The organism is Nocardioides sp. Kera G14, assembly GCF_020715565.1.
Lineage (GTDB): Bacteria > Actinomycetota > Actinomycetes > Propionibacteriales > Nocardioidaceae > Nocardioides.
This window is the reverse complement of the sequence record NZ_CP085839.1, coordinates 1,580,945-1,637,457: the sequence shown is the minus strand read 5'-3', so window position 1 is coordinate 1,637,457 and position 56,513 is coordinate 1,580,945. Positions and strand designations below refer to the sequence as shown.

Below are 56,513 nucleotides of genomic sequence, written 5' to 3'. Positions count from 1 at the left end.
GTGGCGGCGCGGCCCAGGAGACGTTGGAGATCGACCGGTCCCACGGCGAGGCTGGCCGCGGCCAGTTGCGTCTGGGTCGAGAGCTGATCGTGTTCGTTGCGCAGGTAGTTCACCCGCGACGCGACGAAGAGAGCGGCGGTCACGGCAAGGCCCACGATCAGGACGGTCATGGCCGATCGGTGTGGCCAACGGCGCGCCGGCGCCGACCCGGGTGATTCGGTGCCGAGGAGTTTCGCCATCACGCCTCCTCACGCCGAGCACCACACATGCGCTCCTGAAGGAGTGCGGACGGGCAGATTGAATCATGAATGGGTCGGCGGTCCGCCGATCTTGGCGCGCAGTCGGAGAAGCGGACACGGCCGTGGCTTGACATAATGTCGCTTATCGGCGATACCCTAGGCGAGGTCAGAGGCCGAGGCGGGACGACCATCTCTCCAGCATTCGCTCCAGCTCGGCGCGCTCGGCGGAGTTGAACCCCTCGAGCAGCCGGGCCTCGTTGGCCAGGTGCGCGGTGAACGCGTCGTCGATCAGCTCGCGACCCTGCGAGGTCAGGGCGACGACTCGTCCGCGGCCGTCATCGTCGGCGCGTTCCTTGGTGACCCAGCCTTGGGTGACGCACCGGTCGACCCGCTTGGTGATCGCTCCCGACGTCACCATCGTCTGCGCCGCCAGTTCGGTAGGTGTCAGCGCGTACGGCGGGCCGCTGCGCCGCAGTGTCGCCAGGATGTCGAACTCGCCTTCGCCGAGTCCGTGATCGGCGTACGTCGCCACCAGCTCGTCGGTGAGCCGCAGGGCGATGCGGTGCAACCGCCCGATGATGCCCTGGGGTGACGGGTCGAGGTCGGGGCGCTCCTGTCGCCACTGGGCGATGACGCGGCTCACGTGGTCGGCCATGGACTGGAATATATCTTACTCGGAAACTACTATAGTTTCCGTGGAAAGTAGCAAGGCTCTGGCCCTGGCGTCGCTCGCACCGATCGCTTGGGGCACCGGGTACTACGTCACCGATGCCTACCTCCCGCCGGATCGCCCGCTCTTCGGCGCGGCCGTCCGGGCGCTGCCGTTCGGCCTCCTGCTGCTCGCCCTCCGCCCCGCTCCCCTGCGCGGATCCTGGTGGTGGCGGACGGCCGTCCTCGGCGTCCTGAACTTCGCGGCCTTCTTCGTGCTCATCTTCATCGCCGCCTACCGGCTGCCAGGCGGTGTCGCCGCGACGCTGACCGCCACCTCGCCCATCGTCGTCATGCTCCTGGCGTGGCTCATCCTGGGCGAGCGGCCGGTCCGCGCCGCGGTCATCGCCGCGGCCGTCGGAATCGTCGGTGTCGGTGTACTCGTGCTCAGGGGCGGCATCTCACTCGACCCCACTGGCGTTCTGGCGTCGCTCGCCGCCGTCCTGTGCTCGTCACTGGGCTTCGTCCTGGTCAGGTCATGGCGTCCACCCGTCCCGCTGCTCACCTTCACCGCCTGGCAGCTGGTCTTCGGAGGACTCGCACTCATGCCGGTGGCGCTCCTCGTCGAAGGCGCTCCCCCGGCGCTCGACGCGCGCGCCGTCGTCGGCTTCGCGTACCTCGGCCTCGTCGGCACGGTGATCGCGTACGTCGTCTGGTTCCAGGGCCTCCGTAGGGCGCCGGCTGCCGCCGTATCGCTGGTGGGACTGCTCAACCCGGTCGCCGGCGCTGTCGTCGGCGTCACCCTGGCCCACGACGCGGTGACCTGGACGCAGATGCTCGGCATGGTGCTCGTACTCGGCGGCGTGGTCGCGGGTCAGTCGTCAGCGCGGCGTGCGCCCGCAGCGCTAGCTGCGCCAGAAACCGGTGATGGCGGCCTTCTCCTCGATCTGCGTGTCGATCAACAGGCGGAGCAGGCCATGGTCGACCTGGTCGTCCCACCGGATCCGGAAGAGTCGCATGGTGGTCGTGTAGCCCGCCGCCTCGATGTCTGAGCGGAAGCGCTCCATCAGCGCATCCTCCGGCCCGACGGCGATGTTCTTCGCGAAGACCGAGAAGCCGATGATGTAGGTGCCATGGTGGGTGAACATCGGCTGCTTCCACTTGACCACGGCCTCGAGTTCGGGCCAGGTCTCCGAGACCCACGACAGGATCGAGGTCAGCTTCTCGCGGTGCTCGGGGTCCTCGATGGAGGCGAGGAAGTCGGCGTGGACATCGGCGACCGGCATGGCCGAAACAGTAGCGAAATCCCCGGCTGTCAGCCTGCCGCCATGAAGGCACGCGCCCGCGATCTCGGCATCCCGTTCCCCGGCTCCCCCGGCCCGCTCAACGCGATCACCGACGTGCCGGGCCTCGAGATCGGATACACCACCCTCACGGGCGATGACCCGAGGGTCAACACCGGCGTCACGGCGATCCTCCCGTTCGGCCGAGCAGGCGTGGGCACCACGGCCGTCGCCGGGTTCCACAACCAGAACGGCAACGGCGAGATGACCGGCGTCAGCTGGATCCAGGAGACCGGCGCCCTCAACCTGCCGGTGCTCATCACCAACACGCACAGCGTCGGGCCGTGTCACGAGGGCGTGATCGGCTGGGTCGGGGACCACGTCCCGTCCCTCACCACGGCGTGGCTGCTTCCTGTCGTGGGCGAGACCTGGGACGGCTACCTCAACGACATCTTCGGGAACCACGTCACCGCCACGCACGCCCGGGACGCGATCGACAGCGCCCGCGGCGGAGTCATCCCCGAGGAGGGCAACGTCGGCGGCGGCACCGCGATGAACTGCTACGGCTTCAAGGGCGGCTCGGGCACCTCCAGCCGCCTGGTGAGCCACGCCGGGGACGAGTACGTCGTCGCCGCGTTCGTCCAGGCCAACTTCGGCTCACGCCACGAGCTCACCATCGCCGGTCGCGCGGTCGGACGTGAGATCGACGCACCCAATCCGATGGAGGACGGCGATCCGTCGTGGCTCATCCCGCCGGGTGCCGGATCGATCATCGTCGTGATCGCCACGAACGCTCCCCTGCTCCCCGGCCAGTGCCAGGCGCTTGCGCGGCGCGCTCCGATGGGCATCGCGCGCACCGGCACGACCGGCTCGCACTTCTCCGGCGACCTCGTCCTCGCCCTCTCGACCGGGAATCCCGACGCGCTCGCCTCGAGGATGCCGCTCATACCGCAGCCCGACTACCGCGAGCTGCGACTCATCCCGTGGGGCTTCATGGACCCGTTCTACGAAGCGGCCGCCCACGCCGTGGAGGAGGCGATCGTCAACGCGCTGGTCGCGGCGGAGGACATGACCGGTCGGGACAGCCACCAGTCGGTGAAGCTGCCCCACGACCAGCTCGCCGCGCTGTTCGCCTGAGCTGATCGCCTGAGCTGATCGCCTGAGCTAGTCGCCTGACGCCACGCCCGAGCGCTCGGAGCGCACGGTCTGCAGCAGACGATCCAGTGGCATCGGCCGGTGCAGGAAGTAGCCCTGCGCGAACGCGCCCGGCATCTCCGAGCGGATGATGTCGAGCTGCGACTCGCGCTCGATGCCCTCGATCACCACGTCGAAGCCAAGGCCACGGCCCATGAAGGCGACCGAGCGCAGCAGCGTGCGGGCCCGATCGTCCCGGTCGATCCCGGCCGACAACGCCGCATCCGCCTTGAGGATCTGTGCGGGCAGGTCGTGCAGGTAGCTGATCGAGGAGAAGCCCACCCCGAAGTCGTCGATCGCGAAGGCCACGCCCATGTCGGTGATGGTCCGCATGGCGGCGAGGACCTCCGCATCGAGGTCGACGCCCTGACGTTCAGTGATCTCGAGGACGAGGCGTGAGCCGGACATGGTCCGGGCCGTACGCTCGACCGTCTCGAGGAAGTCCGGATCGCGCAGCTGCGCGGCGGAGATGTTGACGCTCAGCGAGTGCGATCCGCCGAAGGCCTCGCGCATGGCCGCCGCGTCCGACGCCGCCTGGCCGAGTACGACGTCGCCGAGACCGACGATGAGTCCACTCTCCTCGGCCGCGCTGATGAAGATGTCCGGACGGACCGGAGACCCGTTGCGCTGCCACCGCGCCAACGCCTCGGCGCCGACGATGCGTCCCGTCGCCAGCGAGACGACCGGCTGGTAGACGAGTGCGATCTCCCGGCGATGGATCGCACGACGGAGCTCGTCGACCAGTTCGAGCCGGTCGAGGCGCGAGCGCCCCATGGAGGGCTCGTAGACGGCGTACCTGCCCTTGCCCTGCGTCTTGGCCTCGTACATCGCGACGTCGGCGTTGCGCAGCAGGCTGGCGGCCGTCTCGTCGCGGGTGGCGTGCGCGATGCCGATGCTGACGCTGATCTGGACACGCTGGCCTGCGACGTCGACGCCGGTCTCGAAGGCGGCGACCAACCGCTCGCACAAGGGGCCGGCCTCCTGCGGGGGAAGTCCCGTGCAGAGGATCGCGAACTCGTCGCCGCCGACGCGGGCGATGGTCGCGCCGTCCGGCGCGCACTGGCGGAGTCGCCTGGCGAGCTCGACGAGGACCCGGTCCCCCGCACCGTGTCCGAAGCGGTCGTTGATCGGCTTGAAGCCGTCCAGGTCGAGGAAGAAGAGCGTGACCGGTCCGCGGTCGGAGGCTTCCAAGGCCTGGGTGATCTGGTCGATCAGGATCCCGCGGTTGGGCAGGTCCGTGAGCGGATCGTGGCGTGCGACGTGGACCATCTCGGTGGTGAGCTCCAGGCGCCCGATGGCGTCGGAGGCGACGGCCGCGAGCGCCCGCAGCGCCTGCTCGTCGCTTGCGGTCGTGGAGCGCGCCCGGTTCGCCGCCCGGGCGGTCAGCCAGCACACCTCCTCCCCGAGCTGGACCCGTACGCCGACCTCTCCGAGGTCCGGGGCCTCCGGCCGCAGCTCCACCGTGCGCAGCAGCAACAGTTCCCGTGCGTCACTCACCAGGGAGGTGAGCACGGCGTCACGGTCGGTCAGCGTCTGTGCCCGCACGGCCGCCCCGAACAGCACCGTGAGACGCCGGGCGTTCTCACGCCCTCGCGTGACGGCACGGGTGGCGATCAGGAGCGTCGTCAGCGGGACGACGAGCAGGCCGAGCGTCCACCAGGGGGCCGACCGCTCCACGACGGCGCCGAGGTAGCCGAGCGAGTCCAGCGGCACGAAGCAGGCGATCGCCCAGAGCGTCTCGGACTGCAGGAGCTCAGCGCCCAGGGTCGTCTGGCCGGCCAGGAAGAGCGAGAGGCCGGAGCCGACATAGTCGGTGAGGAAGTACACCGCGGCCGCGCAGGCCACGACGATCAGGCCGCGCGGGGAGACGACGTCCCGGTCCGGGAGTGTCGTGACGATGAGTGCGGCGAGCGCACCGGCGATGATGCCGATGCCGATGTTGACGAGGCGAACCGACAGGAGCTTCCCCGAGAGTGCCTGGGTGAGCATGACGCCCAGGGACCAGATCACCAGCGCCTGATCGGTCGGCATCGTGCACACGAGGAAGAGCAGGATGCTCGACTCGAAGCCGACCTCGATGCCGCCCTCGCCCCGGTCGAGGACCATCGGGAAGCGCGCGATGAGCGCGATCAGTGGGGCCCCGAGGAACACCCCGAGCCACAGCTTCGGGCCGAGCCCGTCGGTCAGGACCTGTGCGGCAGCCGCCGCGAAGACGGCGAGCCCGACCGCGAAGGTCGCAGCGTGGTAATAGCGCCGAAGCGACTCTCCGGGCTGAACCATGGACGGCACAAAGGTCTCCGTGTTCGTGGGGTGATCTGACTATTCGGTGTACCCGGGCGGCTGATTCCTCACACCGGGAGCCCGTGGTCCGATGGGTGTGTTATGTGGGACACGATCGACGTCGGGGCGGAGCACCTCTCCCGCACACTCAACTGCCCCCGGTGCGGGCACGAGGGCCACGTCTTCCTGCCCTGCGACATGGGCACCTGCACCTGCGAGGCCCAGCCGTTCCCCGGCGCGGTCCCTGCGCCCCGCAGGGGCTGATCAGGCGCCGGGCGTGAGGAAGACCTTGATCGCCTCGCGCTCGTCCATCTGACGGTAGCCCTCGGCCGACTGCGACATCGGCAGCGTCGAGTCGAAGACCAGGCCCGGGTTGACCGTGCCGTCGAGCACCAGCGGCAGCAAGTCGGGCAGGTGACGACGTACGGGCGCCAGACCCCCGGCGAGACGGGCGTTCTTCTTGAACATCGTCCCGACGGGCAGCTCCACCCCATGCGGTACGCCGACGAAGCCGACGGTCGCGCCCGGCCGGACGACATTGAACGCGGTCACCATGGCAGCCCCGGTGCCCACACACTCGAGTACGGCGTCCGCGCCGATGCCCTCGGTCATGTCGAGCACGGCCGCCTCGCCCTCCTCGCCGCGGGCGGCGACGATGTCGGTGGCACCGAAGGTGCGCGCGAGCTTCTGCCGCGACTCGTGCCGTGACATGGCGATGATCCGCTCGGCGCCGAGGATCTTCGCCGAGAGCACGCCCAGGAGCCCGACGGCTCCGTCCCCGACGACGACGGCCGTGGAGCCGCGCGTGACGCCGGCGCTGTAGGCCGCGTGGTAGCCGGTTGGGAACACGTCGGACAGGGCGAGCAGGTCCGGAAGCTCGGAGGCGGCAGGCTTCTCGATCCGCACGAGCGAGCCGTCCGCCTGCGCCACGCGACTCAGCTCCCCCTGTCCGCTGGTCGTCATGTCGTAGTTGACGCAGGCCTGCTGGTTGCCGGCCAGGCAGTGTGCGCAGGTGTTGTCGCAGTGGTCGAACGGCACGACGACCGTGTCCCCGACGCGGAAGTCGCGCACCTCGGGCCCGACCTCGACGATCTCGCCGAGGCACTCGTGCCCGATGGTGCGCGGCTGGGCCACGGGACCGTTGTCGCCGCGGTAGGGCCACAGGTCCGAACCGCAGATGCAGGAGGCGATGACCTTCACGATCGCGTCGGTGGGGTGCTGGATCACGGGATCCGGCATCTCCCTGAACGTGATCCTGCGGATGTCCTCGAGAGTCGTCGCAAGCATGTTAGGGACTATCTCATATGTGAGTTACCGTGGATCGCATGAGCGATGGCTACAAGGACCGGATCGGCAACCTGATCCGTGACGCGCGCACCCACCGGGGCCTGACGCAGGCCCAGTTGGCCGAGCGCCTGGGCACTTCCCAGAGTGCCATCAACCGGATCGAGAAGGGTCAGCAGAACCTCACCCTCGAGATGATCGCCCGCATCGGCGCGGCGGTCGACTCCGAGATCGTGTCGCTGGCGGCAGGCCCCGTCCACCTCCGGATCACGGGCCCGACGACGCTGTCGGGCAGCATCGATGTGAAGACCTCGAAGAACGCCGGCGTCGCGCTGCTCTGCGCGAGCCTGCTCAACAAGGGCCGCACCGTGCTGCGCCGTGTGGCGCGCATCGAGGAGGTCAACCGCCTGATCGAGGTGCTCAACAGCCTCGGCGTCCAGACGCGCTGGCTCAACGAGGACAACGACCTCGAGATCGTCCCGCCGCGCGAGCTCAAGCTCGACAACGTGGACGAGGAGGCGGCCCGCCGCACCCGCTCGGTCATCATGTTCCTCGGACCGCTGCTCCACCGCGCCGAGAACTTCGACCTGCCCTATGCCGGCGGCTGCAACCTCGGCGAGCGGACCGTCGAGCCGCACATGACCGCGCTGCGCTCCTTCGGCCTGGAGGTCAAGGCCAACGAAGGTGCGTACCACGCCAGCGTCGACCGGAAGATCGTCCCCGGTCGCCCGATCGTGCTCACCGAGCGGGGCGACACCGTCACCGAGAACGCCCTCATGGCCGCCGCCCTCCACCCCGGCACCACGATCATCCGCAACGCCAGCTCCAACTACATGGTCCAGGATCTGTGCTTCTACCTGCAGCGCCTCGGCGTGCAGGTCGACGGCATCGGTACGACGACCCTCACCGTCACGGGCGTCGAGGACATCGACGTGGACGTCGACTATGCCCCGTCCGAGGACCCGATCGAGGCGATGAGCCTCCTGGCCGCCGCGATCGTGACCGACTCCGAGATCACCATCCGCCGCGTGCCGATCGAGTTCCTGGAGATCGAGCTCGCGACGCTGGAGGAGATGGGTTTTCGCTACGAGCGCTCCGAGGAGTACGTCGCCTCCAACGGCCAGACCCGACTTGTCGACATCACGACTCGTCACTCGGTGCTGCACGCGCCGCACGACAAGATCCACCCGATGCCCTTCCCCGGCCTCAACATCGACAACCTGCCGTTCTTCGCGGTGATCGCGGCCGTCGCGACCGGCCAGACCCTCCTGCACGACTGGGTCTACGAGAACCGCGCGATCTACCTCACCGAGCTCAGCAAGCTCGGGGGCAACGTCAAGCTCCTCGACCCGCACCGCGTCATGGTCGCGGGCCCGACGCACTTCAGCGGTGCCGAGATCGTCTGCCCGCCGGCGCTGCGCCCGGCGGTCGTGATCCTGCTCGCGATGCTGGCCGCCAAGGGCACGAGCGTCCTGCGCGGCACGTATGTGATCGCGCGCGGTTATGAGGATCTCGCCGAGCGGCTCAACGAGCTCGGCGCGATGATCGAGCCGTTCCGCGACATCTCCAACTGAGCCGCGCGGCCAATGCCGATCCGCGCCTTCGCCCACCGCGGCGGGGCGATGCACCCCGACCTGCTCGGGCACGAGAACACGCTGCGCGCCTTCCAGCACGCGGTGGCGCTCGGCTACCGCGACATCGAGACCGACGTGCACCTGACCCATGACGGCGTCCTCGTGGCGTTCCACGACGCCGTCCTCGACCGGGTGACCGACCGCACCGGCGCGATCTCCGACCTGCCCTATGCCGAGATCGCGACCGCCCGGATCGGCGGCAGCGAGCCGATCCCGACCCTCGAGGAGCTGGTCGAGTCGCTGCCGGCGTACGTCGGCATGAACATCGACCTCAAGGCCCCGGGCACCGCGGAGGCCCTCGCGACGTTCCTGCGCGAGCGGGACCTGGAGAAGCGCGTCATCATCGGCTCCTTCTCCACCGCGGAGATGGCCCGCTTCCGCAGGATCACCGAGGGCCGCGTGGCGACGAGTGCCACCCCGGGTGAGGTGGCGGCCTACCTCGCCTCTCCCCTGGCCTTCCCGCTGCGCCGGCTGGGTGCGAGCGTGCTGCAGATCCCCCACCGCCGCAAGGGCGTCACCATCTGCAGCAGCGGTGTGGTCCGCCGCGCGCATGCCAACGGCCTCGAGGTGCACGCGTGGACCATCGACGACGCCGACGAGATCAACCTGCTGCTCGACCGGGGTGTCGACGGCATCTTCACCGATCGGACCGACATCCTTCGGGATGTGCTGATCTCGCGCGGCGAGTGGCATCGAGACTGGGAGGGCTCATGAGCACGATCGCGGACCTGGCGCCGGTACGCCGACGGGCCGAGCAGAAGGCCTGGAACTGGTACGACTGGGCGAACTCGGCGTTCTACACGACCGTGCTCACGGTCCTCTTCGGACCGCTGATGATCACCGTCGCCGGCCGGGCGGCCGGTTGTGGTGACGACGCCGACGACACCTGCAAGAAGGCGGTCGACGTCCTCGGCCTGCACCTCGCGGCCGGGTCGCTGCCGTCGTACCTGACCTCCTTCGCGACGATCCTCTCGGCCTTCATCCTGCCGATCGTGGGCGCGCTCGTGGACCGCAGCGCCCGCAAGAAGTGGCACATGGCGTGGTTCGCCTTCGCGGGCTCCTTCTTCGCGGCCCTGCTCTTCTTCCTCAACGGGGACCACTGGCAGCTCGGCGCGGTCTCCGTCGTGATCGCGAGTGTCCTCGGCGGCTGCTCGCTCGTGAGCTACTACGCGATCATGGTCGACATCTCCGAGGAGTGGGAGCGTGACGCCGTCTCCGCCCGCGGCTGGGCCTGGGGCTACCTCGGTGGCGGACTCCTGCTCGTGGTCAACCTCGTCCTGGTGCAGGGGCACGACACCTTCGGGCTCGGCAAGGAGATGGCCGTGCGGATCTCGCTGCTCAGCGCGGCGGTCTGGTGGGCGGCGTTCACGCTCATCCCCCTGACCCGGCTGCGCAACCACCCCGCGACGTCGGTGGTGCCGGAGACCGGCGGCCTGATGCGGCGCAGCTTCGGCCAGCTCTGGGCGACGCTCAAGGACCTGCGCAACTACCCGATGACGTTGACGTTCCTGCTCGCCTATCTCTTCTACAACGACGGCATCCAGACCGTCATCTACAGCGCGTCGATCTACGGCAGCAAGCAACTCCACTTCGGCCAGTCGGTGCTCATCGCCGCGATCCTGCTGATCCAGTTCGTCGCCTTCGGCGGCGCGCTGCTCTTCGCCCGCATCGCACGCACCCATGGTGCCTACAAGTGCCTGGTGTGGGGCACGGTCGCCTGGATGGTCATCGTCCTCGCGGCGATGTTCCTGCCCAACAAGCAGATCGTCCCCTTCCTCGCGATCGGCGTCGCGATCGCCCTCGTCATGGGCGGCACGCAGGCGCTCTCGCGTTCGTTCTTCAGCCTCTTCATCCCGAAGGGCCGCGAGGGCGAGTACTTCGCGCTCTACAACGCCTGTGAGCGCGGCACGTCGTGGTTCGGCACGCTGCTCTTCGGCCTCGTGTTCCAGCTGAGCGGCTCCTACCGACCGGCCATCGTGTCGCTCGTGATCTTCTTCGTGCTCGGGCTGATCTTCCTGCTCCGGCTCGACCCCGTGCGCGGCATCAAGGAGGCCGGGAACACCGCTCCCGCCGTGGTGTAGGCCACGCGGTCGGCGTACGACCTATCGGAATCTTGGACGGCTCTGTACCGTTGAAAGAACCTGAAGGGGGTGTGGCACATGGCAGAGCGCACACTACGAGGGGCCCGACTGGGGGGTCAGAGCTTCGAGGACGAGCGCGGCATCGAGTTCGCCGGTCGTCAGCAGGTCGGCTACCGCTGTCCGCAGGGCCACGAGTTCGAGATCACGATGTCCGACGAGGCGGAGATTCCCACGCAGTGGGAGTGCCCGCGCTGCGGCCAGGAGGCCCTCAACGTCGCCGGTAACCCGGTGGAGGAGAAGGTCGAGAAGCCTGCACGCACACACTGGGACATGCTGCTCGAGCGCCGCTCCGAGAAGGAGCTCGAGGAGATCCTCAAGGAGCGCCTTGAGCTCCTCCGCGACGGCGAGATCGGTCCGGCGCACCTGCACCGGGCGAACGCCTCGAAGCGCAAGAAGGCAACCACGGCCTGATCGCCTGATCCGGCTCTGGACTGAACCAGACGGGCCCGTACCTCACTGAGGGGTGCGGGCCCGTTCCCATGCCCGGCGCAGCTGCGCGCGGCGCTCCTGGATCCCCCAGGCGGTCACACGGCGCATCGACTCGGCGGCGACCGCGCCGCTCATCTTCGAGTGGCCGCGGACGCGCTCGATGAACTGGATCGGCACCTCGCTCACGGTCAGTCCCGCGTTGAGGGCGCGGGTGACCATGTCGGTCTGGAAGACGTAGCCTGTCGACTGCACGGAGTCGATGTTGATCTTCTCGAGCGTCGTCCTGCGGAAGAGCCGGAAACCGGCTGTCGCGTCCCGGACCTTGATGCCCAGGAGCAGGCGCACATAGGCGTTCCCGCCGCGGGAGAGCGCCTCACGGCGCAGCGGCCAGTTGAGCACCGAGCCGCCGGGCACCCAGCGCGAGCCGATCACGAGGTCGGCATCGTGCAGGGCCTCGAGGAGCAGGTGGAGCTCCTCGGGCTGGTGCGAGCCGTCGGCATCCATCTCGCCGATCACGTCGTAGCCGGCGTCCAGCGCCCAGCGGAAGCCGTGGAGGTACGCCGCCCCCAGCCCGGCCTTCTCCGTGCGGTGCAACACATGGATCCCGTCATCGGCCGCGGCCAGCTCGTCCGCGATCCGGCCGGTGCCGTCGGGCGAACCGTCATCGACGATCAGGACGTCGACGCCCGGCTGGGCAGCGCGGAGCCGTCCGACGATCCATCCGATGTTGTCGGCCTCGTTGTAGGTCGGCATGACCATGACGGCCCGTCCGAGGACGGGGTCGAAAGTGCTCATTCCTCAACCGTACGTCGGCGCCGGCGGCGCAAGGATGACAACGACATGACCAACACGCCACCAACGGTGATCAGGATGGTTCCCCGCCACGGCCACGATCCGGCGAGGTCCGCCGGGGTCCGCCCCGACACCAGCGGAACCTCCTCCTCGAGGCCGCGCGCCCGGGAGCCGGTCTCCTGGGCCTGGATCGACCCGTCGGGCCGGATCACGCCGCTGACGCCGTTGACCGACGGGATGTGCCATGGCCGGACCACGGGGATCGCAGCGAGCACGGCCACCACCACGAGCCACTCGACGGCCCGCAGTCGGTGTGGACCCACGACGAGCCTGGCCAGGAGCGCCCCGACGAACGCCAGCGCGAACGTGACGCCGGTGGTGCCGACGTACGGGAGGGAGTGCATCAGGGGCGTGTCGACCACCGCGAAGGCGAGCTGACCCCACGGCATGCCGCCGAACGGCCAGGTGCTGCGCAGCCCTTCGATCGCGGTCCATGCACAGGCGATCCAGAACGGCGCGACCGGCAGCCGCCACAGCCAACTGGCGACCAGTCCGATGAGGGCGTAGAAGAGCGCGAGTGCGACGGTCAGACCGATCCAGGCGCCGTCGCTCACCTGTCGCATCCACTCGGCGTGGAGTCCGACGAAGGCGAGGCCGAAGAGCAGCCCGACGACGAGCGCCGGGCGTGTTCGCGCACCGGCCACCGCCACGAGGAACACCGCCACGGCGAGCGGCGCGACCCACGGCTGCCCGTAGGGCGGGTACGCCAGCGCGAGCGCCAGGCCCCCGCCGACGCCCAGGGCCAGGCGGACCAGTGCTACCACGCGCCCGACGCTACTGGTTGGATCGTGACGTGACGTCGCGCATGCTGCTGGACACGGCCAGTCTCTACTTCCGGGCGTTCTTCGGCGTACCGGAGGTGCTCGCCGACGACGGCACGCCGGTCAACGCCGTGCGCGGGCTGCTCGACTTCATGGCCCGTCTCGTGGGCGAGTACTCCCCCACCGAGCTGGTCTGCTGCTGGGACGACGACTGGCGTCCCCAGTGGCGCGTGGACCTGCTGCCGTCCTACAAGGCGCACCGGGTCGTCGCCGAGGATGCGGGGCCAGCAGGGACGGATATCGAGGAGGTGCCCGACCCGCTCCAGGTCCAGGTCCCGCTCATCCGCGAGGTGCTCGACGCGTTCGGGATCGCGGTGCGTGGCGCCGCGCACTACGAGGCCGACGACATCATCGGCACGCTGTCCACCGACGCCGGCCTCGCCGTCGACGTCGTCACCGGTGACCGCGACCTCTTCCAGCTCGTCTCGGACTCTGCCCCCGGTGGGCCTGTCCGCGTGCTCTACATCGCTCGGGGCGTCTCCAAGCACGAGCGGGTCGACGAGGCGTGGGTCGAGGCGAAGTACGCCGTCAAGCCGCATCAGTACGCCGACTTCGCGACCCTTCGCGGTGACGCCTCCGACGGCCTGCCCGGTGTCTCCGGCATCGGCGATAAGACGGCCGCGACCCTGCTCCAGCGTTTCGGTGACCTCGACGCGATCGTCGCGGCCGCCGCCGATCCCCGGGCGGAGATGGGCCCGAGCCCGCGGGCGAGGATCCTCGCGGCCGCCGACTACCTGACCGTCGCGCCGAAGGTCGTGGCCGTCGCCCGGGACGTCGACGTCGACCGGAGCGGCCTGGCGACGCCGTACGCACCGGCGGATCCGGAGCGGCTTGTCGAGCTCGCGCAACGCTGGAACCTCACCGGCTCCGTCACCCGGCTCATCACCGCGCTGGCTTCCGCGCGGCCGTAACACGGATTTAATTCCATTCGGTAGGAATCGGAAATGGGTGCTTCCTAGGTTCATCGCCCAAGACGGCACGACGACGTGCCTTGGGTGGCACGAACCGAAGAGGTATCCGAAGTGACAAAGAATCGCGCTCGACTCCTGGCCGGCACCGCCTCGGTGCTCGCTGCGAGCCTCGCCCTGACCGCCTGTGGGGGCGCCAAGACCAGCGACTCGGCTGGATCGCCCACCACCAGCGCGGCCGCCGCAAAGTCGTGTGTCGACACCTCGGGTGACACCGTCAAGCTCGGCTTCATCAACTCCCTGACCGGCTCCATGGCGATCTCGGAGAAGACCGTCTCGAACGTCCTGCACATGGCCGCGGACCAGATCAACGCCGCCGGCGGCATCCTGGGCAAGAAGATCGAGCCCGTCCAGGAGGACGGCGCCACCGACTGGCCCACGTTCGCCGAGAAGACCGAGAAGCTCCTCACCTCCGACTGCGTCGCCGCGATCTTCGGCGGCTGGACGTCGTCGTCCCGCAAGGCGATGAAGCCGGTCGTCGAGAAGGACAACGGCCTCCTCTTCTACCCGGTGCAGTACGAGGGTCTGGAGTCCTCGAAGAACATCTACTACACGGGTGCGACGACCAACCAGCAGATCCTGCCGGCGATGGACTTCCTCAAGTCCAAGGGCGTGAAGACGCTCTTCCTCGCGGGTTCGGACTACGTCTTCCCCCGCACGGCCAACGCGATCATCAAGCTCTACGCCAAGCAGCTCGGCATCAAGATCGTCGGCGAGGAGTACGTCCCGCTCGACAAGGACGACTGGACCACGCAGGTCGCGAAGATCGTCAAGGCGAAGCCTGACTTCATCTTCAACACCATCAACGGCTCCTCCAACGTCGGCTTCATCAAGGCCTACACGGACGCCGGCCTCAAGGCGGCCACGACGCCGATCATCTCGGTGTCGATCGCCGAGGAGGAGGCGCCGAACATGGGGGCCTCCGTCGAGGGCCAGTACGCCGCGTGGAACTACTTCGAGTCGGTGCAGTCGCCGGCCAACGCGAAGTTCATCGCCGACTGGAAGGCCTACCCTGGCTCCAGCGGTGTCACGTCCGACCCGATGGAGGCGGCGTACGACTCGCTGTTCCTCTACAAGGCGATGGTGGAGAAGGCCGGCTCGTTCGACGTCGACAAGATCAACGCGGTCTCCGACGGCGTCTCGTTCGACGCCCCCGAGGGCACCGTCGTGGTCAACGGCAAGAACCACCACATCAGCAAGCCGGGCCTGATCGGCCAGATCAACAAGGACAACCAGTTCGACGTGGTCTGGCACTCCGACGGCCCGATCCAGCCCGACCCGTACCTCGAGGGCTACAGCTGGTTCCCGGCCGCCACGCGTGACGCGCTGGTCAAGGCCGCCGGCTGACCTGTTGACGTGCTGACCTGCTGAACCGACAACGAGGAACTCGCCGTGGACTCATTGATCCCACCCCTGCTCAACGGCACCGCCGACGGTGCCCTGCTCCTGATCGCCGCTCTGGGCCTGGCCCTGACGTTCGGTCAGATGGGCGTGATCAACATGGCCCACGGCGAGTTCCTCATGGCCGGCGCCTACGCGGCGTACCTCACCCAACAGGTGGTGAGCAGCACCAACATCTCGATCCTGATCGCCCTCCCGGTGGCCTTCGCGATCGCCGGTGTGCTCGGCCTGATCCTGGAGTTCGCCATCATCCGCTGGATGTACGACCGACCGTTGGACACGCTCCTCGTCACGGTCGGTGTCAGCCTCGTGCTCCGGCAGGCGGCGCTGCAGATCTTCCCCGCCCAGGGCGTGCCGGTGGAGAAGCCGGACTGGCTCGACGGCCAGCTCGACATCTTCGGCTACCACTGGCCACTGCGCCAGCTCTTCACCATCGTCCTCGCGGTCGTCTGCCTCGCGGGCCTGGCGGCCCTGCTCAAGTACAGCGTCTTCGGACGCCAGATCCGGGCGACGGTGCAGAACCGAGCGCTGGCCGAGACCCTCGGCGTCTCCACCCGCGTCGTCGACCGCCTGACCTTCTTCATCGGCTCTGGACTGGCCGGCGTCGGCGGGGTCGCGGTCTCGCTGATCGGTGGCACCAACGCCACCCTCGGCACGAAATACATCATTCCCGCGTTCCTGGTCGTGGTCGCAGGCGGGCTGGGCCAGCTGAAGGGGACGATCATCGCGGCGTGGGCGGTCGGTGTGTCGATGGCCTTCCTCGCCGACTGGACGACGGGCAGCCTCGCCCAGGTGGTCGCGTTCGTCCTGGTCGTGATCTTCCTCCAGGCCAAGCCGCAGGGACTCTTCACCGTCCGCACGAGGGGGCTCGCATGAACACGTCGAAGGCCATCCGCATGCTGCGCGGGCCGTGGGGCTCCCTGCTCGGCATCGCCGTCGTGGCGCTCCTGCTCCTCGTCGTCGCTCCGGGCGTGCTCAGCGAGTTCCGGCTCAACAACCTCGCCAAGTACTGCGCGTGGGCGATGGTGGCCGTCGGCATCGGTCTCGCCTGGGGTCGCGGCGGCATGCTCGTGATGGGCCAGGGCGTGTTCTTCGGTCTCGGCGCCTACGCCATGGGCATGCACATGCAGCTGGAGGCCTCCGGCGGCGCGGTGCCCTCCTTCATGATCCTGTACGACCCCCTCGCGCCCCTCCCGTCGTTCTGGGAGCCCTTCAAGAGCGGCCTCTTCACGATCGTGGCCATCGTCGTCGCGCCGATCATCGTGGCCTCGATCCTGGGCTATGCGATCTTCAAGCGACGGGTGAAGGGCGCCTACTTCGCCATCCTCACCCAGGCACTCGCGGTGGCATTGGCCACGCTGATCACCTCGACGATCAAGCTGACCGGTGGCGACACGGGCCTGTCCGGCTTCACCTCGTTCTTCGGCTACAAGCTCGACGACCCGGCCAACAGGCAGTTCATCTACACCATCACCGCCGGGTTGCTGATCGCCTGCCTCGTCGTCGCGTGGCAGCTCTACCGCAGCCGCTTCGGTGAGCTCCTCGTCGCGACCCGGGACGCGGAGGAGCGGGTGCGCTTCCTGGGCTACGACCCCTCCAACATCAAGCTCGTCGCGTTCGTCGTGGCCGCCGTGATGGCGAGCCTCGGTGGCGCCATGTTCGTCCCGATCGCCGGGATCATCTCCCCGAAGGACATCGACGCCGCCGCCTCGATCCTGATGATCGCCGGGGCGGCGCTCGGTGGCCGGGCGGCCCTCTTCGGGCCGGCCCTCGGCGCCATCGCCGTCGGCTACGGGCAGTCGACCCTCTCCGAGCGGTGGCCGGACCTGTGGATCTACTTCCTCGGCGGGCTCTTCATCGTCGTGACGCTCTTCCTGCCCGGCGGGATCGCCTCACTCCCCAAGCTGTTCAACCGCTTCGTCCGCTCCAAGGAGGCGACCGCATGAGCACGCCCGAAGCCCAGGGCCTCGACTACCTCGAGGTGCAGGGGCTCACGGTGAGTTTCGACGGCTTCAAGGCGGTCGACGGCGTGGACCTCACGCTGCTCCAGGGGCGGCTCCACTTCCTGATCGGCCCGAACGGTGCCGGCAAGACGACACTCGTGGATGCGCTGACCGGCCTGGTCCGCGGCACCGGCTTCGCCCGCTACCGGAACAAGGACCTGCTCAAGCTGAAGTCGCACCAGATCGTGCGTGCCGGCGTCGGCCGCACCTTCCAGACCGCGACGGTCTTCGAGCAGCTCAGCGTCGCGCAGAACCTCGACATCGCCGCCGGCATCCACCGCCGGGCGTGGCAGCTCGCCCTGCCGAGACGTCGGATGTCGGACCGGGTGGCGGAAGCATTGGACACGATCGGCCTCACCCACCTCGCCGACCGACCGGCCGGCATCCTCGCGCACGGCCAGAAGCAGTGGCTCGAGATCGGGATGCTCCTCGTCCAGGACGCGAAGGTGATGTTCCTGGACGAGACCGTGGCAGGCATGAGTGCCGAGGAGCGCGACGAGACCGGTGAGCTGCTGCGTCGCATCGGCCGCGACCGCACGATCGTCGTGATCGAGCACGACATGGAGTTCGTGCGCAGGTACGCCGACACGGTGACCGTGATGCACGCCGGGAAGGTGCTCACCGAGGGGACCGTCGCCCAGGTCCAGGCCGACGAGCGGGTCCAGGAGGTCTACCTCGGCCGGACCGCCGATGCGGTCAATGTCGCTCCCGAGGCCGTCGCGGCCGAGGCTGCTGGAGAGGAGGCGTGATGCTCGAGCTCATCGGTGTCACCGCCGGCTACGGCCGCAGCATGGTGCTCCATGACGTCCATGTCGAGGTGCCGACCTCCGGCGCCGTGGCGATCATGGGCCACAACGGAGCCGGGAAGACGACCCTGTTGCGGGCAGCCGTCGGCCTCCTTCCCGTCAGGCAGGGGAAGATCCTGCTCGACGGCGAGGACGTCACCCGTCTGCGGCCGAACGCCCGGGTGCGTCGCGGCCTCGGGTACGTGCCCCAGGGGCAGCTCTGCTTCCCGCAGATGACAACGCTGGAGAACCTCCAGCTGGTCACCACCGACAAGGCTTCGACCGACGAGGTGCTCGATACCTTCCCCGCACTGCGCGGACTGCTCAGCCGCAAGGCCGGCCTGCTCTCCGGCGGCCAGCGCCAGCAGCTGGCGATCGCACGCACCCTGCTGACCAAGCCGCGGATGCTCATCCTCGACGAGCCCACCGAGGGGATCCAGCCCAACGTCGTCGCGGAGATCGAATCCACGATCGCGGCGCTCGCCGCGCGCGGTGACCTCTCCCTCCTCCTTGTCGAGCAGCACGTCGGGTTCGCCCTGCGCGCGACGAAGCACTACTACGTGCTCGAGTCCGGTCGGATCACCTCGGAGGGCGAGGGTGGCCCTGCGGCCGTCGACGCCGTCCGTGCGGCGATGGCCGTCTGAGGGGGAACGTGACATGCATCTGACCCCAGCTGACACCGAGAAGCTGCTCCTCGCCGTCGCCGGCATGGTCGCCCGCGACCGGTTGGCCCGCGGCGTCCGACTCAACTACCCCGAGTCGGTCGCGCTGCTCTCCACGTGGGTCATCGAGCGGGCCCGCGAGGGCCGCACCGTCGGCGACCTCATGACGGCAGGACGCGAGGTCCTCACCCGCGAACAGGTCATGCCCGACGTCGTCGACATGCTCGTGGACGTCCAGGTCGAGGCGACGTTCCCGGACGGGCGGAAGCTCGTCACCATCCATCAACCGATCGCCTAGGAGCACAGGTGTCGACACAGTCGCAGGGGCCGGGGGCCGTCCGCACCGCCGAGGGGACGCTGGTGCTCAACGCCGGTCGCGAGTCCAGGCAGATCGTCATCGTCAACACCGGCGACCGTCCGGTGCAGATCGGCTCGCACATCCATCTCCCGGACGTCAACGCCGGGCTCGCGTTCGACCGTGACCTCGCGGCCGGGTTCCGCCTGGACATCCCGTCGGGCACGTCGCGACGGTTCGAGCCCGGAGCTTCGCGCGAGGTGACGATCGTCCGCCTCGGTGGGCGCGGGGTCGTCCCCGGCATCCAGATCCGGCCGGAGGTCTGAGCCGTGGAGATCACGCGCAGTGAGTACGCCGCCCTCTACGGCCCGACGACAGGTGACCAGGTCCGCCTCGGCGACACCGACCTGTGGATCCAGGTCGAGGAGGACCTGACCTTCGGCGGTGAGGAGGCGGTCTTCGGTGGCGGCAAGTCCATCCGGGAGTCGATGGCGCAGGGCGGCACGAGCCGCGCCGAGGGAGCCGTCGACACGGTGATCACGAACGCCCTCGTGCTGGACCACTGGGGCATCGTGAAGGCCGACGTCGGCATCCGCGACGGACGGATCGTCGCGCTGGGGCGCGCGGGGAATCCTGACATCGCCGACGGCGTACACCCGGAGTTGCTGATCGGGCCCTCCACCGACGTGATCTCCGGCGAGGGCCGGATCCTCACCGCGGGGGCCGTCGACATCCACGTCCACTTCCTCTCCCGCTCCCAGCTGCACGAAGCACTCGCGACAGGTGTCACCACGGTCGGCGGCGGTGGCACCGGTCCGTCGGAGGGATCGAAGGCGACCACCGTCACGCCGGGCGCGTGGCACCTGCAGACGGTCCACCGCGCCCTGGACTCGCTGCCGCTCAACATCCTCCTGATGGGCAAGGGCAACACCGTCTCCGCGGCCGGTCTGGCCGAGCAGGCGCTGGCGGGCGCCGGCGGCTACAAGGTCCACGAGGACTGGGGAGCGACCCCGGCCGCCATCGACGCCTCGCTGCGGGCGGCGGACGAGTTCGGCCTCCAGGTGGCGCTGCATTCGGACTCGCTCAACGAGGCGGGCTACCTCGAGTCGACCGTGGCGGCGATCGGCGGACGGTCGATCCACGCCTTCCACGCGGAGGGCGCCGGCGGCGGTCACGCGCCGGACATCCTCCAGATCGCCTCGCTGCCGCACATCATCCCGGGGTCCACGAACCCGACCCTCCCCCACACCGTCAACACCGTGGCCGAGCACCTCGACATGCTGATGGTCTGCCACCACCTCAACCCACGGGTGCCCGAGGACCTGGCCTTCGCGGAGTCGCGGATCCGCGCCACCACGATCGCGGCGGAGGACATCCTGCACGACATGGGCGCACTCTCGATCACCTCCTCCGACGCCCAGGCGATGGGCCGGATCGGCGAGGTCGTCACGCGCACGTGGCAGGTGGCACACCTGATGAAGGCCCGCCTCGGTGACCACTACGACCTCGGCGGCGGGCCAGCCGACAACCTCCGCGCCAAGCGGTACGTCGCCAAGTACACGATCAACCCCGCGATCGCCCACGGGATGGCCCATGAGGTCGGCTCCGTCGAGGTCGGCAAGCTCGCCGACCTCGTCCTCTGGGACCCGCGCTTCTTCGGCATCCGCCCGGAGGTCGTGCTCAAGGGTGGCGCGCTGGTGTGGGGAGCCCTCGGGGACCCGAACGCCTCGATCCCGACCCCGCAGCCGCAGCTCATGCGGGAGACGCTCATCCACCCGGCCGACGGCGCGGGGGCAGACCACTCGGTCACGTTCGTCGCCCCGGCAGCCCTGGCCGACGGACTGGCGGACCGGCTCGGCCTGCGCCGCAGGCTCTCGCCGCTCAGCGACTCACGCAGCCTGACCAAGGCCGACATGGTGAACAACTCGGCGACACCGGACATCCGCGTCGATCCCGAGACCTTCGCGATCGCCATCGACGGGGAGACGGTCGCTCCTGCCCCGGCCGACCGCCTGCCCCTCGCCCAGCTCTACACCCTCTTCTGACGTGCCGGGACCCACCATGGCGGCCGACCTCCTCCTCATGCTCCTCGCGGACGCGCGCCTGCCGGTCGCCGGCCACACGCAGTCCGCCGGGCTGGAGCCGGCGGTGCTCGGCGGTCTGACGTCAGCGGGCGTGCCCCTCTATCTCGGGGCCCGGCTGGACACCGTCACCCGCGTGGAGGCCGCGACTGCGGTCGTGGCGCTCCACCACCTCCGTCAAGCGATCTCGCTCGAGCCGGTCACCGCCGCGTGGGCGGCGCGTACGCCCAGCCAGGCGCTGCGCCACGTCTCGCGCACGCAGGGGCGCGCGCTGCACCGACTGCTGCGCCGACTGTGGCCCGAGCATCCGGCCGTGGTCGCGGTCGGTGGCGCGACTGCTCCGCGGGCCGTCGTACTGGCGGCGGCAGCCGATGCAGCAGGGCTCAGCCCGGCCGCGCTGGCGCGGCTGGTCGGCTACGACGACGCGCAGACGGTCGCGGCGGCTGCGCTGAAGCTGTTGCCGATGGACCCGGCCGACGCGACCGGGTGGGTGCTCGACGCCCTTCCGCTGATCGAGGACCTCGCGGCCGACGTCGCCGCGCTGACCGAGCCCGGGGACATCCCGGCGTCCGGTGCACCCCAGTTCGAGGCATGGGCGCAGGCCCATGCCACCGCCACGAGGAGGCTCTTCAGTGCTTGACCACGCGCACACCCCGCATCCGCTCCACCCGATCCGCGCCCTCCGCCTGGGGGTCTGCGGCCCGGTCGGCACCGGCAAGAGCTCGCTCATCGCCATGCTCTGCCGCGAGCTGGCGGCCGAGCTGCGGATGGGTGTCGTCACCAACGACATCTACACCGACGAGGACGCCCGCTTCCTCCGCTCGGCCGGCGTGCTCGACCCTGAGCGCATCCGCGCCGTCGAGACCGGCGCCTGTCCCCACACCGCCATCCGCGACGACATCACCGCCAACCTGATGGCGGTCGAGGAGCTCGAGGCCGACTTCGACCCGCTCGACCTCGTGTTGATCGAGTCAGGTGGGGACAACCTCACCGCGACCTTCTCCCCCGCGCTCGTCGACGTCCAGATCTTCCTGATCGACGTGGCCGGTGGTGGCGACGTCGCCCGCAAGGGCGGTCCCGGTATCAGCCGGGCCGACCTCCTCGTGGTCAACAAGACCGACCTGGCGCCGTACGTCGGCGTCGACCGTGACCAGATGGTCGTCGACGCCACACAGGCCCGCGCCGGCGGCCCCGTGATCGCGTTGTCGCGCACGGACCCGGCCTCGGTCGCCGAGCTGGTGGGCTGGGTGCTCGCGCAGCTCAAGCGTCACCTCGACGGTGACCTGATCCCGCTCGACCCGGGCCCGATGGCGCCTCATTTCCACGCGGAGGACGGCGTCACCCATGCCCACGAGCACAGCCACTGAGCAGGTGGTGACGGCGACCTCGATCTCCGTCACGCGCCCCGAGGAGGGCGGCCGGGTCAGCGTGGTCCACCGCGCGCTGGGCGGCCCCGACCGCCCGGTCATCCGGCCCGTCGTGCTCACCAGCGACACCGACGGCGCCCGAGTCTCGCTCGTGCCGGAGGGTGCCCTGCTCCTCGCCGGCGACGTGGTCCGCCTCGACATCGAGGTGGGCCCGGGTGCGACACTCGAGCTCATGGAGCCGGCCGGCACCGTCGCCTACGACATGCGCGGCGGCTCGGCCTCGTGGGACGTGCACATCCACATCGCTTCGGCCGGTCGCCTGGTCTGGCACGGTGAGCCGTTCGTCGTCGCCTCCGGTGCCGTCGTACGCCGACACACGACCGTCACGCTCGGCCAGTCCGCCCGTCTCGCACTCCGGGAGACGCTCGTCCTCGGCCGCCACGACGAGACCGGTGGCAGGGTGGACCAGCGCCTCGAGGTGGTGACCGAGGGCGGCCAGCCGCTGCTCGTGGACGCGCTCGACACGACCGGCCACCCGCTCGCGTGGGGCGACCACCGCGCGATGACCTCCGTGCTGATGCTCGGTGCCGACCTCGAGGAGACGGTCGGCGGGACGCGGTTCGAGCTCGAGGCAGGCGGCATGCTCGTCCGCTCACTCACCGGCGAGGCGCACACCGCCGAGCTGCGCTCCCCGTGGCAGGCGGCCGTTGCGGCCACCCTGCGCAAAGCGTCACCGTGACCTTTCGCGTGGTCGGTGACCCTTCTGAACGGTCACTCACACCCCAAAAGGTCACGGTGACCCTTTGCGGCGGGGCCTCAGACGGCCCGGGCGATCTGCTCCTGCACCTCGAACTCGAGCCCGCGGGCTGCGGCGAGGTAGACGTCCTGGTTGAGCAGGTTGCCGTCGAGCCGGACGAGCCCTCGCGGGCCGTCGTAGAAGGTGCCCGACGACATCGCGCCCACGTCCGCGACAGCCACGGAGCCGCACGTCTTGCCCAGCCGGGCGAGGAAGAGGATCGCCTCGTAGCAGGACTCACCGACCGCGTTGAGTGCCGGTGCCCAGCGGCCGTAGCGCGCGTAGTACGCCTCGGACAGCGCGCTGCTCTCGACCGTGTCGAGACCGTCGAAGTAGGCCGCGGCGGCGTAGAGGTTCTCGTGGGCGCCGGCACCACCGCCGAGCAGGGTGTTCTCCTCGACAGCGGGACTGAGGCGGGCCAGGCGGTCGGAGAGCCCGAAGCGGGAGAACTGCCGGTTGAAGTGCACGGCGTCCTGGCCCATCAGCAGCATGATGACGCCGTCGGCGCCGGCGGAATCGAGCTCGGTGAGCACCCGCGAGAAGTTCGTGGTGCCGAGCGGGACGTAGGTCTCGCTCACCACGCTGGACGGGCCGTCCTGGAGGGCGACCCTCGCGGTCGCGCCGGTGACCCGCGGGAAGACGTAGTCGTTGCCGACGACGGCCCAGCGTCCCACGCCGAGCTGCTCGCGCATCCAGTGCGCCGCCGGGAGCAGTTGATTGATCGGCCGTTCCCCGAGCATGAAGACACCGGGGGTGTCGTCGCGGCCCTCGTGCATCGCCGCGTAGGCGTAGACGACCTTTCCGCCGATCCGCCGTGTGATCGCCTGCCGCACCGCCGAGATGTGCCAGCCGGCGACGGCGTGGACGCGCCCCGAGTCGACCAGCGCGCCGACCTCGGCGGCGACGACGTCGGGCTCGCGCCCGCCGTCGACGACGACGAGCTCGACCCGCTTCCCCAGGATCCCGGACGCGGAATTGAGCTGTTCGACCGCGAGCTCGCCGCAGGCCAGGCACGAGGGACCGTAGATGCCGGTCGGCCCCTGGAGCGGCACGACGAACGCGATCGGCAGCGTCTCCGGCATCGGCACCTCCCCTGCTGGACGGGCCGAAAACTCGGCCTTGAATCGGTGGGTGCACCGAGCTTAGGCTGCATTAGTTCCGAGTGGGAGCATCAATTCTGGTTGGAACATGACCGAAACACCGGCGTAATCCGCCGCTTGGGAGGCGAACTCATGAGTGAGAGCACGGTCAGCGACGTCGGGGTCACGACCGGCGAGCCGGCGAGCCTGACACTGCTGCTCAAGCGCTCCGAGGACGCCCTGCACCGACGCCTCCAGGCCACGCTCGACGGCGAGGGTCTCCTGCTCGAACAGTGGCAGATCATGGCCGTGCTTTTGGCGCGTCCCGGGCTGCGGATGAGCGAGATCGCCGACGCGGCCGTCGTGCCTCCCGCGACCCTCACCCGCCATATGGACAAGCTCGTCGAGCGCGCCATCGTCGTCCGGCGGATCGACCCCGACGACAAGCGCCGCGTCGTCGCCGCGTTGTCACCGCGAGGTGCGAGCCTCGCCCGGCGCCTGAGCGAGGTCGAGCAGTCGATCGAGACGGCCCTTGCGGACGGCCTCGGTCACGAGCGCTACGAGGCGCTGGCCGCAGAGCTCCGGCTGATCCCGCACCTCTTCGACTGACAGTCAGTCCTCGAGGCCGCTGTAGGCCACGACCCCGCGCTTGAGCAGGTCGACCGCGTCGCGTGCGTTGCGGCGGATGGTGCTGTCCACCGTCGCGTTGGCGACCTGGCCGCAGAGATCGATGAGCTGCTTCATCCAACGGACGAAGTCACCGGCGGCGAGCTCGATCTCACCGAGCACCTCGTCGAGGTCGTCACCCTCGGCCCAGCGGAAGGCGGCGTACGCGAACCCGAGGTCGGGTGGGCGGAGGAAGTCGAGCTTGTGCTCGCGCTCGAGCGCGTCGAGCTCCGCCCACACCTTCACGAGCGCGGCGATGGCGTCCTTGGCCCGTCCACCGGGCAGGCGCGGCGACGAGGCATCGTCGGCACGACGGGCCTCGAAGACGAGGATCGACAGCACGGCGGCGAGCTCGGAGGGTCGCAGCCCGTCGAGGAGCCCGTGGCGGAGCGCCTCGGCGGCGACGAGGTCGAGCTCGGAGTAGAGCCGCATCAGCGGCATGCCGAGCTCGGTGACCTCCTGGTCGCCGGACTCCGTCCGCTCGGTCAGGTAGCCCAGTGCGGTGAGCACGTCGCAGACCCGGTCGAACTGGCGGGCCACGGTGTTGGTGCGTGACTCGACACGGCGCTCGAGCGTCTCGGCATCGCGGTGGAGCTTGAACCAGCGCTCCGCCCAGCGGGCGTGGTCCTCACGGTCCGGGCAGCTGTGACACGGGTGCGCCTTGAGCTTCGTCCGGAGCGAGGCGATCTCGGCCTCGACGCCGGCCGGCACCGACGCCTTCGCTCGACCGGCGGGAGTGTGGCCGCCGCGCGGCAGGCCGCCGGTGCGTTCCCGGAGTTGGGCCGCGAGGTCACGCCGTGCCTGCGGGTTGCGGCCGTTGAAGCTCTTCGGCACACGCAGCCGGGTCAGCGCGGCGACAGGCGTCTGGAAGTCCATCATGGCGAGCCGCCGGGCCTGCCGGTCCAGGGTGACGACGTACGGACGTGGGTTGTCGGGCTCGAAGCCGGGGTCGATGACGACGGCGAAGCCGGCGAACTTCCCGTTGGGCACATCGATGACGTCGCCCGGCTTCAGCTTCCCGAGCGAGGCGACGATGTCCTCACGCTGGTCGAGGCGCCGGGCACGTGACGCACTCTTCTCCACCTCGGAGATCCTCCGACGCAGGGCGGCGTACTCCATGAAGTCGCCCTGGTCGCACGTCGCCGCCTCCTTGTAGCCCTCGAGCGCGTTCTCGGCCTTGGTCAGCTGGCGCGCCAGCCCGACGACGGCCTTGTCGGCCTGGAACTGGGCGAAGCTCTGCTCGAGCAGCTCACGTGAGCGCACCCGGCCGAACTGCCGGACCAGGTTGACCGCCATGTTGTACGACGGCCGGAAGCTGCTCCGGAGCGGGTAGGTGCGGGTGGAGGCAAGACCAGCGACCTCTGCCGGGTTCATCCCCGGCTGCCACAGGACGACGCCGTGGCCCTCGGTGTCGAGGCCTCGCCGCCCGGCGCGGCCGGTGAGCTGGGTGTACTCCCCCGGCGTCAGGTCGGCGTGGGTCTCGCCGTTCCACTTGGTCAGCTTCTCGATGACGACGGTGCGGGCGGGCATGTTGATGCCGAGGGCGAGGGTCTCGGTCGCGAAGACGACTTTGAGCAGCCCGCGGACGTAGAGCTCCTCCACGACCTGCTTGAAGGCGGGGAGCATGCCGGCGTGGTGGGCGGCGATGCCGCGGGTGAGGGCGTCGAGCCAGTCGTGGTAGCCGAGCACGTGCCGGTCCTCGTCGGGCAGGTCCGCGCAGGCCTCCTCGACGAACTCGAAGATGGCGTCGCGCTCATCGGCATTGGTGAGCTTCACGTTCGCGGCCAGGCACTGGGTGACGGCCGCGTCGCAGCCGACCCGGCTGAAGATGAAGACGATGGCGGGGAGCAGCCGCATCCTCTCGAGCTGGTCGATCACGTCGACCCGGCTGGGGATCCACACGCGGCGGCCGTTGCCGACCTGCCTGCCACCCTGGCCGGGGCGCTTGTCGCGTGGGCTGCGGCGGTCCCTGATCCGGCTGGAGGCCCAGTCGTCGCGGGCGACGCGGAGCAACTCACCGTTGACCGGCGCGCCCTCCTTCACGAAGCCGGCCGACGCGTCGACGTCGGAGGAGGCGAAGAGGTCCATGATCCGCTTGCCGACCATGACGTGCTGGTAGAGCGGGACCGGCCGGCGCTCCTCGAGGATCGTCGTCGTCTCGCCCCGGACCGTGCCGAGCCACTCGCCGAACTCCTCGGCGTTGCTCACCGTCGCCGACAGGGAGACCACGGTCACCGACTCGGGCAGGTGGATGATGACCTCCTCCCACACGGCACCGCGGGAGCGGTCGGCGAGGTAGTGCACCTCGTCCATCACGACGAAGCCGAGGCCCATCAGGGTGCCGGACCCGGCGTAGAGCATGTTGCGCAGGACCTCGGTCGTCATCACGACGATCGGCGCCTCGCCGTTGATCGTGTTGTCGCCGGTGAGCAGACCGACCTTGTCCGGGCCGTAACGGGAGACGAGGTCGTGGTACTTCTGGTTCGAGAGCGCCTTGATCGGCGTCGTGTAGAACGCCTTGCGTCCGGTCGCGAGGGCGAGGTGGATCGCGAACTCCCCCACGATCGTCTTGCCCGAGCCGGTCGGCGCGGCGACGAGGACGCCCCGGCCCTCCTCGATCTCGTGGCACGCCCGGATCTGGAAGTCGTCGAGCTTGAAGTTGTACGCCGACGCGAAGTCCTTGAAGACCGGATGCCCCTTCTCCCGCCTGAAGGCCGCGTACCGCTCGGCCGGCGAGAGCTCGTCCGCTGCGTCCGTGCTCATGGGCACCAACCTACCCGGGTGTGCGCAGGTCAGGGCACGTAGACCGAGAGCGCGGCGGGGACCGCCTCGATGGTCATCGGCAGCTCCCCGAACCGCTCGCCGTCGGCGTACGTCGTCACCGAGGGGGTCGCCGAGATCGTGACCGACCTGGCCCGGACCCGTTCGAAGATCGGGTTGTCGACGTGCGAGCCGTCGTTGACGGTCGGGAAGAAGCGCAGCAGCGTGAGCCGCGAGACCGGCTTGACGAGGCAGACGTCGAGCATCCCGTCGTCGAAGGAGGCGCCGGCCGCGATCCGCATCCCGCCACCGAAGTAGTCGGTGTTGGCGACCGAGACGAACATGGCCTCGCGGGTCTGCTCCACGCCGTCGAGCGACAGTGTGTAGCGGATGGGAGTGAAGCGCGGGAGCTCCAGCAGGACTGCGGCGGTGTAGCGCAGGTTGTTCCGAGGCCACGCCAGCCCGTTGCCCCGCTCGGTGACGACCGCGTCGAAGCCGGTCGCCAGGATGGTGAGGAACCATCGGTCGCCCGCACGGGCGAGGTCGACCCGCCGCGTCGACCCGGCCAGGATCACGTCGGTCGCTGCGGCGGCGTCGGTGAGCGGCAGACCGAGCGCCCGCGCGGAGTCGTTGCCGCTCCCGAGCGGGATGATGCCCAGCGGTACGACGGTGCCCCCGAGCGCCTGGACGGCGAGGTGGACCATGCCGTCCCCGCCGAGCACGATCACGCCGGCGATCGAGCCCCGTCCAACGTCGAGTGCAGTGCGCAGACCAGCGGCGGTGGCCTCCGGTGTCTCCCCATGGACCACCTGCACAGTGGCACCCGAGCGGGCGAGCCGGTCACGCACTCCGGCGAGCACGTCCGCGCTGCGGCCGCGGCCCGAACGTGGGCCGGGGAGGAGCAGGTACCTCACAGCGGCGAGAGCTCGTCGTCGGCCCACTGGTCGGTGGCGTCCTTGCGGCGTCCCTTGGTCCGGTCGACGAGGTGGGCGATCACCTCGGCGATGCCGAAGAGCACGAGCATCGGGATCGCGAGCATCAGCATCGAGAACGGGTCCGTCGAGGGCGTCGCGACGGCGGCGAAGATCATCGTGCCCATCACGATCCACGGGCGTGACTTCGCCAGCCGCCTGCCCGAGACGATGCCGGCGAGGTTGAGCAGGATGACGAAGAGCGGGATCTCGAACGCGATGCCGAAGACGAGGAGCATCCGCACGATGAAGCTGAAGAAGTCACCGAACTCGACGAGGTTGGTCGCCTTGAGCGGCGTGAATCCGACGAGCACCTGGATGCCCTTCGGCAGCACCCAGTAGCCGACGGCGACACCGAGCAGGAAGAGCGGCCCGGCGATCGCGGCGAAGATCCGGCTCCACTTCCGCTCGCTCTTGTGCAGGCCGGGCAGGAGGAAGCGCCAGATCTCCATGAGCCACCACGGGCTGGCGGCGATCAGCGCCGTGACGCCGCAGAGCTTGAGCTGGATGGCCAGCGGCGCCGTAACGCCGGTGAAGACGAGCTCGCTGGAGACCTTCTCGCCGAGGTGGTCCATCGCCACCTCGTAGGGGTGCGCGATGACGTCCAGCAGGCGGTTGTAGAAGAAGAGTGCGACGATGAAGAGGACGATCCAGATCAGGACCGAACGGATCAGGCGGGCGCGCAGCTCACGGAGGTGGTCGGAGAGGGCCATCCGGCCGTCCGCCCCCACCGGGTGGTGAGGGGTGCCTCGCAGGAGCTCGACGATGCCGCCGATCGTGCGACCGACCGACACGAATGAGACCCTGCGTCAGTTGGCGGTGTCGTTGAGCTTGGCGCGCTCGGCGTCGAGCTCGGCCTGCTTCGCGTCGAGCTCCGCCTTCTTCTGCTGCACCTCGAGCGGCGCGACGTCGTCATCGTCGTCGTCGGTGAGGCCCTTGGTCTCGGCCTTGAAGATGCGCAGGGCGCGTCCGGTGCCACGTGCCAGCTCCGGCAGCTTGGTGGCGCCGAAGAGCAGCACGAGCACCAGGAGGATGAGGATGAGCTCCTGGGTGCCGAGGCCGGCGATGAGCGGGGTCATGAGTAGCTCCTGCGTATGTGGACGTCTGGATAACTCTACTGCCGGTCGGCGTAGAGCGCGCGGGTACGGGTGAGTGCTTCTCGATACATCTGGTCGTACGCCGCCGGCTCGATGATCCGCACGTGCGGCGCGGCACGCAGCGCGAGCCGGACGAGCCAGCGCGGCTCGGCCACCGGGAGGTCGGCCTCGACGCGGCCGTCGCCGAGCTCACGGACCTCGCCCGTCGGGTAGTACTCGGTGATCCAGCGGGCCTCGGGAGCCAGCTCGACGGTGGCGACGGTCGCTTCGGAGCCGAGGAGGTCGTCGACGAGGTCACGTACCGGCGCCTCGGAGCTGATCGGCTCCTCCAGCACGTGCGCCTCGCGGATCCGGTCGATCCGGAACCAGCGTGGTGCCTCGGCCGAGTGGCACCAGGCGTCGAGGTAGACCGCCTCGTGGGCGCGGCTGAGCCGGTGCGGGTCGACGATCCGCACCGACTCCTCGTCACGTGAGGGCACGTGGTAGGTCAGCTGCACCTGGCGGCCGTTCCGGATCGCCTGGGCGAGCGTCAGCTCGAGCTTCGCGAGCTCGGCGTCGGGCGCCTGGCCCGGGTGAACGATGGGCGCGGACTCCGCGGCGGCCGCCTGCTCGAGCTTGGCGAGCGCGCGGTCCACGACCTCCCGGGTCTCCTCACCGGCGCTCTCGCGCAGGGCGCGGAGCGCCACGATGAGCGCCGTCGCCTCGGTGGGCGTGAGCTTGAGCGGTCGGGCGAGGTAGTCGGCGTTGTCGATCCGGATGATCCGGTCGCCGCCGGGCTCCTCGAGGGCGTCCATGTCGACGTCGATCAGGTCGTCGGGCAGACCGCCTGGCAACCCGCACATCCACAGCACCTTGAGGTCCTTGGTCAGCTGCCGCTCGGTGACGCCGAGCATCCGCGCGGCCTCGGACAGCCGCACCTCCTGGTGGGAGTGGAGGTAGGGCACCAGCGCCAGCAGGCGCGCGATCTGGTCCTTCGAGCCGTACGACGTCGTCATGCCGGTCATGGGGCGGCCTCCGTCAGTCGTCGCACAACCTCATCCCGCAGCTCTGCGGGCTCGACCACGAGGACGTCCGGACCGTGGGAGAGCACCTCGGCGGCGAGGTCGTTGCTGGTCTGGCTGAGGACGACGCGGTCCCAGCGGTCGTCGGTCGGGCCGTCGACGCCCTCGGTGACCTGGGCGTGGCGGCGCAGCGCGTGCCCGGTGCCACGGCGGACCAACAGCGTGGCCTCGATCGGCGCGACGGGCGGCGCCAGCCGGCGGACGATGTCACCGGCGTCGACACCCGCGGGCCGGGCGTAGCTGCCCGGCTCGCCCGTGGGACGCGGTTCGCCGATCACGCGCGAGAGTCGGAAGACACGCTCCTCGCCCCGGTCGGTGTCCAGTCCGACGACGTACCAGCGGCCGGAGGAACGGACGACGCCCCACGGCTCGAGGTGTCGCTCGACCGGCTCCTGGCCGATGCGGCGGTAGTCGAACGCCACCGGAGTGCGGGTCCACGCCGCGTCGATGAAGGCCTCGTACGACGGCTCGTCGGCGCCCAGCCGCGGCAGGACGAGGTCGAGCGCTCCCAGGTCGACCGAGTCGTCGGTGCTGTCGGGGCCGTCCGCGGCGAGCTTGCGTCCCGCCTGCCCCGCCGCCTGGGCGAGCCCGGCGTGGTCCCAGACCCGCGTGGCGACGGAGACCACCGCCGCCTCGTCAGCGTCGAGGTTCACCTCCGGAAGCTGGAACTGGTCCGGCGGGATCCGGTAGCCGGGCTCGTCGTCGAAGAAGGCGTCGTCGGTGCCGACCTCGACCGGCACTCCGAGGCTACGGAGCTCCTCCTTGTCGCGCTCGAACATCTTCTCGAACGCCTCGTCGGAGGTGTCGGGATAGAGCGCGGCGCGGATCTTCTCCTTGCCGACGTACCGCTTCTGCACGAGCAGCATGATGAGCAGGTTCATCAGGCGCTCGGACTTGGCGGCGGACATGACTACGTCCCGGTCACTGTCCGGTCGTGGCGTCCGCCGAGGGCGACGCGGAGGCGGAGGCGGCCGGCGTGGCGCTCAGGACGTCGATGACGAAGTAGAGCGTGCTGTTGGCCGGAATGGCGGCGTTGGACGTGTCGCCGCCGTAGCCCAGGACCGGCGGGATCTGCAGGACGATGCGGCTGCCGACCTTCACGCCGGTGAGGCCGTAGGTCCAGCCCTTCACGACGCTGCTGAGGGCGAACTCCGCCGGGGTCTTCGTGTAGGACTCGTCGAACGGCTTCTTCGCGCCGTAGACCATGCCGAGGTAGTTGACCTTGACCGTGTCGTCGGCGGTGACGGTCGCACCCGAGCCCTGCTTGATCGTCGCCCGGAGGAACGGGCCGCTGGTCGGGTCGGGCTTGGTGAGACCCGTGAAGTCGAGGCCGGTGACCTTGCCCTTCTTCTGCACGACGGACGGCACCTTGTCCGGCGTCGTGTCGGTGGGCTTCGTGACCGCCTTGGAGATGACGTCGACGATGATCAGGAGCGGGTCCTCGTTGGCGATGCCGAGGTCCGTGTTACCGGCGTCACCGAAGACGTCCGACGCGCTGGCGATCGCGGCCTGCCGGCTACCGATCTTGGAGCCGACGAGAAGCTTCTCGAACACCTCGGAGAGGGACTTCGAGTCCGCGGTCAGCACCTCGGAGGCCTTGTTGTCGTAGTCGCTGTAGGACTGCTTCTTGCTGTAGCCGTCACCGAGCCAGATGTAGGCGTTGACGGACTCACCCTTCTTGACGACGTCACCCGAACCCTCGGTGAGGGTCTTGGTGTCGGTGGACTCCACCGTCGACATCTGGCCCTTCCACTTCACCGTGGGGGCGGTACCGGGGGTTCCGGAGATGCTCACGGCGTCCCAGCCGTCGATGGTCTTGTCGCCCAGCCCGACGGACTTCTCACTGCCACAGGCGGAGGCGACGAAGGCGAGCGGGACAAGGAGTGCGGCGAGGCGCTTGGCGTGAAACACGCGGGTCACAGTAACGGGCGTTCCTGAAAGAACTCACATGGAGTCGATCAGTCGCTGCACGCGCTCGTCGTACGCCTTGAACGGGTCCTTGCACAGGACCGTCCGCTGGGCCTGGTCGTTGAGCTTGAGGTGCACCCAGTCGACGGTGAAGTCGCGGCGGCGCTCCTGGGCGCGGCGGATGAACTCGCCCCGGAGACGGGCGCGGGTGTTCTGCGGCGGTACCGACTTGGCCTCGAAGATGGCGAGGTCATTGGTGACCCGGGCGACCGCACCCTTCTTCTCCAGCAGGTAGTAGAGACCGCGACCGCGGTGGATGTCGTGGTAGGCGAGGTCGAGCTGTGCGACGCGCGGGTGGCTGAGCGGGAGGCCGTGCTTCGCCCGGTAGCGCTCGATCAGCTTCCACTTGATCACCCAGTCGATCTCGCGCTCGACGAGGCTGAGATCGTCCGACTCGATCGCCTTGAGCCCACGCTCCCAGAGGTCGAGCGCCTGCTCGATGACCGGGGTCGAGAGTTGGCGGCGGTCGACGAAGTCGCGCGCCTTGGAGAGGTACTCCGCCTGGATCTCCAGCGCGCTGGCCTCGCGACCGTTGGCGAGCCGGATCTTCCGACGCCCGGTCATGTCGTGGGCGATCTCGCGGATGGCGCGGATCGGGTTCTCCATCGTGAGGTCGCGCATCACCACGCCCTCCTCGATCATCCGCAGCACGAGGTCGGCCGAGGCCACCTTGAGCATCGTCGTCGTCTCGGACATGTTCGAGTCGCCGACGATGACGTGGAGCCGGCGGTACTTCTCCGCGTCGGCGTGGGGTTCGTCCCGGGTGTTGATGATGGGCCGCGACCTCGTGGTGGCCGACGAGACGCCCTCCCAGATGTGCTCGGCGCGCTGGCTCACCGAGTACGACGCCCCCCGCGGTGTCTGCGTCACCTTGCCCGCACCGACGAGGATCTGCCGGGTCACCAGGAACGGGATGAGGATGTCCGCGAGGCGGGAGAACTCGCCACTGCGGCTGACCAGGTAGTTCTCGTGGCAGCCGTAGGAGTTCCCGGCCGAGTCGGTGTTGTTCTTGAAGAGGTAGATCTCTCCCTGGATCCCCTCGTCGTGCAGCCGCTGCTCGGCGTCGAGGAGCAGCCCCTCGAGGGTCCGCTCCCCCGCCTTGTCGTGCGTGACGAGCTCGACGACGTCGTCACACTCCGGCGTCGCGTACTCCGGGTGCGAGCCAACGTCGAGGTAGAGCCGGGCCCCGTTGCGGAGGAAGACGTTGCTCGAGCGGCCCCAGCTCACGACCTTGCGGAAGAGGTAGCGGGCGACCTCGTCGGGACTGAGCCGACGCTGGCCCCGGAACGTGCACGTGACGCCGTACTCGTTCTCGATCCCGAAGATCCGGCGCTCCATGTCGTGACCCTACTCCGGACCTGTTACGCCAGCAGGCCAACGAGTCGGCTCGGCGTGAGCCGGACGAACTTCCGTTGCTGGACCCTGGTCCTGTCGAGCACGGCGACCTCCAGGTCGGCATGCGCGATGGAGCGGTCCTCGGACTCGGTGTGACCCAGGGCCGCCACGGCGAGCTTGAGGGCGCTGCCGAGGTCGAGGCCCTCGGTGAAGCGCTCCTTGAGGTAGTCACCCACCACGTCGGCCGCACCGCCCATGACGGCGTAGCCCTGCTCGTCGGCCACCTGCCCGTCGTAGGTGAGGCGGTAGAGCTGGTCGCCGGCCGCGGTGGTTCCGATCTCGCCGACGAAGAGCTCGACCTCGTAGGGCTTCTCGGCGCCGCTGGAGAAGATCGCGCCCAACGTCTGGGCGTAGGCGTTCGCCAGGCCGCGGCCGGTCACGTCACTGCGGTCGTAGGAGTAACCGCGCATGTCGGCGAGCCGCACTCCGGCGATGCGCAGGTTCTCGAACTCGTTGTAGCGACCGACCGCCGCGAAGGCGATCCGGTCGTAGAGCTCGGAGACCTTGTGCAGCGCCGCGGACGGGTTCTCCGAGGCGAAGAGGATGCCGTCGGCGTAGTGCACGGCGACGACCGAGCGACCGCGGCTGATGCCCTTCCGCGCGAAGTCCGCGCGGTCCTTCATCTGCTGCTCGGGACCGACGTAGAACGGAGTGGCCATCAGAGCTCACCTCCCAGCGAAGCCTTGGGACCGTTGGGCTCCGACATCCGACCGCCCACCACCCGGTCGGCGACCTCGCCGACCTCGGCGTCGGACAGGCGACGGCCGCCCTCACCCGTGATGACCTGGATGACCGGGAAGATCCGACGGGTCAGGTCGGGACCACCGGTGGCGGAGTCGTCGTCGGCGGCGTCGTACAACGCCTGCACGACCGCTTCCACCGCACCGGCCTCGTCGAGGTCCTCGCGGTAGAGCTTCTTCAGCGCTCCGCGGGCGAAGAGCGAGCCGGAGCCGACCGAGTGGAAGCCGTGCTCCTCGTAACGGCCGCCCGTGACGTCGTAGGAGAAGATCCGGCCGACGTGACGCTCCAGGTCGAACCCGGCGAAGAGCGGCACCACGGCGAGGCCCTGCATGGCCATCCCGAGGTTGTTGCGGATCAGGGCGGCGAGGCGGTTCGCCTTGCCGTCGAGACTGAGGACGGAGCCCTCGATCTTCTCGTAGTGCTCGAGCTCGACCTGGAAGAGCTTCACCATCTCGACGGCGAGACCCGCAGTGCCGGCGATGCCGACGGCGGAGAACTCATCGGCGGGGAAGACCTTCTGGATGTCGCGCTGCGCGATCAGGTTGCCCATCGTGGCCCGGCGGTCGCCGGCGAGCACGACGCCGCCGGCGAAGGTGGCGGCGACGATCGTCGTGCCGTGCGGCGCCAGGTCGGCACCGCTCGTCGCCGGCAGGTCGCGGCGTCCGGGCACGAGCTCAGGGGCGTGGGAGGAGAGGAAGTCGGCGAAGGAGGAGGTGCCCGGCGCCATGTAGGCGCTGGGGATTCGTGCGTCCGACAACTGTCACTGCCCACCCTTCTGGATGAACGACTTCACGAAGTCCTCGGCGTTGGTCTCGAGCACGTCGTCGATCTCGTCGAGGATGTCGTCGACGTCGGCGTCCAGGGACTCCTTGCGCTCGGCAAGATCGGTCTCCGGCGCGTCCTGGACCTCTTCGATCTCCTGGTCGGACTTCGAAGGCTGCTTCTGCTCCTGTGCCATGTGACCCAACCTAGCCCGTAGAGCCAGTGAGCGCAGCGAACAGCTCCGCTGCGGACCCGACACGCTCCATCAGCTCACCGACGTGGGCCTTCGTGCCGCGCAGCGGGTCGGTGGTGGGGATCCGCTGGAGTGAGTCCCTGCCCGGGAGGTCGAAGATCACGGAGTCCCAGGAGGCCGCCGCCACCTCGCGCGGGAAACGCGTCAGGCACTGGCCGCGGAAGTAGGCCCGCGTCTCGGTGGGCGGCTCGTGGACCGCAGCGTCGACCGTGGCGTCGTCGAGGAGGCGCTCGATCCGTCCGGCCTTCACCAGCCGGTGGTAGAGGCCCTTCTCCGGCCTGATGTCGCTGTACTGCAGGTCGATGAGGTGCAGCTTGGCGTCGTCCCAGTCGAGCCCGTCCCGGTCGCGATAGCCCTGCAACAGCTTGAGTTTCGCCACCCAGTCCAGCTCGGCGGCGCACTCCATGGGGTCCCGCTCCAGGCGCGTGAGCACCGACTCCCAGCGCGCGAGCACGTCGCGGGTCTGGTCGTCCGCGTCGGCGCCGTACCGGTCGTCGACGTACTTGCGCGCGAGGTCCAGGTACTCCATCTGGAGCTGGACGGCCGTCATCGTCCGACCGTCCTGGAGCGTGATCAGCTCACGCAGCGTCGAGTCGTGGGAGACGGCACGCAGCGCCGCGACCGGGCCCTCGACGGCAAGGTCGCGCGTGAGGAAGTCGTCCTCGATCATGGCCAGCACCAACGACGTGGTCCCCACCTTGAGGTACGTCGACACCTCGGCGAGATTGGCGTCGCCGATGATCACGTGCAGCCGGCGCCAGCGCTCCGGATCGGCGTGCGGCTCGTCGCGGGTGTTGATGATCGGCCGCTTGAGCGTTGTCTCGAGTCCGACCTCCACCTCGAAGAAGTCCGCGCGCTGGCTGAGCTGGAAGCCGTGCGTGCGGCCGTCCTGCCCGATGCCGACGCGCCCTGCGCCGGTGACGACCTGACGGCTCACGAAGAACGGCGTCAGGTGCTTCACGATGCTGGCGAACGGGGTCGAGCGCCGCATCAGGTAGTTCTCGTGGGCGCCGTAGGAGGCGCCCTTGTTGTCGGTGTTGTTCTTGTAGAGCGCGATCCGCGGGCTGCCCGGCAGCTGCGCCGCCAGCGTCATGGCACGGCGCATCACCCGCTCCCCCGCCGTGTCGAAGCGGACGACGTCCAGCGGTGTCGTGACCTCCGGCGTGGAGTACTCCGGGTGGGCGTGGTCGACGTACAGCCGGGCACCGTTGGTGAGGATCACGTTGGCGAGGCCGAGGTCCTCGTCGGTGAGCTGGCTCGGGTCGGCGACCTGGCGGGACATGTCGAAGCCGCGGGCGTCGCGCAGCGGCGACTCCTCCTCGAAGTCCCAGCGCGCCCGACGGGCCTCGAGGGCCGCGGTGGCATAGGCGTTGACGATCTGGGAGGAGGCCACCATCGGGTTGGCATGGGGGTTGCCGGCGACCGAGATGCCGTACTCCACCTCGGTGCCCATGACCCGGATCACGCTCATGCCTCCAGCCTAGTCCGGGGGCGGCTCGCTGCCCCCGGCCCGCGCCGCGCGGCTCTCGGCCTCGGGGCCGCCCGTGAACAGTCCCTCGGTCTCGGTCGTGAGCCTGCGATAGACGCGGGCCTCGGACTCCACGAGCTCCATCCGGGAGCGCGGGAGGCCGTCAGGGTTGTGCCGCTGCATCCAGGAGACCATCCGCTCGCGGACCAGGCAGCGCAGGTCGAAGAGCGTCGGGGCGTCATGGGCGGTGACCAGGATCCGGATGCGGACCATCGCGCCGATGGTGTCGGTGACCTGGAGGACCTGGACGCGACCGTCCCAGAGGTCGGTGCCGGCCAGGACCCGCGAGAGCTCCAGGCGCATCCCGTCGGTGTCGACGCGCCAGTCCACGTCGAACTCGACGGAGCCGAGGAGTTCGGAGGTGTGGCGGGTCCAGTTCTGGAAGGGGTTCTGGGAGAAGTACGTCGACGGGAGGATCAGTCGCCGGTCGTCCCACAGCCGTACGACGACGTACGTCAGCGTGACCTCCTCGATCCAGCCCCACTCGTCCTCGACGATGACTGCGTCGTCGATCCGCAGGGCGTCGCTGAAGGCGAGGGTGATGCCGGCGAAGACGTTGCTCAGCGTGGACTGGGCGGCGAGACCGACGATGACAGAGAGGATGCCGGCCGAGGCGAAGAGGCTGGCGCCGACGGAACGCACCGCCGGGAAGGTCATCAGGATCGAGCAGATCGCGACGATCACGACGACGGCGACGGTGAGCCGGCGGAGCAGGAGGACCTGGGTGCGCATCCGCCGGGCCGCAAGATTGTCGGGGATGTCGGTGCGATGGCGGTTGAGGCTGCCGTCCTCGAGGTAGACCAGGACGGCGGCGACGAACCATGCCAGCACCAGGATGAGTGCGATGCGCAGGCCCCGCTGCAGTAGCGGCCACCACGCGGCGGTGTCGGCCGGAGCGGTACGGGCGGCGACGACGGCGGCGACGGTGACCAGCAGAGCGCGATAGGGATGTCGCGCCGCTTCGTTCAGCCGCGGGCCTCCCGTCCAGTGCCGGCAGAGCCACCGGAACAGGAGATATCCGAGCAGGCCGACGACGGCCGCGGTCGCGAACGCGGCCACCAGGGCCTGGAAGAAGTCCATCCAGGTCACGGTTCTCAGCATGGGCGGGTGGGTACCCGCCCATGCTGGTTCTCTACAGGTCGAGAGACCTCAGAGGTACTGGCCCGTCGAGGAGGTCGTCTCGATCGACCGGCCCGGCTCGGTCCCCTGCTTGCCCGTGATGAGGGTGCGCATGAAGACGATCCGCTCGCCCTTGCGACCGGAGATCTTCGCCCAGTCGTCGGGGTTCGTGGTGTTGGGCAGGTCCTCGTTCTCCTTGAACTCGTCCACGCAGGCCTGCAGGAGGTGCGAGACGCGCAGGCCCTTCTGGTTCTGGTCGAGGAGATCCTTGATCGCCATCTTCTTCGCGCGGTCGACGATGTTCTGGATCATCGCGCCGGAGTTGAAGTCCTTGAAGTAGAGGATCTCCTTGTCGCCGTTGGCGTAGGTGACCTCGATGAAGCGGTTCTCCTCGGACTCGGTGTACATCCGCTCGACCGTGGCGCGGATCATGCCGTCCACGGTGGCCTGCCGGTCGCCGTGGAACTCGGTGAGGTCGTCCGCGTGCAGGGGCAGGTCGGCGGTGAGGTACTTGCTGAAGATGTCCTGCGCGCCCTGCGCGTCGGGCCGCTCGATCTTGATCTTCACGTCGAGGCGGCCGGGACGCAGGATCGCCGGGTCGATCATGTCCTCACGGTTGGAGGCGCCGATGACGAGCACGTTCTCCAGCGTCTCGACACCGTCGATCTCACTGAGGAGCTGCGGGACGATGGTGTTCTCCACGTCGGAGGAGACGCCCGTACCGCGGGTGCGGAACAGGGAGTCCATCTCGTCGAAGAAGACGATGACCGGCGTGCCGGCGCTCGCCTTCTCACGGGCCCGCTGGAAGACCAACCGGATGTGCCGCTCGGTCTCGCCGACGTACTTGTTGAGCAGCTCGGGGCCCTTGATGTTGAGGAAGTAGCTCTTCCCCTCCGCTCCGGTCTTGGCCGCGACCTTCTTGGCGAGCGAGTTTGCCACCGCCTTGGCGATCAGCGTCTTGCCACAGCCGGGAGGTCCGTAGAGCAGGATGCCCTTCGGCGGGCGGAGCTTGTGCTCGAGGAAGAGGTCGGGGTGGAGGTAGGGCAGCTCGACGGCGTCGGTGATCTGCTCGATCTGGTTGCCCAGGCCACCGATGGCCTCGTAGGAGATGTCGGGCACCTCCTCGAGGACGAGCTCCTCGACCTCCGACTTCGGCACCTTCTCGTAGGCGTAGCCGGTTCGGGAGTCGATCAGGACCGAGTCACCCGCCCGGAGCTTGTCGGCGATCAGGGGATCCGAGAGCCGAACCACCCGCTCTTCGTCGGCGTTGGCGATCACGAGGGCGCGCTCGCCGTCGGCGAGGAGCTCCTTGAGCATGACGACCTCGCCGACACGCTCGAACGCGAGTGCTGTGACGACGTTCATGGCCTCGTTGAGGAGGACCTCCTGGCCCTTCTCGAGCGCGTCGACGTCGACCGCCGGCGAGACCGTGACGCGGAGCTTGCGGCCCCCGGTGACGATGTCGACGGTGTCGTCGTCGTTCTTCGCGAGGAAGGTGCCGAAACCTGCCGGCGGCTGCGCCAGCCGGTCGACCTCCTCCTTGAGGGTGACGATCTGGTCCCGTGCCTCGCGCAGTGTCGAGGCGAGTCGCTCGTTCTGCGACGTCACGGCCGCGAGTGAGCGCTGGGCGTCTGCCAGTCGCAGCTCAAGACCGCGCTCGCGCCCAGGTCCGTCAGGAATCGTGAATCCGTCAGTCATTGCCGACCACCTTCCAATGCACTGGCCTGTGCTCCTCGACCCTACCCGCACGAACGGGCGAGGGAAGGGCTCATTTCCAGCGGGTGGTCACGATCCTGTCTCGGTCTGGCTTTCTACCGGTTCCACGTCGGCCGGGCGGGGCCCGGTGTAGTCGGGTCCGTAGGCGCCGGGGGCGGGTCGCCTCGTCTTGCGCAGCGCCGTCGCGCCGGGCGCGAGGCGGCGGGCGGTGACGAGGAAGGCGGTGTGGCCGATCATCTTGTGCCCGGGCCGGACCGCGAGGCCCTCCACGTGCCAGTCGCGGACCAGCGACTCCCAGGCGGACGGCTCGGTGAAGCCGCCGTGGACCCGGACGGTCTCGACGAACCGCGAGAGCTGCGTGGTGGTGGCGACGTACGCGCAGATGATGCCGCCGGGGCGCAGGGCGTCGGCGGCGGCGTCGACGCACTCCCAGGGCGCGAGCATGTCGAGGATGATCCGGTCCGCACGCGTGCCGGAGGCGGGCAGCTCCTCGGCGAGGTCCCCGAGGGTGAGCTCCCATGCGGGCGGATGGGCGCCGAAGAACTGGGTGACGTTCGCGCGGGCGACGTCAGCGAACTCCTCGCGTCGCTCGAAGGAGCGGACCCTGCCGTGCGGGCCGACGGCGCGCAGCAGCGAGCAGGTGAGGGCACCGGAGCCGACACCTGCCTCGACCACGTCGGCGCCGGGGAAGATGTCGGCGAGCGCGACGATCTGCGCAGAGTCCTTGGGATAGACGACGGCGGCACCGCGCGGCATCGAGACCACGAACTCGCTCAGCAGCGGACGGAAGACGAGGTACTCGCCGCCGGACGTGGAGGCGATGGTGAAGCCCTCCTCACGCCCGATCAGGTCGTCGTGGTCGATCGAGCCCTTATTGGAGAAGAACCTCTTGCCGGCGACCAGCTCGAAGTTGTGCCGGCGGCCCTTGGCATCGGTGAGGCGGATCCACTCCCCCTCGCGCAGGACGCCGCGGTGGACGCCGGACCAGGCCTCGGCGGGTACGTCGGGGGTCTGCTCGGTCAACGCCGCCTGCTCACTCTGGTCATCCATAACCCGCCGAATTTATCGACCCGAGCTCCGGAAGGCCGCATCCACGTCGGCGGTCGCGAGCACGCCGAAGACCCGGCCGTCCGGCTCGACGAGCAGGTATTCCGCGGCGGGCGTGCGCGTGATCGCCTTGATCAGCTCCTCGCCGGCGATGTCGGCGGGAAGCTGCAGGCCGGGTTCGAGGGTGCGCGCCACGGTGGACGTCGCCACCCAGGGGCGCCGATCGGTGGGCGTCGCCAGGACGGCGGACTCGTTGACGACGCCGACCGGCGTGCCGTCGGTGGTGACGGTGACGATGCTTCCGGCCTGCACCTCCTGGGCCTGGCGCACGGCCTCGGCCAGCGGCAGGTCGGCGGGCACGGTGAGCGTACGTCGGGCCAGCGATCGCCCGACGAGGCTGGGCAGACGGCTGCGCAGCCGGGCCGAGGAGATCGCCGCGGTCGCGCCGCTCCAGAGGAAGAGCGCGAGGACCAGGAAGATGAGGGAGTTGTAGGGGTCGACGCGGCCACCGAAGGAGGCTGCGACCACACCCACGACCGTGAGGACCGCGACAGCCCGACCCACCCATCCGGCGACGATGGTGCCGCGGTGCATGTTGCGGGTCAGGCCCCACACTCCCGCCTTGAGCACGCGGCCACCGTCGAGCGGCAGCCCGGGCACCAGGTTGAGCGCGCCGACGAACAGGTTGGCGGAGGCGAGCCCCTCGATCGCCATCAGGATCAGGCCGTCGGGGTTGAGGGCGAGGAGCGCGAGCCCGACAAGGCCGACCACGATCGACGTGACCGGGCCGACGACCGCGATCCAGAACTCCTCCTTGGGTCGCCGCGCTTCGCCGTCGATCTGGGTGAAGCCGCCGAGGAAGGTGAGCGTGATCGACCCGACGCCGTAGCCGTAGTGGCGTGCCACCAGGGCGTGGGACGCCTCATGGAGCAGCACGGAGCCGTAGAGGATGACGGCGAACGCCAGCCCGGCGACGTACTTCCACGGGCCGAGGCCCGGCGTGACCTGCTCGACGCGGGGCGCCACCAGCACGGCGATCATGACCGCGACGAGGAACCACGAGCTCGAGACCAGCACATCCGCCCCGGCCAGGCTTCCGACCCTGAAGGTTCCGGGCGCCCGAGGGGCAGGTCGTGGGTCGGGGTCGGACACACGGCCGAGAGTACCGGTCCTGTCCGTCGCTGCCTTTAGGGTGACACGCATGGTCACCTCGCCGGCGGAAGCACTCTCGACGCCGGCGGACGGGGTCGAGGTGCTGGGCTCGCTCTCCCCCAGTCGCGCCGGCGACTTCCTGACCTGCCCGCTGCTCTACCGCTTCCGGACGATCGACCGGCTCCCCGAGCCGACCTCCCCGGCGGCGGTCCGCGGGACGCTCGTCCACAAGGTGCTCGAGCAGCTCTTCGACCTGCCCGCGGCCGAGCGGCGTCCCGAGCGCGCCGAGCTGATGCTCGGCCCGGCCTGGGCCGAGCTCCTCGCCGCCGACCCGACGCTCGAAGAGCTCTTCGACGACGAGGCCGACCCCGTCGCCTTCACGAAGTGGCTCGGCGAGAGCCGGCGTGCGCTCGCCACCTACTTCACCCTCGAGGACCCGACGCGGCTGGAGCCGGCCGAGCGAGAGCTGTACGTCGAGACGGTGCTCGACTCGAAGCTCCTGCTCCGCGGCTTCGTCGACCGGCTCGACATCGCACCGGGTGGGCAGATCCGAGTGGTCGATTACAAAACGGGCCGCGCCAGCGGCGAGGGCTACGAGATGAAGGCCTTCTTCCAGCTGAAGATCTATGCGCTGGCGCTGTGGCGAACCCGCGACGTGATCCCGGCCCGGCTCCAGCTCGTCTACCTCGGCAGCGGCCACGTCATCCACTACGACCCGACAGAGGCCGACCTCCTCGCGACCGAGCGGAAGGTCAACGCCATCTGGACTGCGATCCGCACCGCCCAGGAGACCGGCAACTGGCAGGCGAGGAAGTCGCGCCTGTGCAGCTGGTGCTCCTTCCAGGCGCTCTGCCCGGAGTACGGCGGCACCACACCGCCCCTACCGGGCGGATAGCGCCTCGGTCAGCATCGAGACAAGCGCCTCGAGGCGGACGTCCGTGGTCTCGGCCTGCTCCTCGGTCGCACCGTCGAGCGCCACACCGGCGAGACCGGCCTTCGCGTCGATCAGCTCGGCGATACGGGCATCGATCGTCTGGGCGGCGATCACGCGCCAGGCCGTGACCGGCTCGGTCTGGCCGATGCGGTGGACGCGGTCGATCGCCTGGGTCTGCTCGGCGTCCGTCCACGAGAGCTCGGCGAGGACGACGTCGGAGGCGACCTGGAGGTTGAGGCCGACACCTGCCGCGGTGAGCGAGCAGACGATGACGCCGACGTCCGGGTCGTTGATGAACGCGTCGATCGCCTTTGCGCGCGCGGTGGCGCTCTGGTCGCCACGGATCTCGGTGTAGCGGATGTCGCGCTTCGCGAAGACCTCACCGGCCGTGTCCATGACGTCGAGGTGCTTGGCGAAGAAGACGACCTTGCCGGCGCTGCGGACGAGCTGCGCGGCGTAGTCGGCGGCGAGGCCGGCCTTGGCCTGCCCGATCCGACGCACCATCGTGAAGACGTTGTCGCCCGTGGTCGAGTCGTCGCCGTCGGAGAGCTCCCAGCCGGCGACCCGGCGGACGAGCTCGAGATCGATCCCGTCCACCTCACTGTGCTCACCACTGCGGGCGCGGTGCTCGCGACGGGCCTCGATGGCCGAGTCGTAGCGCTTGACCAGGCGGAGCGCGAGCTCGCGCTCGGCGGCGTGGATGGAGCGACCGACAGCCGGGTCCAGCTCGACGGGCAGGTCGGCGACGCGGCGGGCGGGGATGTCGGCGGCGACGTCGACCTTGCGGCGACGCACGATGCCCATGTCGATCACGGCCTGGCGGGCGGCGGGATAGAAACCGTGGTCGGCCGGGGTCAGCCCGGTGGCCTCGAGCTTGGCCATGAGTGCCGGCCGCGCTGAGGTCTCGGTGATCCAGCCGAGGAACTGCCAAAGCGTCAGGAAGTCCTCGACGTCGTTGATCAGCGGGGTTCCGGTGAGCGCCATCATCAGCGGCCGCGCCACGCGTGAGCGGACGCGGTCGGCGATCTCGAGCACGTTCTGCGAGCGCTGCGAAGAGCGGTTCTTGATGAAGTGGGCCTCGTCGACGATGACGCCGCGGAAGCCGTGCTCGCCGATCCAGCCGACGTGCCGGTCGAGGATCTCGTAGTTGAGGATGATGATGTCGGCCATGCCGTCGACGTCGTCCCCGTTGCCGTGCACGACGCTCACGGTGCGGTCGGGCGTCCAGCGGCCGGCCTCGCGGGCCCAGTTGGGCTTCACGACGTTCGGTACGACGACCAGAAGCGGATAGGCGTCCGCGGTCTGTGCCGCGAGGAGCGACTGGGCCGTCTTTCCAAGACCCGGCTCGTCGGCGAGCAGGAACGTGCGGTGACCCTCCGCGACCGCGGCGAGCAGCCGCGCCTGGTGGTCCATCAGGTCCAGCCCAACCGGGAGCGGCTTGAGCAGGGGCCGCGGCTCGGGCAGGGCCATGCACGATGTCACACCGGGCGTGGGGTGCTCGAAGGAGCTGAGCATCGGTCCGATCAGGTCCCACCCGACCAGCCGCCGCGTGGCGGGCTGCTGTGGGACGGCACTGAAGTCCGGAGCGACGAAGGCCGGCATCAGCCGGGCACGGGCGATCGAGGGCGGCTCGGCCTGGCGCTCAGAGGAGCCGCCACCGCCGGAGGAGCGGGCTGTCGGCGTACGCTCCGGGTCCGGCTCCAGGCCCGCAGCGGTCTGCAGCTGCCGGCGCACGGCGCGAGCGGCCTCGGAGAGCTCGGCGTCGTCGGTGAGGAGCTGGAAGAGCGAGGGCTGCTGGGCAGCGGTCTGGGCGAGGATCGTCGCGACGCCGTCGAGGCGCTTCAGCTCGGCCGCACGTGCGGCGTCGGTCAGCTCGGCGGCGTTGATCCGGGCGCGCTCGTCACGGACGAGCGAGGCGACGGCCTGGAAGCGCGCACCCTCCGGGCGGCCCTTGCGGACGCTCATCTCGACCTCGCGCACGGCACGGGCGAGGACGGGGATGATCCCCTCCTCGTCACGGGTACGTCGTGCGCGCCCCTGGCCGGACCGGGACGACCCCGACCGGCGCTGACCCTGTGCGGCCAACAGAACTCCTCATCCAGAACTCCGCGTCGACTCAACGCAGGAGCAGGTCACCCAGAGCGAGGGGCGTGAGCCCTTCAAGACTCGGCCGAGCGATGCGCCGGGGACCGTCGTCGAGCTTCACATGGTTCTCGACGGTGATAACCGTACAGCCTGCCGTCTGCGCCGACGTCGCCCCGGTGTTGGAGTCCTCGATCGCGATGCACTCCGCGGCGTCGACGCCGAGGGCCGCCGCCCCGGCCAGGTAGGGGTCCGGGAACGGCTTGCCGCGCTTCACCCGGTCACCGGTGATGACCGCGTCGAAGCGCCCGCGGGGCAGGCGCTCGACGATCGGATGGGCGAAGACCTCCCACGACATCGTCACCAGCGCGCAGGGAACGCCGGCGTCGTTGAGCGCCTCGAGCAGGTCGAGCGCGCCCGGCAGCCATGGGATCTCCGCGCCACCGGTGACCCGCCCGACGACGCCCTCGTGGAGCAGGTCGACCATGTCGCGTGCGCTCCTGTCGTGCAGCCCCCAGCGGGTGCGGAGGTACTCCCCCGAGGTGAGCAGGTCGTTGCCGACCAGTTGCATGGCGTCGTCATGCGTCCACTCGCCGCCGAACCGCCGGGCGAGCTCGTGCTCGGTCTCCATCCAGTACGGCTCGGTGTCGCACAACGTGCCGTCCATGTCCCACAGGACGGCCGCCGGCAGCCGGGAGGGTCCATCTGGTGCCTGACCTGCAGGAACACCAGAAAAGTCGGTACTCAGAATGCCCTCCGAAGAACTCCATGCGACGTTTCATGCGACGTCTCACCCTAAGTGGCGGGTGCCGAGCACTCGGCATGGGTCCCGGCGCGTCCGGAGGGGCGGCGTTACGCCGCCCCTCCGGAAGGCCATCGCCTACTTGGTGACCTTGACGGTACGGACCTTGGTCTGGCCGAGGGGCTTGTAGCCGGTATCTCCGGCGTACTTGACGAACACCTTCCAGGTCCCCTTGGCGAGTTTCGGCACCACGACCTTGGCGGCCCCAGAAACCAGGGTCCGAGTGACCGACTTCTTCGACTTGCCCTTCGTGAACCTGACGGTTACCGAGCCTCCCGGTGCGGTCGGGCCACCGACGGCAGATCTGAGCTTCACGATGGCCGACCCGGTCCGCTTCGAGGTCGGCTTCTTCGTGAGCGTCAGCGACGGCTTCACGCTCGCCTTCACCACGACCAGTCTTGCGGTCGCGGTCGACGACTGCACGTCGTCGTCGCCGACGTAGGTCGCGGTCAGGGTGGCCGTACCCACTCGCAGTGTCCGCGGCAGGGCGAAGGTCGCCTTGCCGCCATGCAGCGTCGCCGTCAGCGTCGTGTCGCCGATGGCGAGTTCAACACCACCCGTCGCAGCGGCGCCGTCCGTACCGGTCACGCGCACCGTCGCCCTGGCGGCTTGTCCGAACGCGACCTGCGCCGGCGCGCTCAGGGTCGTCGCACTGGCCGCCTTGTCAGTCAACGGGACGGACACGTTCGGCACGATCGAGACACCGGTCAGCCCGTAGGCCGCGCCTGCGCTGGAGGCGCGGTTGGCGAGCGTGGATGCCTCGGTGATCGTGATGGTGTTCGCGCCGGACTTCAATGCCGAGCCGATGTCGACCGAGTCGGTGAACTGGTTGATCTCGTCGAACGTGGTGCCGTTGACCGTGACGCCGGTGATCATGTCGGAGCCGTGGGCCAGGTTGAGGGTCGCCCCGTCGGCGGACGTCCAGGTGTCGGGCAGGGTGAAGGAACGGCTGTAGGTGCCGATTCCGGACACCTTGGCCATCGAGTCCACGCCCATTGTCGACAGCTGGTCAGACGTCGCGGCCAATTCGGACCACGACTTCAGCCCCGTGTCAGCGAAGTCGATCGTGGTCTTTGCCGAGACCGTCGGGTCGGTCGTGTTCGCCTCCGCATCCGGTCCCCAGCTCTCCAGTGACAGAGCCCAGTCGTCCGACAGATCGACGGTGTCAGGCATCGCATCGACGGTGACCGTCTTGGTCGTGCCGTCGGACAACGTGACCGCGTAGGAGCCGGCCTTCTCCTCAACGAGAGAGATCTTCCCCTTGGCATCCACTGCCACCGTGCCGTCCGCACTCGTCGCCCACACCGACGCCGCCTTCGGGAAGGCGTCGCCACTGGCCACAGCGAGGATGGTGCTGTTCTCCGGGAGGAGGGAAACGTCCACGGTCACTGTGTCTCCACTGCGGGTGTACCTGCCAACGGGCGTGATCGCTCCAGTCGAGGCGTCCAGCACGTACGGATTTCCGGACCCTGACAGCGTCACCTCTCCCGAGACCGTGTCGGTCGTCGAATCGTTGTACAGGGAGTAGAACTCACCATCGCTGCCGTGTCGGTGGTTGACCTGTAGGTTCGCGATCGAGTAGGACACCGCCGGTGACACGTCCTCGGCCTTCAGCAGCTTGCCCACCTCAGCGTCCGACGGGGCCGAGGACACGTTGTCGAGTGACTCGAGTTCGGTCAGCGCCGCTGCCAGCGCCGAATCGGTGTTGCTGTCATGGCTCGTGCCGTACACCCGGTCGATGTCCACGTCGTAGAGGAGGACCGGCAGGCCGGCCTTGGCGAAAGCGATGAGCTTGTCCACCGACGCGACCGACAGCCTGGTCGCCTGCTTCACCACGATCGCCTTGTACGCCGGTCCGTCGGCATCCAGCACTCCGTTGGACACGGTCGCGTTGTCCGCGGACAGCAGCGACTCGGTGATCAGGTTGTAGGAGAAGCCCTTGTTCATCAGCGACCTCAACGAGTCGCCCGACTGCAGCTGGTAGCCCGCGTCGGAACCAACCAGGACGGCCACGTCCACCTTGGCCGTGCCGGCCTGCAGGACGGCCTGGTTGCGCGCGACGTAGTCGCTGAAGTCGTTCTCCTGACTCCAGTAGATCTGGCGTCCGTTGTTGGCCATGAAGTTGAGGAAGTTCCAACCCGGCCACGTCGAATCCGTGAGGTCGAAGGTTCGGGCGAAGGACGAGCCGTGCAGGATGGCCCGGCTGACGCCGTCCGACGCGTCGGAGTTCACCACCTTCAGGATCTCCTCCCAGGTGGAGTTGGTGCTGCACGCGAAGGTGCACGACTCCATGGAGAGCATCTGCTTGCCGGTCAGATTCACCGCGCCTGAGAGCTCCCGCAATCCGTCGCCGGCCGAGGAGTTGTCACCCTCGGGAATGTCCACGGCCGAAGCGGCGGCGTCGATGTCCAGCCCGCTGAGGGTATAGGCCTGAGCACGGTAGGTGTAGCCGAAGCTTGCCGCCCACTTCTTGATCAGCGCGGCGTGCTCGGTCTGGTAGAGGTGGCCCAGCACGAGGTTGTAGTCCTCCCGCGTCCGGGTGACCGCATCGCTGTCGTCGAACAGCGACGTGTCGGATGCCGCCAGCACGGCCTCGTCCGAACCGAGCTCACGCCCCATGTAGGAGGCGAACTCGTCGGGCAGGTCGTAGGTCCACAGGGGCGTGTCGGCGTGGATCTCGATCGAGTCCTCGAAGATCGACGTGCCCTGCTTGCCGTTCTCCTTGAGCAGCGCAATCACGTTGTCGTCGAGGATGTTGGCGTCCCAGAAATCGAAGAGCTTCTGCACGCCGGCGGAGCTGAAGTAGTCGGTCGCGTAGGTGCGGTTGTGCTGGGTGACCGTGGAGCCGCCCGACATGATCTGGCCGGTGCCCCGGTAGTAGTTCCCGATCAGCACGTAGTCGCCGACGGCGAGCGCGTCGCCCTCGCTGGGGGTGTAGCCGTCGAGCGCGCTGACGCTCGACAGCGCGACCTGGTAGTTGTATTGCCAGTCGGCCATCCGCTTGCGATTGCCGTCGGCGTCGATCTTGCCGGTGAAGTTCGGATCGGCCGGCTCCGGGCCGAACTTGTCGAGAGTGTCCTGGTAGTCCAGACCGTGAGCGGTGGCGTAGTCCTGATCGGGGACGCCCGCGGCCGACCCGGCGTACCGGACACCGTTCACCACCTTGGAGGAGACTCCCGCCGAAGCCTCGGCGGCGGTGACCTTCTTCTTGGAGGTCGCGCCGGTCACGTCCTCGAGGGAGGCGTACTCGAGCACCGGCGTTCCGTCGTCGTTCAACGAGGTCACCTTGGCCACGTCGGCCGAGGAGAAGTCATCGGTGAAGACGAAATCGGCGATGAGATTGGTTGTGTTGGAGAAGTCCTTGGTTCGGGTGGTCGGAAGAGGCAGATCGGCCTTGCCTTCGGAAAGATCGGCCGCGGTGATCTTGGTGTAGGCCTGACTGGCCTCCTTCTGCTGCGCCTTGTCGTTGGGGTCGATCGTGTTGACGATCGGCGGCCAGTGTGACGTGATCGTGAAGTCGATCTTGAAACCGCCTTCGATCGAGTTGGCCGTGGTCAGCAGCTGGGTGACGATGTTCTTCCAGTTCCGCGACCCGAAGCCGTAGCTCGCGAGTTCGTCGTTCGTCATGCGCGACGAGCCGCCGAAACTCTTGCTGTCGGCGAGGAAGGCGATCTCGGCACCGCCGAAACCCCCGGCGGCCATGTCCTCGATCTGCTTGCTCACCAGCTTGAGGCTCTCGGCGTCCTTGCCTGCGCCAGCGTCCGGGAACCACAGCCGGGCCATCGGCTTCGCATCGGTCGAGGGATTCTCGAAACCGGCCAGGATCGAGTCGGTCTCAGAGCTGGACGTCGAGCCGGTGTCTGTTGCGCCCCCGGCTGCTTCGGACGCTCCGGGTGCGATGAGCACTGCCAACGCGGTCAGCATCGCGGCGACCGGAGCTGTCCGCCTGACCCGATTTCGAGAATTTCCCACGACGACTTCCTTCGGTTTCAGCCGCGGTCGCGCGGCGTGCTGACGATGCAGGGGCGGCACCGCCTCGACCGCCCCGGCGAAGTCGTCGGGTGGCTCGTTCGATCGAGTCGATGCGCACTGTGAGTTTCGTCACGCGCCGCTGCAGGGGTCAATCGTTCCCCGTGGCGACTACTCGCCAGCTGTTCGCCTTGGAGGGTTTCCAGACGCCAGCCACCGCTTTCCGTCGTCGTGGTGCCTCGGCGGCACGTGGGCGGCCCGCTGGTTCCATGTGACGTCGCCCCCGCGACGCTCGGCCTGGCATGCCCCGGGGGAAGGCCGCGGAGGGCTCAGGCTGGCCTTCTCCGTGCTGACCTGCAGGTCCTCGAGAAATCGCGGCGCACAGCATGCCCTCCAGAACACTCGGGCTGGCCATCGGGGCGAGCCCGCAGGAGCTCGAGGTAGCCGCTCAGGCGACAGATCCGTTCGAAGCGCGACGTTGCTCCGATCACCGTCATCGAGCCACCGGCCGGGACCAACCGGCGCCTGGCGCCGACGATCACGCCCAAGGCGGCACAGTCGATGAAGGTCACCTGCCCGACATCGACGTAGAGCTCGTCGCAGCTCCACCTCTCCACGGTCGAGAAACGGCACTCCAACTCATCACGTGAGGCGACGTCGTACTCGCCATGGAGAATCACCCACGCACGTGGGGCCTGAAGAAGAACACCGGTCGAGGACATAGCCCCATCACCTGCGCAACAGAAAGACGCCCGAGGTGAGCCACCTGCTGAGCTCCCGCGTCATCAGCAGGCTACGGCACGGATACGGAAACGGATAGGCCAATGACGAGACGGACGGACCCTGACAGCCTGTAGGGTCCGCGAGGAGGGGCTGTAGACCAACGGCTCCGTAGATCTTTCAGTCGTCGCGTGCCGATCGGCGTTGCGTCTGGGCAGGACCGATCGAAGGTGTTCATGGGCAACCCCTCTGAGCTGGCGTCGTCACTGGCTGCAGCAGCAGAGGCGATCAACGCAGCTGAGACCCTCTCCGACACGCTGGAAGCGATCGCTCGCGCGACCCGCATCTCCGTGCCCGGGTTCGACCATGTCGGCATCTCCATCCGACACCGCGACGGCCGTATCGAGACGATGGCGGGCACCAGCGAGCTGGTCTGGGATCTCGACAACGTCCAGTACCGGCTGGACGAAGGCCCCTGCGTGGATGCGATCCGGGCCGCTCCCGTGGTGGCGGTGCCCCACCTCCGACATGACCAGCGGTGGCCCCGCTACGTTCCCGAGGCGGTCCAGCGCGGATTGCGCGCCCAGTTGGCGGTCCAGCTGTTCTCCGACGACGAGCGCCTGGGCGGGCTCAACCTCTACTCGACGGTGTCGGAGGAGATCGACGACGACGCCGTGCACGCAGCTCAGCTGTTCGCCACCCATGCGGCCATCGCGCTGGGGCGGGCCCAGCACGAGGAGAACCTCAACCAGGCCCTCACGAGCCGTAAGGTGATCGGTCAGGCCATCGGCATCCTGATGGAGCGCTACGGCATCGATGAGGATCGCGCCTTCCAGTTCATGGTCCGGGCTTCCTCAGCCGGCAACATCAAACTCCGCGATGTCGCCGAGGATCTGGTGAGCGGCGCCAACGGGCGAAGCCAGAGAAACTGACCCGCACTAGGCTCGTGGCGTTCATCCCCTGACTCACTGAGGAGCACAGCATGGGCGTCATCGTCGTCGGAGTCGACGGAAGCGAGCCGGCCACGCAGGCCGCACTGACCGCCGCCCGGTTGGCCGTCGGCCTCGGCTCGGAGCTGCGGGTGGTGTGCGCCTATGGCGACTATGAGGTGGAGCGGGTCCGGGATGACCGGGACCTCGTCTTCACGAGCGTCGAGCCCGCCACCGAGGTGGCCGAGCAGACCATCGGTCGCCTGCGCAACGCCTACCCCAGCCTGACCGCCTCCGCCCAGGCCGCTGGGGGCAAGCCGGCTGAGGCGCTCCTCGAGGTCGCAGCGAGCGTCGACGCCGAGATGATCGTGGTCGGCAACAAGCGGGTGCAGGGTGCTGCACGGATCCTGGGGAGCATCGCCACCGAGGTCGCCCGCAAGGCGCAGTGCGACCTCCACATCGCCTACACCTACGCCCGCCGCTGATCGGTCAGGCGGGCCGCAGCGGCTCGAGGTCGCCGTCGATGATGAGCTGTCCGGTCTCCCAGGCCACCTCGGCCTCATCGATGGGCACGAAGCCGGCGTGCCGGTGCAGCCACCGTACGACGACGGCGACCAGCCACGGCCCGCGCTCGCTGTCGCGGTCGTAGCCCAACAGGGAACCGGGTCGGCCCGAGCCGATGATGAAGCCCGTCACCCGATGATCGCCGTCGAGGCGGACGTCCAGGACGCTGCCGCGGTTCTCTCCCCTGCCGTTGCGGACGTCGAGCTCCAACAGCTCGCGCATGCGCCGCGCGGGCCGGGTGCGCTCGAGCAGGGCATGCCGTGGGCGGCGAAGCCGCACGATCGTGGTGACCTCGGTGACGTCCTCGAACGCGATCCGGTACGGGTCGGTGCGGTCCCCCTGCTCGTCACCCATACGCCGCCAGAAGTGCAGGCTTCGCTGACCCAGGGCGCCGGTCAGCCTCGGGATAAGGGCGGTGCGTCCGACGAGGATGCCGGTCGCGTAGAGACCGCCAGGGCGCTCCTCGAGCTCGAGGTCATCGACCTTGCAGACCAGGAGGCCGTCGCAGTCGACGACCTGCCGGTCGAGCAGGTGCAGGGCGGCGTCGTACGGGCCGGAGAACCTGTCTTCCATCACGCCCCCATCCGTGTCCAGATCATCAGCGGGATGGCGGCGATCGCCGCCACCGTCACGATGATCAGGAAGATCGTCGCCAACACGTTGGCGAATCGGCCGTTGGCGTGTTCGCCCATGTAGTCGCGATCGTTGGCCACCACGAGGATCGGGAAGTACGTCAGCGGCAGGGCCACCGCGGAGAACACCACCGACATCTCGGTCACCTTGATCGGATCGATGGTGGTGGCCAGGACGCCCATCGCCACCAAGGTGGCAAGGAAGAGCACCACGTGGAAACGGGCCGCGACGTCGGAGCGCACGTACTTGCCCCACTGCCACCCGAAGTACTGGCCCAGCGAGTAGCCGACGGAGAGGCCGGTCTCGCAGGCGGCGCCGAAGGTGGCAGCGACGAAGCCGAGCAGGGCGATGGCGAGCCCGAGCTTGCCGAACGTCAGGGCCACGGGAAGCCCGACCTGGCTCAGGCTGTCGACCGAGATGCCGAGCGGCCCGAGCACGATCATCGCGCAGGCCGTGAGCGCGAGCGCCAACACGCCGCCCAGCGGGAACCCGATCAGGACGTTGGCCCGCATCTCGGGGAGGTCCTTGGGTGACCAGTGCTCCTCGACGCCTCCCGAGGAGAAGAAGAAGACCTCGTACGGCGTCATGCCCGAGCCCAGCAGGGCGATGGCGTAGTACCACCAGGTCGCCCAGTGCTCCTCGGCCGGCTTGCTGAAGGAGATCGCCGAGTGGCCGAGGGTCGACCAGTCCGGCCCGAGGTGGAAGACGGCCGCGACGAAGACGAGGAGTCCGAGTCCGAGGAGGCCGAAGGCGTTCTCGATGAAGGAGAACTTCGCCCGCCAGAGGATCAGCCAGATCGTCAGGCCGATGAACGGGAAGAGCAGCAGATAGTCCACGCTCGTGATCAGCTGCACCGCGAGTGCCACGCCGCCGATCTCGGCGACGAAGGTCAGGAGGGTGACGCCCATGGAGCCGAGCAGGTTGACCATGCCCATGGCCGGTCCGAGCCGTTCGCGGACCAGGTCGAAGGTCGCGCGGCCGCTGATCGCCGCGATCCGGCCGGACATCTCCGAGAAGACGCAGATGCCGATGACGGCCAGGATCGTGGCCCAGGCCAAGGACATGCCGAAACGCGCACCGACCTGGGTGTTGGTCACCAGGTCGCCGATGTCGACGAACCCCCCGATCGCCGTGAGGACGCCGAGAAGGAGACCGAGGACCTTCTTCACGGCTTCCTCCAGTCGTCGGGGACGGCCCGAAGTCGGTTCTCGAGCTGTTGCAGCTGTTCGCTCGTATCGGAGAGCTGCTGCACCAGCGAGGGGAACTCCCTCTCCTCGTGCCCGACGACGGCGATCCGCGTGTCGCTCAGCAGCGACTCGGCGTCATCGAGAGCGCTCGTGGTGGAGTCGTAGCTCTTCTCGTACGCCGACGGCGGCTGCCGCGAGGCGAGCCTGTCCGACGCGCTGCTGGCTCCCTCCTCCGCGTTGACCGCGACGACCCGCAGATAGGGATAGAACTGGCCGTCATGCTGCTCGAGCGCCAACTGCATGGTCGCCACGGACGAAGCGACCGAGTCGACGGCGCGAACGGCGTCAGTGCGCCAGGAGTCCTTGTCCGGCGTTCCCGGCGCGCACGCGCTCAAGGGCCCCACCAGCACTGCGCCGCATGCGAGGGAGCAGAGGACCACACGACGACGCATGGCGGTGGTTTACCCCCATTTGCGTGCGTCGATTCAGAGCTCGGCGAGGAGTCTTGAACGCAGGCGCAGGAGAACGGCGTCGTCGACTCCGATGCTCGACAGGTAGGCGGCCACGCCGCCGTACTCCGTCTCCACCCAATCGAGGACGTCCTTCAGGACGGGCTCGGGGGCATGGGCCATCACCTCGACCAGTGTGTCGGTCCGCTCGACGTCGTAGGCGGCGAGCTTGGCGAAGAGGGCGTCGCTCCACGGGCCCGCGAGGTTCGCCGTCGTGGCGACGTAGTCGTCCACCACCGCCTCGTAGGCGACACCGAGCGCGAGCAGGATGAGTGCCACCAGGAGACCGGTCCGGTCCTTCCCGGCCGTGCAGTGCACGAGGACTGCGCCGTGGTGGTCGGCGATCGCGCGGATCGCCAGAGCCAGTTCCGGGCCGTGCGCCTGCAGGATCTCGCGATAGATCAGGCGCAGGTCGAGGTTCGCCGGGTCGAGGTTCACGCCCGCACTGAGGATCTGGTGGCGGACGTACTCGATGCCGGTGCCGTCGAGCAGGTCCGGACCACTCACGTGGAGGTCCAGGTCGCTGCGCAGGTCGATCACCAGACCGATCCCCAGCTCGGCGAGCATCCGGCGCCCCGCGTCACCCAGCCGATCCAGGGAGTCCGAACGGTAGAGCACGCCCGGCACCAGCACGCCGGGCGCCACTTCGCGGAAGTTGTAGGTACCGTCGACCTCAAGCCTCACGCGGCGCACCGTAGCAGGAACACGTTACAGTTTCGCCATGCCGCAGGCTGAGATGGTCGCGCTCGTGCGCAACTCGGCCGCCGAGATGTGGGAGCACTCCGCCGAGCTCGGTGCCGCACTGGCGGAACAGATCGCCGCCGACGTACCGGAGCTGGCCGGCGACCCCGTCCTGGTCGAGGACCTCGCCAACAGCGTCGTCGCGAACCTCCGTGAGGCCACGGGACGTCTCGCGCAGGGTGACCTCAACCCCGGGACGGCGGTGCCCGAGGCCGCCCTCGCCTACGCTCGGCGTCTTGCCGAGCGCGGCATCCCGGCCAGTGCCCTGCTGCGCGCCTATCGGATCGGCCAGGCCCGCGCCCAGGAGGCGGTGGGGGCGAACCTGGCCGCGAGCGGTGCCGACCCGAGCATCGTGATCGCAGCGAGCCAGGCCCTGTCGGCTGTTGCGTTCGACTACGTGGACGGCATCTCCGAGCGGGTCGTCGCAGCCCATGAGGACGCGCGCGCTCGGTGGGAGGCGGTCGGCGCGGCACGGGGCAGCGGGCTCGTGGCGGCGCTTCTCGACGACCACGCCGAACGCGCGCAGCTCGCGGCCCGCGAGCTCGGGCACCGGCTCGACCAGGACCACGTGGGCCTCGTCCTCTGGGGTGGCGACCGGCCTCACCCCACGTTGACGCGCCGGCCGGGAGCCCTCGTCGTGCCCGTCGACAGCACGACCGTCTGGGCATGGCTGCCGGGCGACGACGTACGACTGCAGGAGCTCGGCTCACCGGACGGTGCGCCCGAGGGGTGGGTGGCCGTGGGAGACGTCGCGGCCGGTCCCGACGGGTTCGTCGAGAGTCATCGGCAGGCGCGCCGGCTGCAGGGGCTCGTGGCGGCGATGCGACCTGAGACGCGGCCCCGCGTGGCCCGTGCAGGGGCCGCCCGCCTGCCGCTGTTGCTGGCGCGGGATCCTGCGGCGGCTGCCCAGTGGGTGCATCAGACCCTGGGCGCTCTGGCCCTCGACGACGTGACCCATGCGCGGT

55 protein-coding genes and 1 pseudogene (2 of these 56 running past the window's edge) are annotated in these 56,513 nt (G+C 69.1%); 24 read left to right on the top strand and 32 right to left on the bottom strand.

Translation table 11 applies throughout. From position 1 onward, the window contains the following. Positions 1-170: the beginning of a PP2C family protein-serine/threonine phosphatase gene (locus LH076_RS08080; protein ID WP_227783465.1), read on the bottom strand. It extends 1,378 nt beyond the left edge of the window; the window shows 170 of its 1,548 coding nt (coding positions 1-170); its start codon is at positions 168-170; the stop codon falls past the left edge of the window. Between the two features lie 235 nt (positions 171-405). Next, complete coding sequence (locus LH076_RS08075; protein WP_227783464.1) at positions 406-894, bottom strand: MarR family winged helix-turn-helix transcriptional regulator; 489 nt, start codon at positions 892-894, stop codon at positions 406-408. On the opposite strand from LH076_RS08075, the gene LH076_RS08070 reads away from it, so the two are divergent. Next, positions 869-1,939, top strand: a complete 1,071-nt coding sequence (locus LH076_RS08070) for an EamA family transporter (RefSeq protein ID WP_227783463.1) — start codon at positions 869-871, stop codon at positions 1,937-1,939. The two genes, LH076_RS08075 and LH076_RS08070, sit on opposite strands and share 26 nt — an antisense overlap. On the opposite strand, the pseudogene LH076_RS08065 reads toward LH076_RS08070, so the two are convergent. Continuing rightward, positions 1,901-2,173: pseudogene (locus tag LH076_RS08065) on the bottom strand (iron chaperone); the annotation flags it as partial. The gene LH076_RS08070 and the pseudogene LH076_RS08065 overlap by 39 nt on opposite strands. Before the next feature lie 42 nt (positions 2,174-2,215). Here LH076_RS08065 and LH076_RS08060 point away from each other — a divergent pair. Further along, a complete protein-coding gene (locus LH076_RS08060) occupies positions 2,216-3,307 on the top strand; it encodes a P1 family peptidase (RefSeq protein ID WP_227783462.1) in 1,092 nt (363 codons plus the stop codon). 27 nt (positions 3,308-3,334) lie between these two features. Here LH076_RS08060 and LH076_RS08055 read toward each other — a convergent pair whose 3' ends face one another. Continuing rightward, positions 3,335-5,644, bottom strand: a complete 2,310-nt coding sequence (locus tag LH076_RS08055; RefSeq protein WP_227783461.1) for a putative bifunctional diguanylate cyclase/phosphodiesterase — start codon at positions 5,642-5,644, stop codon at positions 3,335-3,337. Positions 5,645-5,746: 102 nt separating this feature from the next. On the opposite strand from LH076_RS08055, the gene LH076_RS08050 reads away from it, so the two are divergent. Continuing rightward, complete coding sequence (locus tag LH076_RS08050; RefSeq protein WP_227783460.1) at positions 5,747-5,908, top strand: hypothetical protein; 162 nt, start codon at positions 5,747-5,749, stop codon at positions 5,906-5,908. Here the strand turns inward: LH076_RS08050 and LH076_RS08045 are convergent, their stop codons facing one another. Then, positions 5,909-6,931, bottom strand: coding sequence for a zinc-binding dehydrogenase (locus tag LH076_RS08045; RefSeq protein ID WP_227783459.1), 1,023 nt, complete (start codon positions 6,929-6,931; stop codon positions 5,909-5,911). Positions 6,932-6,969: 38 nt separating this feature from the next. Between LH076_RS08045 and LH076_RS08040 the strand changes: the two genes are divergently transcribed. The 4 genes from LH076_RS08040 (at position 6,970) to LH076_RS08025 (ending at position 11,114) form a co-directional block, all read left to right on the top strand. Beyond that, the gene (locus LH076_RS08040) at positions 6,970-8,502 is read left to right on the top strand and encodes a UDP-N-acetylglucosamine 1-carboxyvinyltransferase (protein WP_227783458.1); all 1,533 of its coding nucleotides are present in this window, start codon (positions 6,970-6,972) and stop codon (positions 8,500-8,502) included. A 12-nt stretch (positions 8,503-8,514) separates the two neighbouring features. Beyond that, a complete protein-coding gene (locus tag LH076_RS08035) occupies positions 8,515-9,276 on the top strand; it encodes a glycerophosphodiester phosphodiesterase (RefSeq protein ID WP_227783457.1) in 762 nt (253 codons plus the stop codon). Continuing rightward, positions 9,273-10,643 carry an MFS transporter gene (locus LH076_RS08030; RefSeq protein ID WP_227783456.1) on the top strand — a complete coding sequence of 457 codons (1,371 nt, stop codon included), beginning with the start codon at positions 9,273-9,275 and terminating at the stop codon, positions 10,641-10,643. Before LH076_RS08035 ends, LH076_RS08030 begins: the two co-directional genes overlap by 4 nt. A 78-nt stretch (positions 10,644-10,721) precedes the next feature. After that, complete coding sequence (locus tag LH076_RS08025; protein ID WP_227783455.1) at positions 10,722-11,114, top strand: RNA polymerase-binding protein RbpA; 393 nt, start codon at positions 10,722-10,724, stop codon at positions 11,112-11,114. Positions 11,115-11,156: 42 nt separating this feature from the next. On the opposite strand, the gene LH076_RS08020 is transcribed toward LH076_RS08025, so the two are convergent. Next, positions 11,157-11,927 (bottom strand): polyprenol monophosphomannose synthase, encoded by a 771-nt coding sequence (locus tag LH076_RS08020; protein ID WP_227783454.1) that lies wholly within the window; start codon positions 11,925-11,927, stop codon positions 11,157-11,159. Beyond that, a complete protein-coding gene (locus tag LH076_RS08015) occupies positions 11,924-12,748 on the bottom strand; it encodes a hypothetical protein (protein WP_227783453.1) in 825 nt (274 codons plus the stop codon). Before LH076_RS08015 ends, LH076_RS08020 begins: the two co-directional genes overlap by 4 nt. 29 nt (positions 12,749-12,777) lie before the next feature. Between LH076_RS08015 and LH076_RS08010 the strand changes: the two genes are divergently transcribed. From LH076_RS08010 to LH076_RS07955, 12 genes are all read left to right on the top strand, one after another. Then, positions 12,778-13,716 carry a 5'-3' exonuclease gene (locus LH076_RS08010; RefSeq protein ID WP_321573737.1) on the top strand — a complete coding sequence of 313 codons (939 nt, stop codon included), beginning with the start codon at positions 12,778-12,780 and terminating at the stop codon, positions 13,714-13,716. Between the two features lie 111 nt (positions 13,717-13,827). Further along, positions 13,828-15,120, top strand: coding sequence for an urea ABC transporter substrate-binding protein (urtA, locus tag LH076_RS08005; RefSeq protein ID WP_227783452.1), 1,293 nt, complete (start codon positions 13,828-13,830; stop codon positions 15,118-15,120). Positions 15,121-15,165: 45 nt separating this feature from the next. Further along, complete coding sequence (urtB, locus tag LH076_RS08000) at positions 15,166-16,050, top strand: urea ABC transporter permease subunit UrtB (RefSeq protein ID WP_227783451.1); 885 nt, start codon at positions 15,166-15,168, stop codon at positions 16,048-16,050. Further along, a complete protein-coding gene (gene urtC / locus LH076_RS07995) occupies positions 16,047-17,120 on the top strand; it encodes an urea ABC transporter permease subunit UrtC (protein ID WP_227783450.1) in 1,074 nt (357 codons plus the stop codon). The genes urtB and urtC overlap by 4 nt, the downstream gene beginning before the upstream one ends. After that, positions 17,117-17,926 (top strand): urea ABC transporter ATP-binding protein UrtD, encoded by an 810-nt coding sequence (gene urtD / locus LH076_RS07990; protein ID WP_227783449.1) that lies wholly within the window; start codon positions 17,117-17,119, stop codon positions 17,924-17,926. The genes urtC and urtD overlap by 4 nt, the downstream gene beginning before the upstream one ends. Continuing rightward, positions 17,926-18,606, top strand: a complete 681-nt coding sequence (locus LH076_RS07985) for an ATP-binding cassette domain-containing protein (RefSeq protein WP_227783448.1) — start codon at positions 17,926-17,928, stop codon at positions 18,604-18,606. The genes urtD and LH076_RS07985 overlap by 1 nt, the downstream gene beginning before the upstream one ends. A gap of 13 nt (positions 18,607-18,619) precedes the next feature. Next, the gene (locus LH076_RS07980) at positions 18,620-18,922 is read left to right on the top strand and encodes an urease subunit gamma (protein WP_227783447.1); all 303 of its coding nucleotides are present in this window, start codon (positions 18,620-18,622) and stop codon (positions 18,920-18,922) included. A gap of 8 nt (positions 18,923-18,930) precedes the next feature. Then, on the top strand, positions 18,931-19,245 hold the full coding sequence (ureB, locus tag LH076_RS07975; protein ID WP_227783446.1) for an urease subunit beta: 315 nt from the start codon (positions 18,931-18,933) through the stop codon (positions 19,243-19,245). Positions 19,246-19,248: 3 nt separating this feature from the next. Then, positions 19,249-20,964, top strand: coding sequence for an urease subunit alpha (locus LH076_RS07970; RefSeq protein ID WP_227783445.1), 1,716 nt, complete (start codon positions 19,249-19,251; stop codon positions 20,962-20,964). A gap of 1 nt (position 20,965) precedes the next feature. Continuing rightward, the gene (locus LH076_RS07965; RefSeq protein WP_227783444.1) at positions 20,966-21,640 is read left to right on the top strand and encodes an urease accessory protein UreF; all 675 of its coding nucleotides are present in this window, start codon (positions 20,966-20,968) and stop codon (positions 21,638-21,640) included. After that, the gene (ureG, locus tag LH076_RS07960) at positions 21,633-22,367 is read left to right on the top strand and encodes an urease accessory protein UreG (protein WP_227783443.1); all 735 of its coding nucleotides are present in this window, start codon (positions 21,633-21,635) and stop codon (positions 22,365-22,367) included. The genes LH076_RS07965 and ureG overlap by 8 nt, the downstream gene beginning before the upstream one ends. Then, on the top strand, positions 22,345-23,106 hold the full coding sequence (locus LH076_RS07955) for an urease accessory protein UreD (RefSeq protein WP_227783442.1): 762 nt from the start codon (positions 22,345-22,347) through the stop codon (positions 23,104-23,106). The genes ureG and LH076_RS07955 overlap by 23 nt, the downstream gene beginning before the upstream one ends. Before the next feature lie 77 nt (positions 23,107-23,183). Here LH076_RS07955 and LH076_RS07950 read toward each other — a convergent pair whose 3' ends face one another. Further along, entirely contained in the window at positions 23,184-24,245 is a 1,062-nt protein-coding gene (locus tag LH076_RS07950) for a substrate-binding domain-containing protein (RefSeq protein WP_227783441.1), read from the bottom strand. A gap of 150 nt (positions 24,246-24,395) precedes the next feature. Here LH076_RS07950 and LH076_RS07945 point away from each other — a divergent pair, with 150 nt between their 5' ends. Continuing rightward, entirely contained in the window at positions 24,396-24,851 is a 456-nt protein-coding gene (locus tag LH076_RS07945; protein WP_227783440.1) for a MarR family winged helix-turn-helix transcriptional regulator, read from the top strand. Positions 24,852-24,854: 3 nt separating this feature from the next. On the opposite strand, the gene LH076_RS07940 is transcribed toward LH076_RS07945, so the two are convergent. The 16 genes from LH076_RS07940 to LH076_RS07865 all read right to left on the bottom strand — a co-directional run bounded on the left by LH076_RS07940 (position 24,855) and on the right by LH076_RS07865 (position 42,403). Next, positions 24,855-27,671 carry a DEAD/DEAH box helicase gene (locus tag LH076_RS07940; protein ID WP_227783439.1) on the bottom strand — a complete coding sequence of 939 codons (2,817 nt, stop codon included), beginning with the start codon at positions 27,669-27,671 and terminating at the stop codon, positions 24,855-24,857. A 29-nt stretch (positions 27,672-27,700) separates the two neighbouring features. Then, positions 27,701-28,582 carry a diacylglycerol/lipid kinase family protein gene (locus LH076_RS07935; protein ID WP_227783438.1) on the bottom strand — a complete coding sequence of 294 codons (882 nt, stop codon included), beginning with the start codon at positions 28,580-28,582 and terminating at the stop codon, positions 27,701-27,703. After that, positions 28,579-29,433, bottom strand: a complete 855-nt coding sequence (gene tatC, locus LH076_RS07930; RefSeq protein ID WP_227783437.1) for a twin-arginine translocase subunit TatC — start codon at positions 29,431-29,433, stop codon at positions 28,579-28,581. The genes LH076_RS07935 and tatC overlap by 4 nt, the downstream gene beginning before the upstream one ends. Before the next feature lie 15 nt (positions 29,434-29,448). Next, a complete protein-coding gene (gene tatA, locus LH076_RS17010; protein WP_415753267.1) occupies positions 29,449-29,718 on the bottom strand; it encodes a twin-arginine translocase TatA/TatE family subunit in 270 nt (89 codons plus the stop codon). A gap of 35 nt (positions 29,719-29,753) precedes the next feature. After that, complete coding sequence (locus LH076_RS07920) at positions 29,754-30,740, bottom strand: helix-turn-helix transcriptional regulator (protein ID WP_227783436.1); 987 nt, start codon at positions 30,738-30,740, stop codon at positions 29,754-29,756. Continuing rightward, positions 30,737-31,705 (bottom strand): helix-turn-helix transcriptional regulator, encoded by a 969-nt coding sequence (locus tag LH076_RS07915; protein WP_227783435.1) that lies wholly within the window; start codon positions 31,703-31,705, stop codon positions 30,737-30,739. The genes LH076_RS07920 and LH076_RS07915 overlap by 4 nt, the downstream gene beginning before the upstream one ends. Before the next feature lie 13 nt (positions 31,706-31,718). Then, the gene (locus LH076_RS07910; RefSeq protein ID WP_227783434.1) at positions 31,719-32,708 is read right to left on the bottom strand and encodes an FKBP-type peptidyl-prolyl cis-trans isomerase; all 990 of its coding nucleotides are present in this window, start codon (positions 32,706-32,708) and stop codon (positions 31,719-31,721) included. Between the two features lie 33 nt (positions 32,709-32,741). Continuing rightward, entirely contained in the window at positions 32,742-34,103 is a 1,362-nt protein-coding gene (gene pafA / locus LH076_RS07905) for a Pup--protein ligase (protein WP_227783433.1), read from the bottom strand. A 23-nt stretch (positions 34,104-34,126) separates the two neighbouring features. Further along, positions 34,127-34,819 (bottom strand): proteasome subunit alpha, encoded by a 693-nt coding sequence (prcA, locus tag LH076_RS07900; RefSeq protein ID WP_227783432.1) that lies wholly within the window; start codon positions 34,817-34,819, stop codon positions 34,127-34,129. Next, a complete protein-coding gene (prcB, locus tag LH076_RS07895; protein WP_227783431.1) occupies positions 34,819-35,658 on the bottom strand; it encodes a proteasome subunit beta in 840 nt (279 codons plus the stop codon). Before prcB ends, prcA begins: the two co-directional genes overlap by 1 nt. A gap of 3 nt (positions 35,659-35,661) precedes the next feature. Continuing rightward, entirely contained in the window at positions 35,662-35,859 is a 198-nt protein-coding gene (locus tag LH076_RS07890; protein WP_227783430.1) for a ubiquitin-like protein Pup, read from the bottom strand. 10 nt (positions 35,860-35,869) lie between these two features. Then, a complete protein-coding gene (gene dop, locus LH076_RS07885; protein ID WP_321573736.1) occupies positions 35,870-37,387 on the bottom strand; it encodes a depupylase/deamidase Dop in 1,518 nt (505 codons plus the stop codon). A gap of 9 nt (positions 37,388-37,396) precedes the next feature. Beyond that, positions 37,397-38,524, bottom strand: coding sequence for a mechanosensitive ion channel family protein (locus tag LH076_RS07880; protein ID WP_227783601.1), 1,128 nt, complete (start codon positions 38,522-38,524; stop codon positions 37,397-37,399). 69 nt (positions 38,525-38,593) lie between these two features. Continuing rightward, positions 38,594-40,261: a proteasome ATPase gene (gene arc / locus LH076_RS07875; RefSeq protein ID WP_227783429.1), complete on the bottom strand. Its 1,668-nt coding sequence runs from the start codon at positions 40,259-40,261 to the stop codon at positions 38,594-38,596. A gap of 87 nt (positions 40,262-40,348) precedes the next feature. Next, on the bottom strand, positions 40,349-41,329 hold the full coding sequence (locus LH076_RS07870; protein ID WP_227783428.1) for a tRNA (adenine-N1)-methyltransferase: 981 nt from the start codon (positions 41,327-41,329) through the stop codon (positions 40,349-40,351). A gap of 12 nt (positions 41,330-41,341) precedes the next feature. Continuing rightward, positions 41,342-42,403, bottom strand: a complete 1,062-nt coding sequence (locus LH076_RS07865; protein ID WP_227783427.1) for a site-2 protease family protein — start codon at positions 42,401-42,403, stop codon at positions 41,342-41,344. Positions 42,404-42,527: 124 nt separating this feature from the next. On the opposite strand from LH076_RS07865, the gene LH076_RS07860 reads away from it, so the two are divergent. After that, positions 42,528-43,373, top strand: coding sequence for a RecB family exonuclease (locus tag LH076_RS07860; RefSeq protein ID WP_227783426.1), 846 nt, complete (start codon positions 42,528-42,530; stop codon positions 43,371-43,373). On the opposite strand, the gene LH076_RS07855 is transcribed toward LH076_RS07860, so the two are convergent. The 4 genes from LH076_RS07855 to LH076_RS17005 form a co-directional block, all read right to left on the bottom strand. Then, complete coding sequence (locus LH076_RS07855; protein WP_227783425.1) at positions 43,359-45,497, bottom strand: DEAD/DEAH box helicase; 2,139 nt, start codon at positions 45,495-45,497, stop codon at positions 43,359-43,361. The genes LH076_RS07860 and LH076_RS07855 overlap by 15 nt on opposite strands. Before the next feature lie 31 nt (positions 45,498-45,528). Beyond that, positions 45,529-46,185, bottom strand: coding sequence for an HAD family hydrolase (locus LH076_RS07850; RefSeq protein WP_265333844.1), 657 nt, complete (start codon positions 46,183-46,185; stop codon positions 45,529-45,531). A 189-nt stretch (positions 46,186-46,374) separates the two neighbouring features. Next, on the bottom strand, positions 46,375-50,220 hold the full coding sequence (locus tag LH076_RS07845; RefSeq protein WP_227783423.1) for a glycosyl hydrolase: 3,846 nt from the start codon (positions 50,218-50,220) through the stop codon (positions 46,375-46,377). Between the two features lie 374 nt (positions 50,221-50,594). Next, entirely contained in the window at positions 50,595-50,987 is a 393-nt protein-coding gene (locus LH076_RS17005) for an STAS domain-containing protein (protein WP_227783422.1), read from the bottom strand. A gap of 234 nt (positions 50,988-51,221) precedes the next feature. Here LH076_RS17005 and LH076_RS07835 point away from each other — a divergent pair, with 234 nt between their 5' ends. Continuing rightward, positions 51,222-51,917 carry a GAF and ANTAR domain-containing protein gene (locus LH076_RS07835; protein WP_227783421.1) on the top strand — a complete coding sequence of 232 codons (696 nt, stop codon included), beginning with the start codon at positions 51,222-51,224 and terminating at the stop codon, positions 51,915-51,917. 50 nt (positions 51,918-51,967) lie between these two features. Beyond that, positions 51,968-52,399, top strand: coding sequence for a universal stress protein (locus LH076_RS07830; protein ID WP_227783420.1), 432 nt, complete (start codon positions 51,968-51,970; stop codon positions 52,397-52,399). A 4-nt stretch (positions 52,400-52,403) separates the two neighbouring features. Here the strand turns inward: LH076_RS07830 and LH076_RS07825 are convergent, their stop codons facing one another. The 4 genes from LH076_RS07825 to LH076_RS07810 all read right to left on the bottom strand — a co-directional run bounded on the left by LH076_RS07825 (position 52,404) and on the right by LH076_RS07810 (position 55,491). Continuing rightward, complete coding sequence (locus tag LH076_RS07825) at positions 52,404-53,054, bottom strand: PRC-barrel domain-containing protein (protein WP_415753259.1); 651 nt, start codon at positions 53,052-53,054, stop codon at positions 52,404-52,406. Then, a complete protein-coding gene (locus LH076_RS07820) occupies positions 53,051-54,280 on the bottom strand; it encodes an NRAMP family divalent metal transporter (RefSeq protein ID WP_227783419.1) in 1,230 nt (409 codons plus the stop codon). The genes LH076_RS07825 and LH076_RS07820 overlap by 4 nt, the downstream gene beginning before the upstream one ends. Next, positions 54,277-54,609: a hypothetical protein gene (locus tag LH076_RS07815; RefSeq protein WP_227783418.1), complete on the bottom strand. Its 333-nt coding sequence runs from the start codon at positions 54,607-54,609 to the stop codon at positions 54,277-54,279. The genes LH076_RS07820 and LH076_RS07815 overlap by 4 nt, the downstream gene beginning before the upstream one ends. Before the next feature lie 174 nt (positions 54,610-54,783). After that, positions 54,784-55,491, bottom strand: a complete 708-nt coding sequence (locus LH076_RS07810; RefSeq protein WP_227783417.1) for a tyrosine-protein phosphatase — start codon at positions 55,489-55,491, stop codon at positions 54,784-54,786. 37 nt (positions 55,492-55,528) lie between these two features. Between LH076_RS07810 and LH076_RS07805 the strand changes: the two genes are divergently transcribed. Beyond that, positions 55,529-56,513, top strand: partial view of a PucR family transcriptional regulator gene (locus tag LH076_RS07805; RefSeq protein ID WP_227783416.1) — the 5' portion only. The gene runs 209 nt beyond the window's last position; only the first 985 of its 1,194 coding nucleotides appear in the window; it begins with the start codon at positions 55,529-55,531; its stop codon lies beyond the right edge, outside the window.

What these genes read in the sequence shown, in the direction of transcription:
- urtD (WP_227783449.1), top strand. Translation starts at nt 17,117, where the DNA reads ATGAGCACGCCCGAAGCCCAGGGCCTCGACTACCTCGAGGTGCAGGGG.
- dop (WP_321573736.1), bottom strand. Translation starts at nt 37,387, where the DNA reads ATGAGCGTGATCCGGGTCATGGGCACCGAGGTGGAGTACGGCATCTCG.
- pafA (WP_227783433.1), bottom strand. Translation starts at nt 34,103, where the DNA reads ATGGAGCGCCGGATCTTCGGGATCGAGAACGAGTACGGCGTCACGTGC.
- LH076_RS08070 (WP_227783463.1), top strand. Translation starts at nt 869, where the DNA reads ATGACGCGGCTCACGTGGTCGGCCATGGACTGGAATATATCTTACTCG.
- LH076_RS08050 (WP_227783460.1), top strand. Translation starts at nt 5,747, where the DNA reads ATGTGGGACACGATCGACGTCGGGGCGGAGCACCTCTCCCGCACACTC.
- LH076_RS07880 (WP_227783601.1), bottom strand. Translation starts at nt 38,524, where the DNA reads ATGGACTTCTTCCAGGCCCTGGTGGCCGCGTTCGCGACCGCGGCCGTC.
- LH076_RS08075 (WP_227783464.1), bottom strand. Translation starts at nt 894, where the DNA reads ATGGCCGACCACGTGAGCCGCGTCATCGCCCAGTGGCGACAGGAGCGC.
- LH076_RS07985 (WP_227783448.1), top strand. Translation starts at nt 17,926, where the DNA reads ATGCTCGAGCTCATCGGTGTCACCGCCGGCTACGGCCGCAGCATGGTG.
- LH076_RS07835 (WP_227783421.1), top strand. Translation starts at nt 51,222, where the DNA reads ATGGGCAACCCCTCTGAGCTGGCGTCGTCACTGGCTGCAGCAGCAGAG.
- LH076_RS07945 (WP_227783440.1), top strand. Translation starts at nt 24,396, where the DNA reads ATGAGTGAGAGCACGGTCAGCGACGTCGGGGTCACGACCGGCGAGCCG.
- tatA (WP_415753267.1), bottom strand. Translation starts at nt 29,718, where the DNA reads ATGACCCCGCTCATCGCCGGCCTCGGCACCCAGGAGCTCATCCTCATC.
- LH076_RS07920 (WP_227783436.1), bottom strand. Translation starts at nt 30,740, where the DNA reads ATGACCGGCATGACGACGTCGTACGGCTCGAAGGACCAGATCGCGCGC.
- LH076_RS08030 (WP_227783456.1), top strand. Translation starts at nt 9,273, where the DNA reads ATGAGCACGATCGCGGACCTGGCGCCGGTACGCCGACGGGCCGAGCAG.
- LH076_RS07950 (WP_227783441.1), bottom strand. Translation starts at nt 24,245, where the DNA reads ATGCCGGAGACGCTGCCGATCGCGTTCGTCGTGCCGCTCCAGGGGCCG.
- LH076_RS08035 (WP_227783457.1), top strand. Translation starts at nt 8,515, where the DNA reads ATGCCGATCCGCGCCTTCGCCCACCGCGGCGGGGCGATGCACCCCGAC.
- LH076_RS17005 (WP_227783422.1), bottom strand. Translation starts at nt 50,987, where the DNA reads ATGTCCTCGACCGGTGTTCTTCTTCAGGCCCCACGTGCGTGGGTGATT.
- urtC (WP_227783450.1), top strand. Translation starts at nt 16,047, where the DNA reads ATGAACACGTCGAAGGCCATCCGCATGCTGCGCGGGCCGTGGGGCTCC.
- LH076_RS08020 (WP_227783454.1), bottom strand. Translation starts at nt 11,927, where the DNA reads ATGAGCACTTTCGACCCCGTCCTCGGACGGGCCGTCATGGTCATGCCG.
- prcA (WP_227783432.1), bottom strand. Translation starts at nt 34,819, where the DNA reads ATGGCCACTCCGTTCTACGTCGGTCCCGAGCAGCAGATGAAGGACCGC.
- LH076_RS07955 (WP_227783442.1), top strand. Translation starts at nt 22,345, where the DNA reads ATGCCCACGAGCACAGCCACTGAGCAGGTGGTGACGGCGACCTCGATC.
- LH076_RS08045 (WP_227783459.1), bottom strand. Translation starts at nt 6,931, where the DNA reads ATGCTTGCGACGACTCTCGAGGACATCCGCAGGATCACGTTCAGGGAG.
- LH076_RS07915 (WP_227783435.1), bottom strand. Translation starts at nt 31,705, where the DNA reads ATGTCCGCCGCCAAGTCCGAGCGCCTGATGAACCTGCTCATCATGCTG.
- LH076_RS07830 (WP_227783420.1), top strand. Translation starts at nt 51,968, where the DNA reads ATGGGCGTCATCGTCGTCGGAGTCGACGGAAGCGAGCCGGCCACGCAG.
- LH076_RS07870 (WP_227783428.1), bottom strand. Translation starts at nt 41,329, where the DNA reads ATGGATGACCAGAGTGAGCAGGCGGCGTTGACCGAGCAGACCCCCGAC.
- arc (WP_227783429.1), bottom strand. Translation starts at nt 40,261, where the DNA reads ATGACTGACGGATTCACGATTCCTGACGGACCTGGGCGCGAGCGCGGT.
- LH076_RS07860 (WP_227783426.1), top strand. Translation starts at nt 42,528, where the DNA reads ATGGTCACCTCGCCGGCGGAAGCACTCTCGACGCCGGCGGACGGGGTC.
- LH076_RS08055 (WP_227783461.1), bottom strand. Translation starts at nt 5,644, where the DNA reads ATGGTTCAGCCCGGAGAGTCGCTTCGGCGCTATTACCACGCTGCGACC.
- LH076_RS07980 (WP_227783447.1), top strand. Translation starts at nt 18,620, where the DNA reads ATGCATCTGACCCCAGCTGACACCGAGAAGCTGCTCCTCGCCGTCGCC.
- LH076_RS07940 (WP_227783439.1), bottom strand. Translation starts at nt 27,671, where the DNA reads ATGAGCACGGACGCAGCGGACGAGCTCTCGCCGGCCGAGCGGTACGCG.
- LH076_RS08060 (WP_227783462.1), top strand. Translation starts at nt 2,216, where the DNA reads ATGAAGGCACGCGCCCGCGATCTCGGCATCCCGTTCCCCGGCTCCCCC.
- LH076_RS07890 (WP_227783430.1), bottom strand. Translation starts at nt 35,859, where the DNA reads ATGGCACAGGAGCAGAAGCAGCCTTCGAAGTCCGACCAGGAGATCGAA.
- LH076_RS08025 (WP_227783455.1), top strand. Translation starts at nt 10,722, where the DNA reads ATGGCAGAGCGCACACTACGAGGGGCCCGACTGGGGGGTCAGAGCTTC.
- LH076_RS07845 (WP_227783423.1), bottom strand. Translation starts at nt 50,220, where the DNA reads ATGCTGACCGCGTTGGCAGTGCTCATCGCACCCGGAGCGTCCGAAGCA.
- LH076_RS08040 (WP_227783458.1), top strand. Translation starts at nt 6,970, where the DNA reads ATGAGCGATGGCTACAAGGACCGGATCGGCAACCTGATCCGTGACGCG.